At 71.8% G+C, this 57,671-nt stretch carries 47 protein-coding genes and 1 tRNA gene (2 of these 48 only partly in view); 34 read left to right on the top strand and 14 right to left on the bottom strand.

From position 1 onward, the window contains the following. The 5 genes from CLV56_RS01065 to CLV56_RS01045 all read left to right on the top strand — a co-directional run. Positions 1-1,201 carry the 3' portion of a hypothetical protein gene (locus CLV56_RS01065; RefSeq protein ID WP_211287952.1) on the top strand. 713 nt of this gene lie to the left of the window's left edge, so 1,201 of the gene's 1,914 nt are visible here — the last part of the coding sequence; its start codon lies off the left edge, out of view; the stop codon is at positions 1,199-1,201. 109 nt (positions 1,202-1,310) lie between these two features. Beyond that, a complete protein-coding gene (locus tag CLV56_RS01060; RefSeq protein WP_100414248.1) occupies positions 1,311-2,132 on the top strand; it encodes an IclR family transcriptional regulator in 822 nt (273 codons plus the stop codon). A gap of 103 nt (positions 2,133-2,235) precedes the next feature. After that, positions 2,236-5,772 carry a DNA polymerase III subunit alpha gene (gene dnaE, locus CLV56_RS01055; protein ID WP_039340196.1) on the top strand — a complete coding sequence of 1,179 codons (3,537 nt, stop codon included), beginning with the start codon at positions 2,236-2,238 and terminating at the stop codon, positions 5,770-5,772. Positions 5,773-5,825: 53 nt separating this feature from the next. Beyond that, the gene (locus CLV56_RS01050) at positions 5,826-6,440 is read left to right on the top strand and encodes a hypothetical protein (RefSeq protein WP_157805032.1); all 615 of its coding nucleotides are present in this window, start codon (positions 5,826-5,828) and stop codon (positions 6,438-6,440) included. Positions 6,441-6,582: 142 nt separating this feature from the next. Then, complete coding sequence (locus CLV56_RS01045) at positions 6,583-7,752, top strand: baeRF2 domain-containing protein (RefSeq protein WP_157805031.1); 1,170 nt, start codon at positions 6,583-6,585, stop codon at positions 7,750-7,752. A 70-nt stretch (positions 7,753-7,822) separates the two neighbouring features. Here the strand turns inward: CLV56_RS01045 and ybaK are convergent, their stop codons facing one another. Both ybaK and CLV56_RS01035 read right to left on the bottom strand, forming a co-directional pair. Continuing rightward, positions 7,823-8,320 carry a Cys-tRNA(Pro) deacylase gene (gene ybaK, locus CLV56_RS01040; RefSeq protein WP_039340198.1) on the bottom strand — a complete coding sequence of 166 codons (498 nt, stop codon included), beginning with the start codon at positions 8,318-8,320 and terminating at the stop codon, positions 7,823-7,825. Positions 8,321-8,346: 26 nt separating this feature from the next. Further along, positions 8,347-9,009 (bottom strand): LON peptidase substrate-binding domain-containing protein, encoded by a 663-nt coding sequence (locus tag CLV56_RS01035; RefSeq protein ID WP_157805030.1) that lies wholly within the window; start codon positions 9,007-9,009, stop codon positions 8,347-8,349. Between the two features lie 82 nt (positions 9,010-9,091). On the opposite strand from CLV56_RS01035, the gene hisD reads away from it, so the two are divergent. Genes hisD through hisH form a run of 4 tightly spaced genes read left to right on the top strand, consistent with a single transcriptional unit; the run spans position 9,092 to position 12,751 of the window. After that, a complete protein-coding gene (gene hisD / locus CLV56_RS01030; protein WP_039340203.1) occupies positions 9,092-10,426 on the top strand; it encodes a histidinol dehydrogenase in 1,335 nt (444 codons plus the stop codon). Continuing rightward, positions 10,423-11,496 carry a histidinol-phosphate transaminase gene (locus CLV56_RS01025; RefSeq protein ID WP_039340205.1) on the top strand — a complete coding sequence of 358 codons (1,074 nt, stop codon included), beginning with the start codon at positions 10,423-10,425 and terminating at the stop codon, positions 11,494-11,496. The genes hisD and CLV56_RS01025 overlap by 4 nt, the downstream gene beginning before the upstream one ends. After that, entirely contained in the window at positions 11,493-12,113 is a 621-nt protein-coding gene (gene hisB / locus CLV56_RS01020) for an imidazoleglycerol-phosphate dehydratase HisB (protein WP_039340207.1), read from the top strand. Before CLV56_RS01025 ends, hisB begins: the two co-directional genes overlap by 4 nt. Further along, entirely contained in the window at positions 12,110-12,751 is a 642-nt protein-coding gene (gene hisH / locus CLV56_RS01015) for an imidazole glycerol phosphate synthase subunit HisH (protein ID WP_039340209.1), read from the top strand. Before hisB ends, hisH begins: the two co-directional genes overlap by 4 nt. A gap of 33 nt (positions 12,752-12,784) precedes the next feature. Here the strand turns inward: hisH and CLV56_RS01010 are convergent, their stop codons facing one another. After that, positions 12,785-14,062 carry a purple acid phosphatase family protein gene (locus CLV56_RS01010; RefSeq protein WP_039340211.1) on the bottom strand — a complete coding sequence of 426 codons (1,278 nt, stop codon included), beginning with the start codon at positions 14,060-14,062 and terminating at the stop codon, positions 12,785-12,787. Positions 14,063-14,193: 131 nt separating this feature from the next. On the opposite strand from CLV56_RS01010, the gene priA reads away from it, so the two are divergent. From priA to CLV56_RS00960, 10 genes are all read left to right on the top strand, one after another. Further along, complete coding sequence (gene priA / locus CLV56_RS01005; RefSeq protein ID WP_039340213.1) at positions 14,194-14,940, top strand: bifunctional 1-(5-phosphoribosyl)-5-((5-phosphoribosylamino)methylideneamino)imidazole-4-carboxamide isomerase/phosphoribosylanthranilate isomerase PriA; 747 nt, start codon at positions 14,194-14,196, stop codon at positions 14,938-14,940. Next, positions 14,937-15,698, top strand: a complete 762-nt coding sequence (gene hisF / locus CLV56_RS01000; RefSeq protein ID WP_039340215.1) for an imidazole glycerol phosphate synthase subunit HisF — start codon at positions 14,937-14,939, stop codon at positions 15,696-15,698. The genes priA and hisF overlap by 4 nt, the downstream gene beginning before the upstream one ends. Beyond that, positions 15,695-17,533, top strand: coding sequence for an ABC transporter ATP-binding protein (locus CLV56_RS00995; RefSeq protein WP_039340217.1), 1,839 nt, complete (start codon positions 15,695-15,697; stop codon positions 17,531-17,533). The genes hisF and CLV56_RS00995 overlap by 4 nt, the downstream gene beginning before the upstream one ends. Beyond that, positions 17,530-19,455: an ABC transporter ATP-binding protein gene (locus tag CLV56_RS00990; protein WP_100414246.1), complete on the top strand. Its 1,926-nt coding sequence runs from the start codon at positions 17,530-17,532 to the stop codon at positions 19,453-19,455. Before CLV56_RS00995 ends, CLV56_RS00990 begins: the two co-directional genes overlap by 4 nt. Continuing rightward, positions 19,439-19,810, top strand: coding sequence for a phosphoribosyl-AMP cyclohydrolase (gene hisI, locus CLV56_RS00985; protein ID WP_039340299.1), 372 nt, complete (start codon positions 19,439-19,441; stop codon positions 19,808-19,810). The genes CLV56_RS00990 and hisI overlap by 17 nt, the downstream gene beginning before the upstream one ends. After that, positions 19,807-20,385 carry a Trp biosynthesis-associated membrane protein gene (locus tag CLV56_RS00980; protein ID WP_039340219.1) on the top strand — a complete coding sequence of 193 codons (579 nt, stop codon included), beginning with the start codon at positions 19,807-19,809 and terminating at the stop codon, positions 20,383-20,385. Before hisI ends, CLV56_RS00980 begins: the two co-directional genes overlap by 4 nt. A 44-nt stretch (positions 20,386-20,429) precedes the next feature. Then, positions 20,430-20,618, top strand: a complete 189-nt coding sequence (locus CLV56_RS00975) for an HGxxPAAW family protein (protein ID WP_039340221.1) — start codon at positions 20,430-20,432, stop codon at positions 20,616-20,618. Positions 20,619-20,638: 20 nt separating this feature from the next. Next, on the top strand, positions 20,639-21,316 hold the full coding sequence (locus tag CLV56_RS00970; RefSeq protein ID WP_039340223.1) for an RDD family protein: 678 nt from the start codon (positions 20,639-20,641) through the stop codon (positions 21,314-21,316). Continuing rightward, complete coding sequence (locus CLV56_RS00965) at positions 21,313-21,762, top strand: DUF2752 domain-containing protein (protein ID WP_211287951.1); 450 nt, start codon at positions 21,313-21,315, stop codon at positions 21,760-21,762. Before CLV56_RS00970 ends, CLV56_RS00965 begins: the two co-directional genes overlap by 4 nt. A gap of 136 nt (positions 21,763-21,898) precedes the next feature. Next, on the top strand, positions 21,899-22,450 hold the full coding sequence (locus CLV56_RS00960; protein ID WP_157805029.1) for an RDD family protein: 552 nt from the start codon (positions 21,899-21,901) through the stop codon (positions 22,448-22,450). 49 nt (positions 22,451-22,499) lie between these two features. Here CLV56_RS00960 and CLV56_RS00955 read toward each other — a convergent pair whose 3' ends face one another. Beyond that, a complete protein-coding gene (locus CLV56_RS00955) occupies positions 22,500-22,784 on the bottom strand; it encodes a DUF4190 domain-containing protein (protein ID WP_039340228.1) in 285 nt (94 codons plus the stop codon). A 240-nt stretch (positions 22,785-23,024) separates the two neighbouring features. Between CLV56_RS00955 and trpC the strand changes: the two genes are divergently transcribed. The 7 genes from trpC (at position 23,025) to pyk (ending at position 35,492) form a co-directional block, all read left to right on the top strand. Next, the gene (gene trpC / locus CLV56_RS00950; protein ID WP_039340230.1) at positions 23,025-23,831 is read left to right on the top strand and encodes an indole-3-glycerol phosphate synthase TrpC; all 807 of its coding nucleotides are present in this window, start codon (positions 23,025-23,027) and stop codon (positions 23,829-23,831) included. Positions 23,832-23,882: 51 nt separating this feature from the next. Continuing rightward, the gene (gene trpB / locus CLV56_RS00945; protein WP_100414244.1) at positions 23,883-25,118 is read left to right on the top strand and encodes a tryptophan synthase subunit beta; all 1,236 of its coding nucleotides are present in this window, start codon (positions 23,883-23,885) and stop codon (positions 25,116-25,118) included. Next, entirely contained in the window at positions 25,115-25,933 is an 819-nt protein-coding gene (gene trpA, locus CLV56_RS00940) for a tryptophan synthase subunit alpha (RefSeq protein ID WP_039340231.1), read from the top strand. The genes trpB and trpA overlap by 4 nt, the downstream gene beginning before the upstream one ends. Then, positions 25,930-27,021, top strand: coding sequence for a prolipoprotein diacylglyceryl transferase (gene lgt / locus CLV56_RS00935; protein ID WP_039340233.1), 1,092 nt, complete (start codon positions 25,930-25,932; stop codon positions 27,019-27,021). The genes trpA and lgt overlap by 4 nt, the downstream gene beginning before the upstream one ends. 668 nt (positions 27,022-27,689) lie before the next feature. Continuing rightward, positions 27,690-32,213, top strand: a complete 4,524-nt coding sequence (gltB, locus tag CLV56_RS00930; RefSeq protein ID WP_039340235.1) for a glutamate synthase large subunit — start codon at positions 27,690-27,692, stop codon at positions 32,211-32,213. Next, positions 32,206-33,672, top strand: coding sequence for a glutamate synthase subunit beta (locus CLV56_RS00925; RefSeq protein WP_039340237.1), 1,467 nt, complete (start codon positions 32,206-32,208; stop codon positions 33,670-33,672). Before gltB ends, CLV56_RS00925 begins: the two co-directional genes overlap by 8 nt. A 362-nt stretch (positions 33,673-34,034) precedes the next feature. Continuing rightward, a complete protein-coding gene (gene pyk / locus CLV56_RS00920; protein ID WP_039340239.1) occupies positions 34,035-35,492 on the top strand; it encodes a pyruvate kinase in 1,458 nt (485 codons plus the stop codon). A 13-nt stretch (positions 35,493-35,505) separates the two neighbouring features. Here pyk and CLV56_RS00915 read toward each other — a convergent pair whose 3' ends face one another. Beyond that, on the bottom strand, positions 35,506-36,714 hold the full coding sequence (locus CLV56_RS00915; protein WP_039340241.1) for a branched-chain amino acid ABC transporter substrate-binding protein: 1,209 nt from the start codon (positions 36,712-36,714) through the stop codon (positions 35,506-35,508). A gap of 160 nt (positions 36,715-36,874) precedes the next feature. Beyond that, a tRNA-Leu gene (locus CLV56_RS00910) sits at positions 36,875-36,957 on the bottom strand. 38 nt (positions 36,958-36,995) lie between these two features. Between CLV56_RS00910 and CLV56_RS00905 the strand changes: the two genes are divergently transcribed. Beyond that, positions 36,996-37,631, top strand: a complete 636-nt coding sequence (locus CLV56_RS00905) for an ANTAR domain-containing response regulator (RefSeq protein ID WP_039340243.1) — start codon at positions 36,996-36,998, stop codon at positions 37,629-37,631. Positions 37,632-37,865: 234 nt separating this feature from the next. Next, positions 37,866-39,182, top strand: a complete 1,317-nt coding sequence (locus CLV56_RS00900; protein WP_100414243.1) for an ABC transporter substrate-binding protein — start codon at positions 37,866-37,868, stop codon at positions 39,180-39,182. A gap of 412 nt (positions 39,183-39,594) precedes the next feature. Here CLV56_RS00900 and CLV56_RS00895 read toward each other — a convergent pair whose 3' ends face one another. From CLV56_RS00895 to CLV56_RS00875, 5 genes are all read right to left on the bottom strand, one after another. Further along, positions 39,595-40,380, bottom strand: coding sequence for an ABC transporter ATP-binding protein (locus tag CLV56_RS00895; RefSeq protein WP_039340246.1), 786 nt, complete (start codon positions 40,378-40,380; stop codon positions 39,595-39,597). Further along, entirely contained in the window at positions 40,377-41,288 is a 912-nt protein-coding gene (locus CLV56_RS00890; protein WP_039340248.1) for an ABC transporter ATP-binding protein, read from the bottom strand. The genes CLV56_RS00895 and CLV56_RS00890 overlap by 4 nt, the downstream gene beginning before the upstream one ends. Further along, the gene (locus CLV56_RS00885) at positions 41,278-42,255 is read right to left on the bottom strand and encodes a branched-chain amino acid ABC transporter permease (protein WP_039340250.1); all 978 of its coding nucleotides are present in this window, start codon (positions 42,253-42,255) and stop codon (positions 41,278-41,280) included. The genes CLV56_RS00890 and CLV56_RS00885 overlap by 11 nt, the downstream gene beginning before the upstream one ends. Before the next feature lie 21 nt (positions 42,256-42,276). Beyond that, positions 42,277-43,485: a branched-chain amino acid ABC transporter permease gene (locus tag CLV56_RS00880; protein ID WP_211287950.1), complete on the bottom strand. Its 1,209-nt coding sequence runs from the start codon at positions 43,483-43,485 to the stop codon at positions 42,277-42,279. Positions 43,486-43,779: 294 nt separating this feature from the next. After that, positions 43,780-44,520: a DUF554 domain-containing protein gene (locus CLV56_RS00875; RefSeq protein WP_039340251.1), complete on the bottom strand. Its 741-nt coding sequence runs from the start codon at positions 44,518-44,520 to the stop codon at positions 43,780-43,782. Between the two features lie 115 nt (positions 44,521-44,635). On the opposite strand from CLV56_RS00875, the gene CLV56_RS00870 reads away from it, so the two are divergent. Beyond that, positions 44,636-45,244 (top strand): GNAT family N-acetyltransferase, encoded by a 609-nt coding sequence (locus tag CLV56_RS00870; protein WP_157805028.1) that lies wholly within the window; start codon positions 44,636-44,638, stop codon positions 45,242-45,244. 50 nt (positions 45,245-45,294) lie between these two features. Beyond that, complete coding sequence (gene polA / locus CLV56_RS00865; RefSeq protein WP_100414241.1) at positions 45,295-47,991, top strand: DNA polymerase I; 2,697 nt, start codon at positions 45,295-45,297, stop codon at positions 47,989-47,991. A 60-nt stretch (positions 47,992-48,051) separates the two neighbouring features. On the opposite strand, the gene CLV56_RS00860 is transcribed toward polA, so the two are convergent. Next, entirely contained in the window at positions 48,052-49,281 is a 1,230-nt protein-coding gene (locus tag CLV56_RS00860) for an MATE family efflux transporter (RefSeq protein ID WP_157805027.1), read from the bottom strand. A 21-nt stretch (positions 49,282-49,302) separates the two neighbouring features. Between CLV56_RS00860 and CLV56_RS00855 the strand changes: the two genes are divergently transcribed. Both CLV56_RS00855 and CLV56_RS20440 read left to right on the top strand, forming a co-directional pair. Continuing rightward, positions 49,303-50,988 (top strand): MmpA family trehalose lipid delivery protein, encoded by a 1,686-nt coding sequence (locus CLV56_RS00855; protein ID WP_039340253.1) that lies wholly within the window; start codon positions 49,303-49,305, stop codon positions 50,986-50,988. A gap of 23 nt (positions 50,989-51,011) precedes the next feature. After that, a complete protein-coding gene (locus tag CLV56_RS20440; RefSeq protein WP_157805026.1) occupies positions 51,012-51,158 on the top strand; it encodes a hypothetical protein in 147 nt (48 codons plus the stop codon). A 32-nt stretch (positions 51,159-51,190) separates the two neighbouring features. On the opposite strand, the gene CLV56_RS00850 is transcribed toward CLV56_RS20440, so the two are convergent. Further along, the gene (locus tag CLV56_RS00850; protein WP_245857483.1) at positions 51,191-52,321 is read right to left on the bottom strand and encodes a glycosyltransferase family 4 protein; all 1,131 of its coding nucleotides are present in this window, start codon (positions 52,319-52,321) and stop codon (positions 51,191-51,193) included. A 62-nt stretch (positions 52,322-52,383) separates the two neighbouring features. Here CLV56_RS00850 and CLV56_RS00845 point away from each other — a divergent pair, with 62 nt between their 5' ends. Both CLV56_RS00845 and CLV56_RS00840 read left to right on the top strand, forming a co-directional pair. Then, positions 52,384-53,151, top strand: coding sequence for a class I SAM-dependent methyltransferase (locus CLV56_RS00845; RefSeq protein WP_170224744.1), 768 nt, complete (start codon positions 52,384-52,386; stop codon positions 53,149-53,151). After that, the gene (locus tag CLV56_RS00840) at positions 53,148-57,266 is read left to right on the top strand and encodes an alpha-(1->3)-arabinofuranosyltransferase (RefSeq protein ID WP_039340256.1); all 4,119 of its coding nucleotides are present in this window, start codon (positions 53,148-53,150) and stop codon (positions 57,264-57,266) included. Before CLV56_RS00845 ends, CLV56_RS00840 begins: the two co-directional genes overlap by 4 nt. On the opposite strand, the gene CLV56_RS00835 is transcribed toward CLV56_RS00840, so the two are convergent. Next, positions 57,155-57,671: the final stretch of an acyltransferase family protein gene (locus CLV56_RS00835; protein WP_100414237.1), read on the bottom strand. Its footprint extends 740 nt past the window's final position; only the last 517 of its 1,257 coding nucleotides appear in the window; the start codon falls outside the window, past its right edge; its stop codon occupies positions 57,155-57,157. The genes CLV56_RS00840 and CLV56_RS00835 overlap by 112 nt on opposite strands.

The following is a 57,671-nucleotide window of genomic DNA, read 5'->3' as shown; positions in this document are numbered from 1 at the left end:
GATCATGGACGACGCCGGCGACTGGTGGAAGAACGACTACGGGCCGACCTGGGAGGACGACGTCCTCAAGACCTTCACGACCTACCGCAAGGAGGTGAGGTTCGGCAAGGACGACTGGCTGACCGCGACGCTGTCCGCGCGCGACTGGGACGGCTCGGGCGCGCCGCAGAACCCGCCGCGGATCTCGACCACGAGGCTCCCCACGAGCGAGAAGGCGCTCCGGATCGACTCGCCGGACTCCTACGGCGGTGCGTTCGTCACCACCAGCGAGAAGCTGCCGCCGGAGTACCGGCTCGAGTACCACCTGAAGACGCTCGACTTCGGCGGCCAGCGCAACGGCAGCATCCTGTACGACGGCAAGGAGAACGGGTACACGCCGGAGGACGAGCAGTGCAAGACCCAGTTCCCGTACGCCGAGGGAATCGGCACGCCGGGCTGGGACAACGACCCCACCGACCCGGACCCCTGCAGCTGGCAGAGCGTGGTCGACGGCCCGTTCGGCTACAACGCCTTCCACCTGCTCGGGATCGTCGACTTCGCCGACCCGAAGCCGGCCAACCTGCACTTCTGGCACTACCGCCGCAAGATCCTCATGGACTCCTTCGCCCAGCACCCGGACCGGATCGGGAGCGGGAGCGGCGGCCGGGTGTGCGACCCGAGCGACAACTCGTCGTACGCCTACCGGGACAGCACGTACAACGTGATCGACATGTGGTTCAACGGCCTGCCCAACTTCACGCCCGGCACCGGCGGCATCACCGGCAACTCGCAATGGTTCTCCACGACGTGCACGCGCGGGCTGCCGGTCCCGATCTCCCCGTACGCCGCGGCGGAGATGCAGCCCGAGCTGATGCCGAACTCCGACTACGTCTTCGCGGTCGAGCGCAGCGACACCGGCTACACGCTCGAGGTCACCGGTGACTTCCTGCGCGGCGGGTACCGCACCCTGCGGTTCTACTCGCCGTTCATCGGCGGTGCCACACCGATCTGGCACTACAACAACACCCCCGACCAGTACGACGGCCGCTACGACCGCTCGCTGGTCCAGAACGGAGTGTTCGCGCAGCAGGAGTGGGAGCACCAGTGGCCGTCCGACTCGGCGTACCCGGACTTCCCCGTCATCGGCGACCCGTACACCGACGCAGGTGAAGGGAGTGCCACGATCGATTCGATCAAGCTGATGGTGCCGAAGAAGAACTGAGCTGCGACCCCGTCGCCCGGAGTTCCCCCCGCGGGCGCCCGTCCGGATCCGACCGGGCGGGCGCTCGGGGCTTCCCGGGGCACTCGATCCCCCTACACTGAAGCGCAATATGGGGAACGAACCGAGCGGCCGCGGCGTCTCCACCAGCGTCGTGCACGCGTTCGAGATCCTCGACCAGGTCGCCGCGGCCGGGTCCGAGGGCATCACGCTCGCCGCGCTCTCCGGTGGAGCCAGCAAGGCGAGAAGCACGACCCACCGCTACGTGACGACGCTGCTGCAGCTGGGTGTCCTCTGCCGCGACGACGGTGGCCGTCTGCACCTCGGGGCCCGTCTGCTCGCCCTCGCGACCGAGCTGCTCGACGGCGACATCCTCCGGTCGGTCGCCAAGCCCATCCTGGCGACCCTGGGAGCGGAGACCGGTGAGACCGTGCACCTCGGCGTGCCGACCGGCGGACAGATCACCTACATCGACAAGGTCGAGAGCTCGCACTCCGTCCGCCTCGTCTCAGGCATCGGGCACCAGATCGCCCTGTACTGCACGTCGATGGGCAAGGCCGTGCTGTCCCGGCTACCGCCGGAGGATCTCGACGCCGTCCTGGCCTCGCCCCGCCCTGCCGTCACCGCGCACACCCTGACGGGACGAGACGAGCTGCTCGCCGAGCTGGCGCGCATCCGGGCGTCGGGCGTGTCGATGGATGCGGAGGAGAACGAGCTCGGGGTCTGCTGTGTGGGAGCGGCCGTCGTCGACAGGCGCTCGCGCCCGGTCGCCGCGATCAGCGTCTCGGGTCCGGCGGCGCGCATGACGGCGTCGCGGCGGGCCGAGATCGCACCGCTGGTCCGTGACGCTGCCCGGGCCATCGAGGAGGCCCTGGGCTACCGCGGTCGGGTTCCCGCACCGGTTCCGGGGGCGCCGACCGAGGCGTCTCGATGACCTTTCCCGAGCGGCTCCGCGTGCCGCCCGAATCCCGTCGGTGGGCGCGACTAGAGTATGAGTCCTTCCCCGGTCCGCATCGTCTTGAGGAGGCCCCTGCCTGATGTCGAGCCGAGACTCGTTCGTGCACCTGCACGTCCACACGGAGTACTCGATGCTCGACGGTGCAGCGCGGCTGTCGGACATGTTCGCCCGGACGGCCGACCTCGGCATGGACGCGATCGCCATGACCGACCACGGCAACGTCTTCGGCGCGTACGACTTCTACAGCAAGGCACGGGCCGCCGGGGTGAAGCCGATCATCGGGATGGAGGCGTACCTCACGCCCGACACCCACCGCGGCGAGCGCAAGCGCGTCCAGTGGAACAAGGGGGGCGACGACGACGTCTCCGGCGGCGGCGCGTTCACCCACATGACGCTGCTGGCCGAGTCGACCACGGGGATGCACAACCTCTTCCGGCTGTCGTCGCGCTCGTCGCTGGAGGGGTTCTTCTACAAGCCTCGTGCGGACCGCGAGCTGCTGGCCGAGTACGCCGAGGGCCTGATCGCGACCACGGGCTGCCCGTCCGGCGAGGTGCAGACCTGGCTACGGATCGGCGACTACGACAAGGCGCGTGCGTCGGCCGCGGAGTTCCGCGACATCTTCGGCAAGGACAACTTCTTCGTCGAGCTGATGGACCACGGCCTGTCGATCGAGAATCGCGTCCGCGACGGCCTGCTCCGCCTCGCCAAGGACCTCGATCTGAGGCTCGTCGCGACCAACGACTCGCACTACACCCACCCTGAGGACGCGACCGCGCACGGCGCGCTGCTGTGCGTCCAGTCGGGCAAGACGCTGCAGGACCCGACGCGCTTCAAGTTCGACGGGGACGGCTACTACATCAAGTCGCCGCAGGAGATGCGGGCGATCTGGGAGGACCAGGCGGGCCTGCGGGAGGCGTGCGACAGCACGCTGCTGATCGCCGAGCGGTGCAACGTCGAGTTCACCGAGGGCGAGGGCCGCTTCATGCCCCGGTACCCGGTGCCCGAGGGCGAGAGCGAGACCTCCTGGTTCATCAAGGAGGTCGAGCGCGGACTCCAGGCCCGCTACCCCGAGGGGGTCCCGGACTACGCCCGCAAGCAGGCCGAGTACGAGACCGAGGTCATCATCGGCAAGGGCTACCCGGGCTACTTCCTGGTCGTCGCCGACTTCATCAACTGGGCCAAGGAGCAGGGCATCCGGGTCGGCCCGGGGCGCGGGTCCGGTGCAGGCTCGATGTGCGCGTACGCGATGCGGATCACCGACCTGGACCCGATCCCGCACGGCCTGATCTTCGAGCGGTTCCTCAACCCCGAGCGCAAGTCGATGCCGGACTTCGACGTCGACTTCGACGAGCGCCGGCGCGGTGAGGTGATCCGCTACGTCACCGAGAAGTACGGCGACGACCGGGTGGCGATGATCGTCACCTACGGCACGATCAAGGCCAAGCAGGCCGTCAAGGACGCCTCCCGCGTGCTGGGATACCCGTTCTCCATGGGGGAGCGGATCACCAAGGCGATGCCGCCGGCGGTGATGGGCAAGGACGTCCCGCTCAAGCAGATCTTCGACGAGACCCACAACCGCTACAGCGAGGGCGGCGAGTTCCGTGCGCTGTACGACTCCGACCCGGACGCGAAGAAGGTCGTCGACACCGCCGAGGGCCTGGAGGGCCTGAAGCGGCAGTGGGGGGTGCACGCGGCCGGGATCATCATGTCGAGCGAGCCGCTGCTCGACATCGTCCCGGTGATGAAGCGCGAGCAGGACGGCGCGATCATCACCCAGTTCGACTACCCGACGTGCGAGACGCTCGGGCTGGTCAAGATGGACTTCCTGGGGCTTCGCAACCTCACCGTGCTCGACGACGCGCTCGAGAACATCGCGAACAACCGCGGCGAGCAGGTCGTCCTGGAGGACCTGGGTCTGGACGACCCGGACGCGTACGCCTTGCTGTCGCGCGGCGACTCACTCGGGGTGTTCCAGCTCGACGGCGGGCCGATGCGGGCGCTGCTGCGCCTGATGAAGCCCGACAACTTCGAGGACATCTCGGCGCTGATCGCCCTGTACCGCCCGGGCCCGATGGGCGCGGACTCCCACACGAACTACGCCCTGCGCAAGATCGGCCGCCAGGAGATCACGCCGATCCACCCCGAGCTGGCCGAGCCGCTCGAGGAGATCCTGTCGACCAGCTACGGCCTGATCATCTATCAGGAGCAGGTCATGGCGATCGCGCAGAAGCTCGCCGGCTACTCCCTCGGCCAAGCCGACCTGCTCCGGCGCGCGATGGGCAAGAAGAAGAAGGAGGTTCTCGACGCCGAGTACGAGAACTTCGAAGCCGGGATGAAGGCGAACGGCTACTCGCCCGCGGCCGTGAAGACGCTGTGGGACATCCTGCTGCCGTTCTCCGACTACGCGTTCAACAAGGCGCACTCGGCGGCGTACGGCGTGGTGTCCTACTGGACGGCCTACCTCAAGGCGCACTACCCGGCCGAGTACATGGCGGCCCTCCTGACCAGCGTCCGCGGCGACAAGGACAAGTCCGCGATCTACCTGAACGAGTGCCGCCGGATGGGCATCAAGGTGCTCCCGCCCGACGTCAACGACTCGGAGGCCAACTTCACCGCGGTCGACAACGACATCCGGTTCGGCCTGTCGGCGATCCGCAACGTCGGCCACAACGTCGTCGATGCCATCACGGCCGCCCGCGAGGCCGAGGGCGCCTACGCCGACTTCTCCGACTTCATGGAGAAGGTGCCGCCGGTCGTCTGCAACAAGCGGGTGATCGAGTCCCTGATCAAGGCCGGCGCCTTCGACTCGCTGAAGCACTTCCGGCGCGCGCTGGTGACGGTCCACGAGGACGCCGTCGACCAGTACGTCGACATCAAGCGCAACGCAGCGATCGGTCAGGACTCGCTGTTCGCGGGTCTCGACGACCAGGCTGCGGGCTTCGCCGGCGCGAGCGTCGCGGTGCCCGACGTCGAGGAGTGGGACAAGACGACGCTGCTGGCGCACGAGCGCGAGATGCTCGGTCTGTACGTCTCCGACCACCCGTTGTTCGGACTCGAGCACGTGCTGCGTGCGGTCAGCGACTGCACGATCGGCGAGGTGATCGCCGACGAGGAGCGCCCGGACAACAGCAACGTGACCGTGGCCGGGCTGGTCACGGGGATCCAGCGCAAGCTGACGAAGAAGGGTGATCCGTGGGCGATCGTGACCGTCGAGGACCTCGAGGGTGCGATCAACGTGATGCTCTTCCCGTCGGTCTACACGTTGTCGGGCCATCTGCTGGTCGAGGACGCCGTGGTCGTCGTGAAGGGCCGGTTGCGCCGCAAGGAGGACACCCCTGAGATCAGTGCGACCGAGGTGAGCGCCGCCGACCTGTCCGTCGGGACGGAGGGGCCGGTCGTGATCTCGGTGCCGACGTCGCGCTGCACCGCCGGTGTCGTCGAGCAGCTGCGTGACGTGCTGGCGAGCCATCCCGGTGCGACCGAGGTGCACCTGCGGCTGGTCGGCAACCGCAGCACCAAGGTGATGCGGTTGGACGCCCGCCTGCGGGTGAGCCCGTCGTCCTCGCTGATCGCCGATCTCAAGGCGCTCCTGGGGCCGGGCTGCCTCGCGTCGTGACGTCGGTCGGGGGCGCGGTGTTCGCGCCGGGTGACGCGCGCGATGATGGTGCGATGGCCGACCGACCGGACGACTCACGCGCAGGACGACGTGTCGCCGCCGTGTTGCTGGCCTACGTCCTCGCGGGGATTCTCGCGGGCGTGCTGTGGGCCTGGCTGGCCGACCCGGTCCAGTTCACCGTCGTCGGCGGCGACGACGGCCCCACCGGTCTCCAGGCGGGCGAGGAGGCGGCCTCGGCGCGCTTCGGCGTCGTCGTCACGTACGCGGCGGTCGCTGTCGTGGCGTCTGCGCTGACCGCGTCGGTGGTGTGCCTGCGGACCGGGCCCCGCGCGGGGGCCGCCACCGTGGTGTGGCTCGCGGTCGCGGGCACCGTGGGTGCGGCCGTCTCGGCCCTGACCGGGATCGCGCTGGGCCCGGGTGACCCGGAGGCAGCGGCGACGTCGGCGGCGGTCGGCGACACCGTCGCCGACCGGCTCGCCGTCGATGCCTGGGGCGTGCTGCTGGTCTGGCCGGTGGCGGCACTCGCGGTCGCGATGGTGGTCTGGACCTTCCTGCTGCCCCGCGACGAGCCGGTCGATCCGGCCGCGTCGGCCGAGGCCCAGGGGCCCGGTCGTGCGCCGCAGGGGAGCGGTGCTCCCACGGAGACCGACCCGCCGCTCCCGCGCTGACGCCGCCGGTGGCATCCGGGCCGAGGCTGAGGCACGCTGGACCATGGGCAGCGCCGGAGTGACGAGGACGCGGGGGCGCTCGTGCCCGTGAACCTCGACCGGCCGCGGCCGTGGTCTGCAACCGTGGAGAGAGGGGCGGAGCGTGCACTTTCAGTGGCTCACCGAGCAGCTTCCGACGGATCGAATGCTCGCAACCGTGGTGATGGACGCCAGTCGGGACACCGAGAGCGGTGACCGGGCCGTCGCGATGCGATGGTCGGAGCTGCGGCGGTCGCTCGACGACCAGGGGCCGGGGGCCGCGTTCTCCGGTGTCCTGGAGGAACAGGTGCTGCGCCCGACGCGGGCCGGCGGGCCGCACGGCCGCCTGGTGGTGGCATCCGAGGACGAGGTCCTCATGGACCGGCTGCTTCTGGCCCCGCCGCGCAAGGACGAGGCCGTGCTGACGATGGGCCCCGACGTGTTCGCCCTCGCTCGCGAGGCCGACGACACCGTCCGGTATCTCCTCGCCGAGATCGACCGGACCGGCGCGGACCTGGTGCTGTACGACTCGACCTCCGGCGCCGTGGGCGGGTCTCCCCACCGTGAGAGCGTGGACGGTGCGCACGACGTCCTGAACAAGATCCGCGGTGGCGGGCTGTCGCACAAGCGGATCGAGAGCCGGGTCGAGGACTCGTGGGAGCGCAACGCCGAGACGGTCGCGGCCGATCTCGACCGGATCGTCCTCGAGCGTCGCCCCGACCTGCTGGTGCTGACCGGCGACGTCCGTGCGGTCGCCCTGGTCCAGGGTGCGCTGGGCGCGGCTGCCCGCGAGGTGGCCGAGCAGGTTCCGGGCGGGGCGCGCAACAACGACGTCAACGGCACGTTCGAGGCGCGGGTCGACGAGGTCCTCGAGGCCTTCCGCGAGCGGCGGAGAGGCCTGGTGCTCGATCGTTTCTCCGCCGAGGTCGGCCGCAACGGGCTGGCGGTGACCGGCCTCGCACGGGTGGTCGATGCGCTGCGCAAGGCGCAGGTCGAGGAGCTCGTGGTGTCCGACGAGGCGATCGGTCCCGTGAGCACGCTCGCCGAGATCAAGCTGTGGATGGGGGAGAAGCCCCTGGAGCTGTCGATGCACCGTGACGAGATCCGACAGCTGTCGTCGGGCGACGCGCACGCGCGCCGCGCCGACCTCGCGCTCGGTACGGCCGCCGCGGCGCAGGACGCCGGCATCACGATCGCCTACGACGGCGCCGAGGCGCTGCTCGACGGGGTCGGCGCCGTGCTCCGCTGGGACCCGGCGAAGCCGTCGGGTCTGACCGAGGCTCAGCCCGGCTGAGCGTGCCGGCTGACCCGGCCCGAGCCCGCCGTACGACCGGTGCCGGCCGTGCAGCGGACTCGGCCGGCCGTCAGCGGGCGATCGGTGCGGACCCCGCCGCGGTGAGCTCGATCAGCACCTGCGGCGTCAGCTCGATGTCGAGACCGCGGCGGCCGCCGGAGACGAAGATCGTCGGCCACGCCCCCACGGAGTCGTCGACCACGGTCCGTAACGCGGTGCGCTGGCCGAGCGGGCTGATGCCGCCGACGACGTAGCCCGTGGAGCGCTCGGCCCGCGCCGGCTCGGCCATCGCGGCCCGTTTCGCGCCGACGGCGCGTGCGAGGGCCTTGAGGTCGAGCTGGCGGTCGACGGGCACGACCGCGACCGTCAGCTCGCCGTCGCAGTCGGCGAGCAGCGTCTTGTAGACCCGGGACACCGCGACGCCCAGCGCCTGCGCCGCCTCCAGCCCGTACGACGCCGCCCGCGGGTCGTGCTCGTAGGGGTGCGCGGTCCACGTCGCCCCGGACGACTCGAGCAGGGCCGTCGCGGGCGTACCCGTGCCGGCGCCCCGGTTCTTGCGCTTCGCCATCGGTGTCCGTCCGGTCGGGTTCGGGGTCAGTTCGGTGACCAGGACGTCCGGGCGACGTCGACGGCCGGCAGGCTCGGGACCGCCCGCATCGCGGCGATCTCGTCGCGCACCAGGGCGCGGTAGGAGCGCAGCCTCGAGGCGGCGTCGTCGGCCTCGAGCAGCTCCTGGCGGTCGGGGAGGGTGAGCACCGCGCTCGACGCGAGCACGTACGAGAGCTCGACGGGGTCGTTCGGGAGTGCCTCCACCGACGCGTCGAGGCGGAAGCGGTTCAGCTCGGTGCGGTAGGCGTCGAAGATCGCGTGCGCCCGGTCGGCCTCGAGGTCGGCGTCGTCGCCGACCGGCTCGTCGAGCTCGGTGACGTGACCCCACATGAACGACTCGCTGGTCACGCCGGCGTCGAGGCGGATCCGCGACCCGGCCTCGACCGTGACGTCGTAGCGCCCGTCCTCGTGCTCGGTGACGTCGGTCAGCCGGACCTCGACACCGACCCGGTGGATCGACTGGACGCCGGCGTCGCCGACCTCGTACCCCTCCCGGATCGAGACGATCCCGAAGCGCCGCTGGGTCTCGGGCAGCCTCAGCAGATGGGTCACGAGCTCGCGGTAGCGGTCCTCGAAGATGTGCAGCGCGATCGTCTGCCCGGGCAGCACGACGCTGCTCAAGGGAAACATCGGGATCTCTCGCTCCACGCGAGCCACACTAGCGATCCGCACCGTGCCCGGAGCGCGGACGTGGCCGGTCGCACAGGCGCGTCTCCGTAGACTTGGGACCATGATCCGTCTCATCGACCTCCGGGACACCCCGGCCGCGACCTCGGCGGCGCGCTACCGCGCGCTGGTGCCGCGGGCGCCGTTCGACGTCGAGGCAGCGCTGGAGACCGTACGACCGGTGTGCGAGGACGTGCGTCATCGTGGCGAGGCCGCGGTGCTGGAGGCGACTGCTCGATTCGACGGGGTCGAGCGCGACCGGATCGCGGTGCCGCGCGACGAGATCGCCGCGGCGCTGGAGAGCCTGGACCCGGCCGTGCACCACGCACTGGTCGAGTCGATCCGTCGACTGCGGCTGACGTGCGAGGCGGAGCTGGAGCGGGACGTGACGACCGAGCCGGCCCCCGGGGCGCAGGTCGAGCGTCGCGTCGTCCCGGTCGACCGGGTGGGGCTGTACGTCCCGGGCGGACTCGCGCCGCTGGTCTCCAGCGTGGTGATGAACGCCGTGCCGGCGCAGGTCGCCGGGGTCGGATCCCTGGCGCTGGCATCGCCGCCGCAGCGCGATCTCGGCGGTGCCGTGCACCCGACGGTGCTGGCGGCCTGTGCGCTGCTGGGGATCGACGAGGTCTACGCGGTCGGAGGGGCGCAGGCGGTCGCGATGTTCGCCTACGGCGCGGGCCCGTGCGACCCCGTCGACCTCGTGACCGGACCGGGCAACATCTACGTGGTGGCCGCGAAGCGCCTGGTGAAAGGGACCGTCGGGATCGACGCCGAGGCCGGTCCGACCGAGATCGCGATCCTGGCCGACGACACCGCCGACCCCGCGTTCGTCGCCGCGGACCTGATCAGCCAGGCCGAGCACGACCCGCTCGCCGCGGCGGTGCTCGTCACGGAGTCGCAGCGCCTCGTGACCGCGGTCGGTCACGAGCTGGAGCGCCAGGTGCCCGCAGCGAAGCACGCCGACCGGATCCGTACGTCCCTGACGTCGGAGCAGTCCGGGGCCGTGCTCGTGCGCGACGTGGACCAGGGCCTCGACGTCGTGAACGCCTACGCCGCTGAGCACCTGGAGATCCAGACCCGCGACGCCGCGTCGGTCGCGGCGCAGGTCCGCAACGCCGGAGCGGTGTTCGTCGGGGGGTTCGCGCCGGTCTCGCTGGGCGACTACGCCGCCGGGTCCAACCACGTCCTCCCCACCGCCGGCTGCGCCTGCCACTCCTCCGGGTTGTCGGTGCGTTCGTTCGCCAAGACGATGCAGGTCGTGCACTACGACGCGGGCGCGCTCGCCGAGATCGGCCCGCAGGTCGTGACGCTCGCCGAGGCCGAGGACCTGCCGTCCCACGGTGCGGCGGTCGCGGTCCGCCTCGATGCCATCGCCGGCGGCCGGGAGGCCGGGTCATGACCCTGCCCGACTGGGTGCCGGTCCGCGAGGACCTGCGTGCGTTCGAGCCGTACGGCGCGCCGCAGCTCGACGTCCCCGTCCTGCTGAACGTCAACGAGAACCCGTACGGCCCGTCGAAGGCGACCGCCGACGACCTGGCCGAGTCGGTCCGTGAGATCGCCTCGGACCTGAACCGCTACCCCGACCGCGAGGCGTGGGCGCTGCGGACGGACCTGGCCGCGTACCTCGGGGTCGCCGACCCTGCCGGCGTGTGGGCCGCGAACGGCTCGAACGAGCTGATGCAGCAGATCCTCCAGGCGTTCGGCGGACCGGGCCGTACGGCCGTGTCGTTCACCCCGACGTACTCGATGTACCCGGAGTACGCCCGCAACACCCACACCCGCTGGGTGACCGGGCGCCGCGCCGAGGACTTCACGTTCGACCTGGACGAGGCGCTGCGCCTGATCGCCGCCGAGCAGCCGGACGTGGTCCTGCTGGCCTCCCCGAACAACCCGACCGGCGAGTCCCTGACGCTCGAGTCGGTCCGCGCGGTCTGCGAGGCGGCGCCCGGCCTGGTGGTGCTCGACGAGGCGTACGCGGAGTTCCGTCGCGCGTCGACGCCCAGTGCGCTCGAGGTGCTGGCGGAGTACCCGCGGCTCGTGGTCACCCGCACGATGAGCAAGGCGTTCGCGTTCGCCGGCGGCCGGGTGGGCTACCTCGCGGCGGACCCCGCGATCGTGGACGCTCTGCGGATCGTGCGCCTGCCGTACCACCTGTCGGCCGTGACCCAGGCGGTCGCGCGGGCGGCTCTGCGCCATGTCGAGGAGTCGCTCGCCCGGGTCGACGAGCTCCGGGCGACCCGCGACGAGACCGCGGGGTGGCTGCGCGCGCAGGGGCTGGACGTGGTGGACTCGGACGCGAACTTCGTGCTGTTCGGCACCTTCGACGACCGGCACGCCGTCTGGCAGGGGCTGTTGGACCGTGGCGTCCTGATCCGGGAGACCGGGCCGCAGGGCTGGCTGCGGGTGAGCATCGGGACGCCGGAGGAGACCGCGGCGTTCCGCGACGCACTGGTGGAGGTGCTGGCATGACCACGATCGAGATCACCGGCGAGCGGCGGGCGCGCGTCGAGCGCAAGACGTCGGAGTCGCACGTCGTCGTCGAGGTGGACCTCGACGGCACGGGCCGTCACGAGATCAGCACCGGCGTCGGGTTCTACGACCACATGCTGACGGCACTGTCGCGGCACTCCCTGATCGACCTGACCGTGCAGTCGGAGGGCGACCTGCACATCGACGCCCACCACACCGTCGAGGACACCGCGATCTGCATCGGCGAGGCGATCGGCGCGGCGCTCGGCGACAAGGCAGGCATCCGGCGGTACGGCGACGCGCTGGTGCCGCTCGACGAGGCGCTGGCCCAGGCCGTGGTCGACGTGTCCGGCCGGCCGTACTTCGTGCACACCGGCGAGCCCGACGGCCAGGTCACGGTCGTGATCGGCGGGCAGTACTCCGGCTCGCTGACCCAGCACGTGCTCGAGTCGATCGCGCACCACGCCGGGATCACGATGCACGTGCGTCTGGTCGGCGGGCGCGACCCGCACCACATCGCCGAGGCGCAGTACAAGGCGGTCGCCCGGGCGCTGCGGCAGGCCGTCGAGCGCGACCCCCGCGAGACCGGGGTGCCGAGCACGAAGGGCGCCCTGTGAGCAGTGGGAAGCCGGGGGTCGTGATCCTCGACTACGGCTCGGGCAACCTGCGCTCGGCCGTCCGTGCGGTCGAGCGGGCCGGCGCGGAGGTGACGCTGACCGGCGACTTCGACGCCGCGCTGGACACCGACGGGCTGGTCGTCCCCGGGGTCGGTGCGTTCGCCGCGTGCATGGCCGGGCTGCGCTCGGTCCGCGGCGAGCAGGTGATCGGGCGACGGCTGGCGGGGGGCCGGCCTGTGCTGGGGATCTGCGTCGGGATGCAGATCCTGTTCGAGACCGGGATCGAGCACGGCGTGACCACCGAGGGCTGCGGCGAGTGGCCGGGCACGGTGGAGCGGCTCGAGGCGCCGATCGTCCCGCACATGGGCTGGAACACGGTGGCCGCGCCGGAGAAGTCGACGCTGTTCGAGGGCGTCGGAGACGAGCGCTTCTACTTCGTGCACTCCTACGGCGTCCGCCGGTGGGACCTCGACGTGCAGCCGCCGCTGCCGTCCCCGATGGTGACCTGGACGGAGTACGAGGGGGACCGGTTCGTGGCCGCCGCGGAGAACGGCCCGCTGTCCGCGACCCAGTTCCACCCGGAGAAGTCCGGCGACGCCGGCGCGGCCCTGCTGCGGAACTGGGTCCGCTCGCTCTGACCGCGCCGGCCGCCCTCCGACGCCGCGGGTGACTCAGTCCTCGCGCAGCAGCGGCTGCCCGTCGGCGGTCTTGGTGATGGTGAACGCGTCCACCTCGTCGCCCGGGCGGACGCCGCCGGTCGGGTCGTCGCCGGTGGCCGCGACCACGGACCGGTAGACCAGCGCGTCCTCGCTGACGCGGATGGCCTGGTACGTCGACGCCTGCTCGAGCGCGACGGCACGCCGGGCGCCGTTGCGGGTCCAGTTGTTGTCGTCCGCGGGTGCCATCTCGTAGTACTTGCTGCCGGCGACGGACACCACGTAGGTCGGTCCGACGACGCCGGCGGCGGTCTCGTTCTCGACCAGGTGACCGCGAGCGTACCCGTGGTCGTGGCCCTGCAGGACGAGGTCGACGCCGTGACGCTCGAGGACCGGCAGCCACATCGCGCGGGTGGCGATGTTGTCGCGGCCCGGGGTGAAGCTGAACATCGGGTAGTGGAAGGTCACGATCGTCCATCGCTGCGGGTTGTCGGACAGGATCCGGTCGAGCCACAGGGCCTGGTCGAGCCCGCCGAGGGGCGCGTTGCCGTTGAGGGAGACGATCCGGACGTTCTTGTAGTCGGTGTACCAGACGTCCTCGCCGCGGACCGCCGGCCCGTTGGAGGGGTACGCGAAGTGCGCGCGGTACTGCTGGATCAGCACGTCGCCGCTGTACTCGTGGTTGCCCGGCGTGGTGACGACCTGGTGGCTGCGGGCCTGCTCGCCGAGCCCGTCGAAGAAGTCGGTCCACTCCTGCGACTCGTCGGCGTTGTTGATCTGGTCGCCGCCGAAGACCGAGACCTCGGCGTCGGGGTGCGCGCCGTACGCGGCTCCCGCGACCTGCGGCCAGACGGTGTCGATGCCGTTCTGCACGTCGCCGAAGGCGAGCAGGTCCCAGGGCTCGTCGCTGGCGCCGGGGGTGGTGAAGCGGCTCCACGACGACCATCCCGCACCGTTGCCGACCCGGTACTCGTAGGTCGTTCCCGGGGTCAGTCCGGTCAGGCGTGCGCTGTGGTGCGCCGCGGGCTCGACCCCGATCATCCAGGGGCGCGTGCGCTCCTGCGCGGCGATCTGCGTGGCGGCGGTGGCACCGGCGACGCGGTACTGCACCTGCCCGCCGGCAGCCCCGGTGGAGGTGCGCCAGGTGATCGACTGGCTGGTCGCGGGGTGGGCGGTCGGGTTGAGGACGATCCGGTCGGGCTGGGTGGTGGCCTGCGGCTCGGACGCGGCGGCGGCGCTCGGCCCGACCAGGGCCAGCGCCACGGCGGTCGCGACGGCGATGCGGCGAATCATGGGACTCCTCGAGGCTCGGTTCTCGGTCACGGTCGGTGTCAACGTAGGGTTCGCAGGCGGCGCTCGGGTGAACGCCGTCCGAACGAAGGACGGCCGCTGGGCCTGTCCGTGGGCGCGGGTAGCCTTGCCGGGTGTCCACGCTCGAGCTTCTTCCCGCCGTCGACGTCATCGAAGGACAGGCCGTCCAGCTGGTTCAGGGGGTGGCCGGCAGCGAGAAGGTCTTCGGCGACCCGATCGAGGCGGCGATGCGCTGGCAGTCCGGGGGCGCCGAGTGGCTCCACCTGGTCGACCTCGACGCGGCGTTCGGGCGCGGTTCCAACGCCGAGCTGCTGGCCCGGATCGTCGACGCCGTCGACCTGAAGGTCGAGATGTCCGGCGGGATCCGCGACGACGCGTCGCTCGAGCGCGCGATGGCGACCGGCTGCCGTCGGGTCAACATCGGCACCGCCGCGCTGGAGCAGCCCGAGTGGTGCGCCCGGGCGATCGCGACGTACGGCGACCGTGTCGCGGTCGGGCTCGACGTCCGCGGACGCACCCTCGCCGCCCGCGGCTGGACCCGCGAGGGCGGCGACCTGTACGACGTGCTCGCGCGCCTCGACGCCGAGGGCTGCGCACGATACGTGGTGACCGACGTGACCAAGGACGGCATGCTCCAGGGTCCGAACGTCCAGCTCCTCCGCGACGTCTGCGCGGCCACCGACCGTCCCGTGGTCGCGTCGGGCGGGATCACCACGCTCGACGACCTGCGGACCCTGGCCGGTCTGACGCCGATCGGGGTCGAGGGCGCGATCGTCGGCACGGCGCTGTACGCCGGCAACTTCACGCTGCCCGAGGCGCTGGACGCGGTCGCGGCGGTCGAGCCGCAGGAGGCACCGTGAGCCTGGCCGTCCGGGTGATCCCGTGCCTCGACGTCGACGCGGGTCGCGTGGTCAAGGGGGTCAACTTCGTCGACCTGCGTGACGCGGGCGACCCGGTCGAGATGGCACGGGTGTACGACGCGGAGGGAGCCGACGAGCTGACCTTCCTCGACATCACGGCGTCCTCGGACGAGCGCTCCACGACCTACGACGTGGTCGGGACGACGGCGGAGCAGGTCTTCATCCCGCTCACCGTCGGGGGCGGGGTCCGGTCCGCGGACGACGTGGACCGGCTGCTGCGCGCCGGTGCCGACAAGGTGGGGGTCAACACCGCGGCGCTGGCCAGGCCCGAGCTGATCGCCGAGATCGCGCACCGCTTCGGCAACCAGGTCCTCGTGCTCAGCGTCGACGCGCGCCGGTCGTCCGATCAGCCCTCGGGCTTCGAGGTGACCACCCACGGGGGGCGCCGGTCCGCCGGCCAGGATGCGATCGCGTGGGTCCGCGTGGCGACCGACCTGGGGATCGGCGAGGTCCTCCTGAACTCCATGGACGCCGACGGCACCCGCGACGGGTTCGACCTGGAGATGATCGCGGCGGCCCGCCAGGCGACCCACGTACCGCTGATCGCCTCGGGCGGAGCGGGGACCACCGAGCACTTCTGCGACGCCGCCGACGCCGGCGCGGACGCGCTGCTCGCGGCGAGCGTGTTCCACTTCGGGGTTCTGACGATCGGCGACGTCAAGGACGCGCTGCGGACGTCCGGGCACACCGTCCGATGACCGCCTCGACGACCCGGCGGGGCTTCGGGATCGTCGCGACCGGGGTCCGCGAGGAGCGCCGCCGGTTCTCGCTGGCGGTGTTCGGCTCGGTCGTCTACGGCGCGATGACGGTCGCGGACGCCTGGGTGCTCGGCTGGGCCACCGATCACGTCGTGACGCCGTCGTTCCGGGACGGCGAGCTGGCGACCGGGGCGGCCGTGGTGGCGTCGCTGCTGTTCGTGACGGTCGCGATCCTGCGTGCCTGGGGCGTGATCGTCCGCAGGCTGGTCGGCGGTGCGGTGTTCTACCGGCTGCTCGCCTCGTACCGCCGCCGGGTGACGCGCCGCTACCTTGCGCTGCCGATGCGATGGCACGCCGCGCACCCGACCGGGCGGCTGCTCTCGAACGCCAACGCCGACGTCGAGGCCACCTGGGCGGTGATGATGCCGCTGCCGATGGCGGTCGGCGTCGCCGCGATGCTGGTGGCTGCGGTGGGCGCGATGCTCATGGCCGACGTCGTGCTGACGCTGGTCGGTCTCGTGGTCTTCCCGCTGCTCTTCGCCGTGAACGTCGGCTACCAGCGACTGCTGTCGCCGCGCGTCACACGGGCCCAGGAGCTGCGTGCGACGGTCAGTGCGATCGCGCACGAGTCGTTCGACGGTGCGCAGGTCGTCAAGACCCTGGGGCGCGAGTCCGAGGAGACCGCACGCTTCGCCACCTCGGCCGAGGACCTGCGCGACGCGAACATCGCCGCGGGCCGGATCCGCTCGGTCTTCGACCCCGTGATCGAGGCGCTCCCGAACATCGCGGTCCTGCTCGTCGTCGTGATCGGCGTCGAGCGTGTGCTCGCGGGCGACATCGAGGCCGGAGCGGTCGTCCAGGTCGCCTATCTCTTCACCGTGGTCGGGTTCCCGTTGCGCGCGTTCGGCTGGGTGCTCGGCGAGCTCCCCCGTACGGTCGTCGGCTGGGACCGCGTCGACTCCGTGCTGCAGGCCCGCGGCGACATGCCGTACGGCGACCGCGACCTCCCGGCCCCTTCCGACCACGATTCGTCGACTTCCGGCGTGAACGGCGACGCCGATTCGCGCCGCAACTCGACGAACCGGGGTCGGGGTGCGCGGCTGGAGGTCGACGGGCTGCGCTTCGGGTACGACCCGGCACGCCCGGTCCTGGACGACCTGACGTTCACGGTGGAGCCGGGGTCGGTCACCGCGGTGGTCGGTCTGACGGGCGCCGGGAAGTCGACGCTGGCGTCCCTCGTGGACCGGCTCGTCGACCCGGACGCCGGTGCGGTCCGGCTCGACGGGACCGACGTCCGCGACCTGAGTCACGAGGCGCTGGCGCGCGCTGTCGCCCTGGTCCCGCAGCACACGTTCGTCTTCGACGACACGGTGCGCGACAACGTGGCGCTCGGTGCTGGTGCGGACGACGAGCGGGTCTGGTCCGCGCTCGAGGTCGCGCAGGCCGCGGAGTTCGTGTCCACGCTCCCCGAGGGGCTCGACACCCGGCTCGGTGAGCGCGGGACGTCGCTGTCGGGCGGGCAGCGGCAGCGGGTCGCGCTGGCGCGTGCGCTCGTCCGTGAGCCGCGGCTGCTCGTGCTGGACGATGCGACGAGTGCGCTGGACGCCGACGTCGAGCAGCGGATCCTGCGCTCGCTCGCGGCGACCACCGCGGCCGGGGCGGGCCCGACGGTGTTCGTGGTCGCCTACCGCAAGGCGACGATCGCGCTGGCCGACGAGGTGCTGTTCCTGGCCGACGGCCGGATCGTCGACCGCGGTCCTCACACGGACCTCGTCGCGCGCTCACCTGAGTACGCCGAGATCGTGCAGGCCTACGACACGGAGGCGGCGACGTGAGCACGCAGACGAGCACCGTCGGGTCGTCCGAGCAGCGGATCAGCGGCCTCGCCGTCCTGCGGCGCGGATTCGCGCTGTCGCCGGCCCTGGCCGACGGCCTCGGCCTGACGCTGCTGCTCGCCGCGCTGTCCACCGTCGGTGCGGCGGTGGTGCCGATCGTCATCCAGGTGGCGATCGACGACGGGCTGGCCTCGGACGCCGGGCCCGACGAGGGTGCCGTCGTGCGCTGGGTCGTGGTCGCGACCGGGATCGTCCTGCTCACCGCGGTCTGCGCAGCCTGGATGAAGGTCCGGCTGTTCACCGCCAGCGAGCGCGGGCTCGCACAGCTGCGCGAGCGCGCGTTCCGTCACGTGCACGACCTGTCGGTGCTGACCCAGGACCGCGAGCGCCGCGGCGCCCTCGTCTCGAGGGTCACCTCCGACATCGACCAGGTCTCGCTGTTCCTCCAGTTCAACGGGATCATGATCGTGGTCAGCCTCGGCCAGGTCCTGGTCGCGACCATCATCATGGCGTTCTACAGCGTGCCCCTGACGGTGGTCGTGTGGCTGTGCTTCCTGCCACTGATCGGGAGTCTCTGGTTCTTCCAGGGCCGGCTCTCCCGGGCGTACGACCGGGCGCGCGCGACGGTCGGCACGATGCTCGCCGTGATCGCCGAGCCGGTCGTCGGGGCCGCCGTGGTCCGCTCGTACGGGATCGAGCGCCGCACCCAGGACCGCATCGACGACGCGATCGACACCAACCTGCGGGCCAACCTGCGCGCGCAGCGTCTCGTCGCCGTCACGTTCGCCTCGGCCGGGATGGCCGCCGGGCTCGCGAACGCCGCGGTGATCGTGGTCGGCGTGCTGCTGGGCCTCGCCGGCGGCCTCACGGTCGGTGGGGTGATCGCGTTCGCCTTCCTCGTCGGGCTGTTCGTGGGCCCGGTGCAGCAGGCCACCCAGGTGCTGACCGAGGCCCAGAACGCGATCTCGTCGTGGCGCCGGGTGATCGAGATCCTCGACACGCCCGCGGACGTCCCGGATCCCGGACCGGCCGGCAGCCCGCTGCCCGACGAGGCGCTCGAGGTGGCCCTGGAGAAGGTGCGCTACGCCTATCCGGGCGGCCCGGACGTGCTGCGCGACCTCGACGTGACCGTGCAGCCGCGGCAGCGCGTCGCCGTCGTCGGGGAGACCGGTTCGGGCAAGTCGACGTTCGCGAAGCTCGTCACGCGTCTCGTGGATCCCGGCGACGGCGTGGTCCGGATCGGGGGTGTCGACCTGCGCGACGTGCCGTTCGCGACGCTGCGCTCGCGCGTCGTGATGGTGCCGCAGGAGGGTTTCCTCTTCGACGCGACGCTGGCCGACAACCTGCGGTACGGCGACCTCGGTGCGACGCGTGAGCAGATGGTCGCGGCGTTCGAGTCGCTCGGGATCGGCGACTGGTTCGCCGGGCTGCCCGACGGCCTGGACACGCAGGTCGGTCAGCGCGGCGAGTCGCTGTCGGCGGGGGAGCGGCAGCTCGTCGCGCTCGCCCGCGCGTACCTCGCCGACCCGGACCTGCTCGTGCTCGACGAGGCCACGAGCGCGGTCGACCCGCAGACCGAGATGCGCGCGTCGCGGGCGTTGGAGCGGCTGCTCGCCGGCCGGACGTCGATCGTGATCGCCCACCGGCTGTCGACCGCGCAGGCCGCCGAGCGGGTGCTGGTGTTCGACCACGGCGTCCTGGTCGAGGACGGCGCGCACCAGGGGCTCGTCGAGGCCGACGGCGTGTACGCACGGCTGTACGCGTCGTGGGTCGCCCAGACGCACCTCGGCCTCGACCGCTCGGCGCACGACCGGTCGGGGGAGGAGCGCCGCGGCCTCGACGAGGCCGGCGAGGAGCCGTCGGAGGACCCGTGGGAGAACGAGGCTCCTGGACTGGTTTGGGAGGATGGTGAGCGTGACTGACGCACCTCGACTGGACCCGGCCGTGGCCGACCGGCTCAAGCGTGACCAGGCCGGGCTCGTCCCTGCGGTCGTGCAGGAGGCCGACACGTTGGCCGTGCTCATGGTCGGCTGGATGGACGACGAGGCGCTGCGCCGCACGCTGACCACCGGCCGCTCGACGTTCTGGAGCCGCAGCCGCGGCGAGTACTGGGTGAAGGGCGAGACCTCCGGCCACGTCCAGCACGTCCGCGAGGTCCGGCTGGACTGCGACGGGGACACGCTGCTCGTGAAGGTGTCCCAGACCGGCCCGTCGTGCCACACCGGAGCCACCACGTGCTTCGACGACGGGCTGCTCCCGCTCGGGTCGTCCGCGTGAGCGCGCGGGGCTACGGGCTGACGGTCCTCGCCGGGACGGCGGGGGGCGCCGCAGCGGTGTTCTGCGCGTCGCAGCCCTGGGCCCGGGTGACCGTCGAGACCCAGGGGCTGGCTCGCGACGTGGTCTCGGTCAGCGGCAACGACGCCGTCGGGATCGTCGGCGGCACCGGCCTGGTCGTCGCGGCCGGGTCGGTGGCGGTCCTCGCGTCCTCGGGCTGGGTCCGTCGAGCGGTCGGCGCGGTCGTCGCGCTCGCGGCGGTCGTCGGTCTGGTCGCGGTCCTGAGCGCGCCCGGCGGCGTCCACGACGCGCTTGCGCGTGCGCTCGCCGACTCTCCCGCCATGGCCGGCGACGCCGCGATGCAGGAGCGCCTCGCCGATGCGGCCACGGCGACCTGGTGGCGGTGGGGCGCCGCGGCCGGCCTCACGGTCGGGGCGGTGGCCGGTCTGGCGACCGTCTGGCTCGGGGCGGCCTGGCCGTCGATGGGCCGCCGCTACGACTCGATCGGTCAGCAGCGCGCCGACGCGGACGACGATCCCTGGAAGGCGCTGGACCGCGGGGAGGACCCGACCGTCTAGGCTGTCGTGCGACGACACGATGCTCAACGAGAGGCTCTTCGACGATGCACGGTTCCTCCCCGGCCGCGTGGACCGCGGTCATCATCTGCCTGGTCGGCTTCACCGTCGGGGGGATCGCACTCCTGCTCGGCCCGGCCTGGGTGATGTTCTGGGTCGGTGTCGCGCTGACGCTCGGCTCCGCGGTCGTCGGCAAGATCATGTCCGCCGCAGGCATGGGCGCCAAGGCACACTGAGCACGGCGGGAGGGGGAAGCATGTCGGACCAGCAGCAGCCACCACCGCACGGGGACGAGCCGGGCACGGGCCAGCAGCCGCCGCCGGGCTACGGCCAGCAGCCTCCTTCGGGCTACGGCCAGCAGCCGCAGTACGGTCAGCCGCCGCAGCCTCCGCAGTACGGCCAGTACGGCGGGGACGGGTCTGCCTACGTGCAGCCGGAGTACGTCCCGCCGACCCCGTACGCGAGCTGGATCGCCCGGGTCGGCGCGTACCTCCTCGACTACCTGATCGTCCTGGTGCTCGCCCTGATCCCGGCGGTGATCGGGGTCGTCCTCGTCGCGGTCTCGGTGACGACGACGACCGAGAGCACGAGCACGAGCACGACCGCGCAGAGCGAGGTCACCAACGCCGGCCTCTTCGCCTTCGGGATGATGCTGCTCGTGCTGTCCGGGATCGTGGCGATCGGCTTCGATCTGTGGAACCAGGGGATCCGTCAGGGGACGAAGGGGCAGAGCCTCGGCAAGCAGGTCGTCGGCATCCGCGTCATCGAGATCGCGACCGCGCAGCCGCAGGGTGCCGGCAAGGGTTTCCTGCGCTGGCTGCTCCTGGTGATCCTGTTCAACGCGTGCTTCCTCGACGTGCTGTGGCCGTTGTGGGACAAGAAGAAGCAGACCTGGCACGACATGATCGTCAGCTCGGTGGTGGTCCAGGCGTGACCGTGCCGCCGACGCAGTCGCCCGACCCGGCAGCGCCGGAGCTGGGGTCGCGTCGGCAGGCTCTCCGCGCCCCGGCGCTGGTCGGCGTCGCCGGCCTGACCGCCGCGCTCCTCCTGCACGTCCGTGATCCCAACAGTCCCGGCAGCTGGGGGTTCTGCCCGTTCGAGACGGTGACCGGGTGGGACTGCCCCGGGTGCGGCGGTCTGCGGGCCGTGCACGCCCTGACCGACCTCGATCTCGGTGCCGCGCTGTCGAGCAACGTGTTCGCCGTCCTGCTCGTGGGGGTGCTGGCGGTGGCGTTCGTCGCCTGGATCCCGCGACGCCTCGCCGACCCGTCCGCGCGGATGATCGTGATCTCGTCCCGGACGGGGTTGGTGATCCTCGCGGTGCTCGCGGTGTTCACGGTCGTCCGCAACACCCCCTGGGGGGCGTGGCTCGCAGCCTGACACGCCGTCCGCCGTCGGTGACACCATCGTGCCCCGTCGGTGAAACCCCCGTGCCGGGGCGACGCGGCCGCAGTACGCTCACGCGAGCGGCGAGGGCGGATCGGGGGACCGCCCGGACCGCGCGATCGGGGGAGCCGTGTCGCACCAGCAGGAGCCGCCGTACGGTGAGCAGCCGTACGGCCAGCCGGCGCCACCGGGCACCGGCTACACCACGCCCGACTACGTCCCGCCCAGCCCGTACGCCGGCTGGTGGTCGCGTGTCGGGGCCTACCTGATCGACGGGTTGATCGGGGCGGTCATCGCGCTGATCCCGGCGGTCGTCGGGGGCGTGCTGCTGGCGGCCGGGGGAGGCACCGATGCCGAGGGGGACGTCGAGAACGGTGGTCTCGTCGCACTCGGGATCGTGCTCCTCGTCCTCGCGTGGCTGCTCGCCCTGCTCTTCCAGCTCTGGAACCAGGGCATCCGGCAGGGTTCGCGGGGCCAGAGCATCGGCAAGGGTGTGCTCGGCATCAGGGTGATCGAGATGGCGACCGGACAGCCGCTCGGCGCGGGCAGGGGCGTGCTGCGCTGGATCCTGCTCGTCGTCCTCTACGGCCTGTGCTTCCTGGACGTGCTGTGGCCGTTGTGGGACAAGAAGAAGCAGACCTGGCACGACATGATCGTCGGCTCCGTCGTCGTCCGGGCCTGACGGCCGGTCTCGCAGGCGCGGCGGGACCGGCACGTCAGGCCGGCGGGTCTCAGCTCCAGACGGTGAGCCGCAGCACGGTTCCGACGACCCAGATGACCAGGACCACGGTGCTCACGATCACCGCTGCCTGAGCGATGCCCCGTCCACCGACGATGCCGCCGCTCTGGTCGATCTCGGTCCTCGCCTGGCGACCCAGGATGAGCCCGACGATGCTGAGGGGGCCGCACAGCAGTCCGAGGACGCCGAGGACGAGACCCCAGACCGCCTTCTGCGACGTGCGCGGCTGCGCGGGGCCTCCACCCGGGTCGGGCGGCGGCTGAGGCGGGTAGCTCATGGGATCCCTTTCTGCAGGTGTCGTGGCGCGACCATTGTGGCGGTCGCGGCCTGTCGCCGCGAGCCCCTGCCCACAGGGTGGAGCCGTGCGTGCGTACATCGACGCACCGCCGTACGACCGGTGTCGATCGGGCACGGACACCCACCCGCCGCCGACCGTGATCCGCGCCTCGTTACCCTGGATGCATCACCGGGGCCCGGGGACGGGGCGTCGGTCACACGGGTGGAAGGGAGGTCCGCGATGTCGGTGCTCGACGAGATCATCGCCGGGGTCCAGGAGGATCTCGAGGCACGCATGACGGCTCTTCCACTCGACGACCTCAAGCAGGTCGCGGCCCGGCAGGATCCCGCGCTCGACCCGATGCCGACGTTCCGGGCGGACGGGGTTTCGGTCATCGCGGAGGTCAAGCGGGCGAGCCCCTCGAAGGGAGCGCTGGCCGAGATCAAGGACCCCGCGGCCCTCGCGGTCGACTACGCCGCGGGCGGCGCGGCCGCGATCTCGGTGCTGACCGAGCAGCGCCGATTCTCCGGGAGCCTGGACGACCTCAGGGCCGTCCGCGCCCGCGTGGCGTGCCCGGTGCTGCGCAAGGACTTCATCACGACGTCGTACCAGCTGTGGGAGGCCCGCGCCGCCGGTGCCGACATGGCGCTGCTGATCGTCGCCGCGCTCGAGCAGACCGTGCTCGTGTCGCTGATCGAGCGGGCTCGCTCGATCGGTCTGACCCCGCTGGTCGAGGTGCACGACGAGGAGGAGGTCGAGCGCGCGATCGACGCCGGTGCCGCGCTCGTCGGGGTCAACGCCCGCAACCTCAAGACCCTCGAGGTCGACCGCACGACGTTCTCCCGGCTCGCGCCCCGGATCCCCGACGGCGTCGTGAAGGTCGCCGAGTCCGGCGTCCGGGACACCAAGGACGTGATCGAGTACGCCCGCGCCGGTGCCGAGGTGGTCCTCGTCGGCGAGACGCTGGTCACCGGCGGCAACCCGCGCTCGACGGTCGCCGACCTGGTGGCGGCGGGGTCCCACCCCGCGCTCCAGCACCGCGGCTGAGCAGCGCCGCCCCGGCCTCGTGGCGTTGAGGCGGTCTGGGAGGATCGGGGCATGAGCACCTCATCGGCCTCGGTCGAGGCCTCGCCGTCCTCGGTGCCCGACGCACGTGGGCACTTCGGCCGCTTCGGCGGCCGGTTCATGCCGGAGGCGCTGATCGCGCCTCTCGACGAGCTCGAGCGATCCTGGCGCGAGGCGCAGGCCGACCCGACGTTCACCGGTGAGCTCGAGCGGATGATGCACGAGTACGCCGGGGTCCCGAGCCTGCTGTACGACGCGACGCGGCTGTCGCAGCGTGCCGGGGCACGGATCCTGCTCAAGCGCGAGGACCTGAACCACACCGGCGCCCACAAGGTCCGCAACGTGCTCGGCCAGGCGCTGCTCACCAAGCGGATGGGCAAGCACCGGGTGATCGCGGAGACCGGCGCCGGCCAGCACGGCGTCGCCACCGCGACCGCGTGCGCCTACCTCGACCTCGAGTGCATCGTCTACATGGGCGAGGTCGACACCGAGCGCCAGGCGCTGAACGTCGCCCGGATGCAGATGCTGGGCGCGACGGTCGTGCCGGTCACCACGGGCAGCCGTACGCTCAAGGACGCGATCAACGAGGCGCTGCGCGACTGGGTCGCGAACGTCGAGTCCACCCACTACCTGCTCGGTACGGCGGCGGGCGCGCACCCGTTCCCGACGCTGGTCCGCGACCTGACCCGCGGGATCGGCGACGAGGCCCGTGCGCAGTGCCTCGAGCTGACCGGCGCGCTCCCGGACGCCGCGGTCGCCTGCGTGGGCGGCGGCTCGAACGCGATCGGCCTGTTCGCCGGGTTCGTCGACGACCCATCGGTGCGGCTGTACGGGTTCGAGGCGGGCGGAGACGGGTTCGAGACCGGACGGCACGCGGCGACGATCACCGCGGGCGACGTCGGTGTCCTGCACGGCACCCGCTCGTACCTCCTCCAGGACGCCGACGGCCAGACGATCGAGTCGCACTCGATCTCCGCCGGACTGGACTACCCGGGCGTCGGGCCGGAGCACGCGTGGCTCGCCGAGACCGGGCGCGCGACGTACGCCCCGATCACCGACGACGAGGCGATGGCGGCGTTCGACCTGTTGTGCAAGACCGAGGGGATCATCCCGGCGATCGAGTCGGCGCACGCGATCGCCGGCGCCCTCAAGGTCGCCGCGGACCTCGGGCCGGACGCCACGATCGTGGTCAACCTGTCCGGGCGCGGCGACAAGGACGTCCACACGGCTGCCGAGTACTTCGGCCTGCTCGGAGGGGGAGAGGCGTGAGCCGGCTCGACGACGTCCTGGCGGCGACCCGGGCCGAGGGGCGCCCGGCGCTGGTCGGCTACCTGCCCGCAGGCTTCCCGGACAAGCAGACCGCGATCGACGCGATCGTCGCGATGGTCGACGGCGGCGTCGACGTGGTCGAGATCGGCCTGCCGTACTCCGACCCCGTGATGGACGGGCCGACGATCCAGAAGGCCGCCGACGCGGCCCTGCGCCACGGCTTCCGCGTCGACGACCTCTTCGAGACCGTGGAAGCGGTCGCCGCGACCGGCGCCCCGACGCTGGTGATGACCTACTGGAACCCGGTCGAGCGGCTCGGCGTCGACCGGTTCTCGGCTCGGATGGCCGAGGCGGGCGGTGCCGGACTGATCACGCCGGACCTGATCCCGGACGAGGCCGAGGAGTGGGTCGCCGCGTCGGACGCGCACGGCCTGGACCGCGTGTTCCTGGTCGCGCCGTCCTCGACCGACGAGCGGATCGCGATGACCGCGAAGGCCTCGTCGGGCTTCCTCTACGCGACCTCGGTGATGGGCGTGACCGGCGCCCGCGGCGCGACCAGCGATGCGGCGCCGCGCCTCGTCGAGCGGGTCCGCGGGCTGTCCGACCTGCCGGTCGGGATCGGGCTCGGTGTCAGCAACGGCGACCAGGCGGCGGAGATCGGCGCGTTCGCCGACCTCGTGATCGTCGGTTCGGCGCTGGTCGGCTGTCTGCTGGACCACCCGGACGACCCGGTCGCCGGCGTGGCAGCCGTCCGGCTGCTCGCCGAGGACCTGCGCAGCGGCGTCGAGCGTGCACGGACGGAGCAGCTGCGATGATCGTCGCGTCCATCCCCAGCCCGGCCGAGTCGGTCTGGCACATCGGTCCGTTCCCGCTGCGTGCGTACGCCCTGTGCATCATCGCCGGCGTCGTCGCGGCGATCTGGGTCGGCGACCGGCGATTCCAGGCGCGGGGCGGCAAGCCCGGGGCGGTCGCCGACATCGCCATCTGGGCGATCCCGTTCGGTCTGGTCGGCGCTCGGCTGTACCACGTGCTGACGAGTCCGGAGCTGTACTTCGCCGACGGGCGCGACCCGATCCGGGCGCTCTACATCTGGGAGGGCGGCCTCGGGATCTGGGGCGCGATCTCGCTCGGCGCTCTCGGCGCGTACATCGGTGCGCGCCGCCACGGCGTGAGGTTCCTGCCGCTCGCCGATGCGCTCGCGCCCGGGATCCTGCTCGGACAGGCGATCGGGCGCTGGGGCAACTGGTTCAACCAGGAGCTGTACGGAGGGCCGACGGACCGCCCGTGGGGACTCGAGATCGACCCCGCGCACCGGCCGGCCGAATACATCGACCAGGCGACGTTCCACCCGACCTTCCTCTACGAGTCGATCTGGAGCCTGGTCGGCTTCTTCGTCCTGATCTGGGCCGACCGGCGCTGGCGCCTGGGCGGTGGCCGGGTCGCCGCGCTGTACGTCGCGGTCTACACGCTCGGACGATTCTTCGTCGAAGGTGTGCGGATCGACACCGCGCACGAGTTCCTCGGGCTGCGCCTCAACCAGTGGACCTCGCTGGTGCTGTTCGCGCTCGCGATCGGTTACTTCGTGTGGCGCACGCGCACCGGGACCGGCGAGCGGGAGAAGGTCGTCCAGGTGACCGAGGGCTGGCCGCCGCAGGGCGAGGGCCCCGCCGGCGGTGCAGGCGATGCAGCCGGCGGTGCGGCCGGCGGTGACGCTGCGGACACGCCCGACGGCGACGGGGACGCGGTCGACGGCGTCGCCGACCCGGACGACGCATCCCGAGGCGATGCCGCGACCGACGACGTGGAGTCGGGCGAGTCGGGCACGGGCGAGTCGGGCACGGGTGAGTCGGGCACGGAGTCCGCGGTCGCCCCGTCGGACCGCGATCGCCGCGACGACGCCTGACCTCGCTCCCGCGTCGACCGACGGCGTCGCAGCGCGGCGTCGCGCCCTCCCGTACGTGCCTGCACCCGAGCCGCCTTGGTCCCGTCAGCCGGATCGTGCCTGCGAACGGTCGTCGCCGTGGTCGCGTTCGCCGGCACGTCCGTCTGGCTCGGACCCACCGTGGTTCGTCGGTGAGGTGGTTCCCACGTCATCCGGGCGGCGGTGAGCAGGTTCCCACGCGTTCCGTCGGGTGGTGGATGAGTTCCCACGCGAGCGCCGTTGGTGGGAACCAGCTCACCGGCGGCTCGGGGGAGGGGCGGTGGCGTACGGGTGGCGGTGAGGTGGTTCCCACGCGAGCGACGGTGGTGGGAACCAGCTCACCGACCGCCCGGGCGCCGGACCCCCGCCGCCGGGCACGCGTACGACTCGCCCCGCACCGGCCGTACGGCGCGACGTGGCCGCCGCGGACCTCCGCGACGGTTGACCCGGCCGCATCCCCGGTGTGATCGTCTGAACAGGGCCGCCGGTGGCGGGGAGCCCGCAACAATCATGTAACCTGGGCACAGCATGTTGAGGGCCAAGGTCGTCCCTTTGGTTGCTTTGTCTTGCTGCCGGACTCCGGAGCCCCGCATGTGCGCGTGCCCGGAGTCCGTACAGCGCCAACGCGAAGACGACGGGAGAAGGGCTGCATGCGCGCAATCCCCCCTGCTCAGGGTCTGTACACCGGGCGCGACGAGCACGACGCCTGCGGTGTCGCATTCGTCGCCACCCTGACCGGCGAGCCGACCCACGACATCGTGGCCAAGGGCCTGGAGGCCCTGCGCAACCTCGACCACCGCGGTGCGGTCGGCGCCGAGGTCGACTCCGGCGACGGCGCCGGCATCCTGATCCAGGTGCCCGACGCGTTCCTGCGTGACGAGGTGCCGTTCGCACTGCCGGATGCCGGCGCGTACGCCGTGGGGATCGCTTTTCTGCCGGCCGACGCGGACGAGGCCCAGAAGGCACGCGACGCCGTCGAGGCGGTCGCGGAGCAGGAGCAGCTCAGCGTGCTCGGATGGCGCGACGTCCCGGTCGAGCCGGGGATCCTCGGGACGACCTCGCGGTCGACGATGCCGACGTTCGCCCAGGTCTTCGTGGCCGACGACGCCGGGGACGCGAGCGGGATCGACCTCGACCGGCGCACGTTCGCGCTGCGCAAGCGCGCCGAGCACGAGCTCGACGTGTACTTCCCGTCGCTGTCGGCACGCACCGTCACGTACAAGGGGATGCTCACGACCGACCAGCTCGACCGCTTCTTCCCCGACCTCGTCGACCCGCGGATCGCCTCGGCGCTCGCGGTCGTGCACAGCCGGTTCTCGGCGAACACCTTCCCCAGCTGGCCGCTGGCCCACCCGTTCCGCTTCATCGCGCACAACGGCGAGATCAACACCGCACGCGGCAACCGCAACTGGATGCGGGCCCGCGAGGCGCTGCTCGCCTCCGACGTGATCCCCGGCGACCTCGAGCGGCTGTACCCGATCGTGGACCCCGACGACTCCGACTCGGCGTCGTTCGACGAGGTGCTCGAGCTCCTCCACCTCGGGGGACGGAGCCTGCCGCACGCGATGATGATGATGATCCCGGAGGCGTGGGAGAACAACCCGGTGATGGACCCGGCGCTGCGGGCCTTCTACGAGTTCCACGCCACGCTGATGGAGCCGTGGGACGGGCCGGCGTGCGTCGTCTTCACCGACGGTACGCAGGTCGGCGCCGTGCTCGACCGCAACGGCCTGCGCCCGGGTCGCTACGCCGTCACCGCCGACGGTCTCGTCGTGCTCGCGTCCGAGGCCGGCGTGCTCGACCTCGACCAGACGACGGTCGTGAGCAAGGGCCGCCTCGAGCCCGGCCAGATGTTCCTGCTCGACCTGGACGAGCACCGCGTCGTCCCGAACTCCGAGATCAAGGACGACCTCGCGGGCGCGCACCCGTACGAGGAGTGGCTGTACTCCGGGCTGGTGCGTTTCTCCGACCTGCCCGAGATCGAGCACGTCGTGCACACCCACGCGTCGGTGACGCGGCGCCAGCAGGTCTTCGGCTACACCGAGGAGGAGCTGCGGATCCTCGTCACGCCGATGGCGCGCACGGGCGCGGAGCCGATCGGGTCGATGGGCACCGACACCCCGATCGCGGTGCTCTCGGAGCGGCCGCGGCTGCTCTTCGACTACTTCACCCAGCAGTTCGCGCAGGTCACGAACCCGCCGCTGGACGCGATCCGCGAGGAGCTCGTCACGTCGCTGCTCGGCACGATCGGCTCCGAGGGCAACCTGCTCGAGGCCACGCCGGCGTCGTGCCGTCAGCTCCAGATGGCGTTCCCCGTGATCACCAACGACGAGCTCGCGAAGATCCGCCACGTCAACCGGCACGGCAACATGCCGGGCTTCGAGACGTACGTGGTCCGCGGGCTGTACGACGTCGACGGCGGCGCCGAGGCGCTGCGGGCCCGGATCGACGGGATGTGCGCGGAGGTGTCGTCGGCGATCGCCGAGGGCGCCCGGATCATCGTCCTGTCGGACCGGCACTCCAACCACGAGCTGGGGCCGATCCCGTCGCTGCTGATGACCGGCGCGATCCACCACCACCTGGTCCGGGAGAAGACCCGCACCCAGGTCGGCCTGGTCGTCGAGACCGGTGACGTGCGCGAGGTGCACCACGTCGCGCTGCTGCTCGGCTACGGCGCCTCGGCCGTCAACCCCTACCTCGCGCTGGAGACGGCCGAGGACCTCGCACGCGAGGGTGTCTACGTCGACAGCGTGGCTCCTGACGCGGCCGTCCAGAACCTGCGCAAGGCGCTCGGCAAGGGCGTGCTCAAGGTGATGTCGAAGATGGGCGTCTCGACCGTCGCCTCCTACACGGGCGCGCAGATCTTCGAGGCCGTCGGTCTGTCGCCGGACCTGGTCGCGCGCTACTTCACCGGCACCACCTCGCGGCTCGGCGGCGTCGATCTCGCCGTGATCGCGGAGGAGGTCCGGCAGCGCCACGCCAAGGCGTACCCGACCGCCGGGATCTCGGCGTCGCGCCGTCACCTCGAGGTCGGCGGCGAGTACCAGTGGCGCCGCGACGGCGCGGAGCACCTGTTCGACCCCGAGACCGTCTTCCGGCTGCAGCACTCGACCCGGGCGGGGCGCTACGACGTCTTCAAGCAGTACACCCAGCGTGTCGACGACCAGTCGCAGCGGCTGATGACGCTGCGCGGGCTGCTCAAGCTGAAGGACGGCGTCCGCCCGGCGATCAGCGTCGACGAGGTCGAGCCGGTCAGCGCGATCGTCAAGCGCTTCTCCACCGGCGCGATGTCGTACGGCTCGATCAGCCAGGAGGCGCACGAGACCCTCGCGGTCGCGATGAACCGCCTCGGGGCGAAGTCGAACACCGGTGAGGGCGGCGAGGACCCGGAGCGGCTCCACGACCCCGAGCGGCGCAGCGCGATCAAGCAGGTCGCGTCGGGCCGGTTCGGCGTGACCGCGGAGTACCTCACGAACTCCGACGACATCCAGATCAAGATGGCCCAGGGCGCGAAGCCCGGTGAGGGCGGCCAGCTGCCCGGCCCGAAGGTGTACCCGTGGGTGGCGAAGACGCGGCACTCCACACCGGGCGTCGGGCTGATCTCCCCGCCGCCGCACCACGACATCTACTCGATCGAGGATCTCAAGCAGCTGATCCACGACCTGAAGAACGCCAACCCGTCCGCGCGCGTCCACGTGAAGCTGGTCGCCGAGGCCGGCGTCGGTACGGTCGCCGCGGGCGTCTCCAAGGCGCACGCCGACGTCGTGCTGATCTCCGGCCACGACGGCGGTACGGGCGCCTCGCCGCTCACGTCGCTGAAGCACGCGGGCGGTCCGTGGGAGCTCGGGCTCGCCGAGACGCAGCAGACGTTGCTGCTGAACGGCCTGCGTGACCGGATCGTGGTCCAGGCCGACGGCCAGATGAAGACCGGGCGCGACGTCGTGATCGCGGCGCTGCTCGGGGCCGAGGAGTTCGGCTTCGCGACCGCCCCGCTGGTGGTCTCGGGCTGCATCATGATGCGGGTCTGCCACCTCGACACGTGCCCCGTGGGCGTGGCGACCCAGAACCGCGAGCTGCGCAAGAAGTTCTCGGGCAAGCCCGAGTTCGTCGTGAACTTCTTCGAGTACATCGCCGAGGAGGTCCGCGAGTACCTCGCGGCGCTGGGCTTCCGCTCGATCGACGAGGCGGTCGGTCACGCCGAGATGCTCGACACCACCGAGGCGGTCGCGCACTGGAAGGCCAGCGGCCTCGACCTGAGTCCGATCCTGCACGTGCCGGAGCTGCCCGAGGGGGCGGCGCTGCACCAGGTCGTCGGCCAGGACCACGGGCTGGACCGCGCGCTCGACAACGAGCTGATCGCGCTCTCGACCGACGCGCTGGAGCGCGGCGAGCCGGTGCGGGCCCAGCTCGAGATCCGCAACGTCAACCGCACGGTCGGCACGATGCTCGGCCACGAGGTGACCAAGCGCTACCGCGGTGCGGGCCTGCCCGAGGGCACGATCGACATCACGTTCACCGGCTCGGCCGGCCAGTCGTTCGGTGCGTTCCTGCCGCGCGGCATCACGATGCGGCTCGAGGGCGACGGCAACGACTACGTCGGCAAGGGTCTGTCCGGCGGGCGGCTGGTGATCCGGCCACCGCGGGACGCGCGGTTCGTCGCCGAGGACCAGATCATCGCCGGCAACGTGATCGGGTACGGCGCGACCGGGGGCGAGGTCTTCGTACGCGGCCGGGCGGGCGAGCGCTTCTGCGTGCGCAACTCCGGTGCGACCGCCGTGGTCGAGGGCGTGGGCGACCACGCCTGCGAGTACATGACCGGCGGGACGGTCGTGATCCTCGGCCGTACGGGCCGCAACGTCGCGGCCGGGATGAGCGGCGGCGTCGCGTACGTCCTCGACCTGGACACCGACCTGGTGAACCCGGAGATGGTCGAGGTGCACGAGGTCGGCGACCCCGACGAGCTCCGGGCGATCGTGGCCCGGCACGCCGAGGAGACCGGGTCCGCGGTCGCCGAACGGCTGCTCGCCGACTGGGACGCGTCGGTGGCGCGATTCAGCGAGGTCATGCCGATGGACTACCGCCGGGTGCTGCAGGCGCGGACCGCGGCGCAGGAGGCCGGTCTCGGCGAGGACGAGACCACCGCAGCGATGATGGAGGCAGCGATCCGTGGCTGATCCGAAGGGTTTCATGAAGACGCCGCGCGAGGTGGCGAAGCGTCGTCCGGTCACCGAGCGCATCCACGACTGGAACGAGGTCTACCCCGGCGGCCCGGGGCGCGCGCTGCTGCCGATCATCACCGAGCAGGCCGGGCGGTGCATGGACTGCGGGATCCCGTTCTGCCACTCCGGCTGCCCGCTGGGCAACCTGATCCCGGAGTGGAACGACCTGGTCTGGCGCGACGACTGGTCGGAGGCGATGGCGCGGCTGCACGCGACCAACAACTTCCCCGAGTTCACCGGGAGGCTGTGCCCGGCGCCGTGCGAGACGGCGTGCGTGGTCGGCATCAACCGTGACCCGGTCACGATCAAGAACGTCGAGGTCGCGATCATCGACCGTGCCTGGGACGACGGCGGCGTCGTGCCGGAGCCGCCCGAGTGGCTGACCGGCAAGACGGTCGCCGTGATCGGGTCCGGGCCCGCGGGCCTCGCGGTCGCGCAGCAGCTCACCCGTGCCGGTCACACCGTCGCGGTGTACGAGCGTGACGACAAGCCCGGCGGGCTGCTCCGCTACGGCATCCCGGAGTTCAAGATGGAGAAGTCCGTCCTGGACCGCCGGGTCGCGCAGATGGAGGCCGAGGGGACGGTGTTCCGCTGCGGGTCGGCCGCCGGCGAGACGCTGACGGGCTCGGACCTGCGTGACCGCTACGACGCGGTGGTGATCGCGACGGGCTCGACCGTGCGGCGCGACCTGCCTGCCGAGGGCCGCGAGCTCGGTGGGATCCACCAGGCGATGGAGTACCTTCCGCAGGCCAACCGCGTCGCGCTCGGCGAGTCCGTGCTCGACCAGATCACGGCCGAGGGCAAGGACGTCATCATCATCGGCGGCGGCGACACCGGCGCGGACTGCCTCGGCACCGCGATCCGCCAGCAGGCACGCTCGATCGTGCAGCTGGAGATCATGCCGCGGCCGGGCGAGGACCGTCCGGGTCACCAGCCCTGGCCGACGTACCCGATGATCTACCGCGTCGCCTCCGCCCACGAGGAGGGCGGCGACCGGGTCTACTCGGTCTCGACGAAGCAGTTCGTCGGCGATGCCGACGGCAACGTCGCGTCGCTGCGCCTGGTCGAGGTCGAGATGGCCGACGGGAAGCTGACCGAGGTCGAGGGGACCGAGCGCGAGATCCCGGCGCAGCTGGTCCTGCTGGCGATGGGCTTCACCGGGCCGGAGCGCGAGGGTGTCGTCGAACAGCTCGGCGTGTCGTTGGACGAGCGCGGCAACGTGGCGCGCGACGACGCGTACATGACCGATGTGCCCGGCGTCTTCGCCGCGGGTGACGCCGGTCGCGGTCAGTCGCTGATCGTGTGGGCGATCGCCGAGGGGCGCGCGTGCGCCGCGGGCGTGGACGCGTACCTCAACGGCTCGACCACGCTGCCGGCGCCGATCCCGCCGACGGCGCGCCCCCTCGTCGTCTGAGGCAGCGCCGGACGGTCTCCGTAGCCGGCTGGGGAGACCGTCACCTGGCGCGGGAGGTTTCCGTAGCCAGGTGCAGGTCTGCGTTGCCAGCCGGCCCAGCACCACCCGTACGGGCCCGGAACCGAGCGATCGGCTCCGGGCCCGTACGGCGCCGTGGTGGTCTCCCCAGCCGGCTGGGGAGTCCGTCACCTGGCGCGGGAGGTTTCCGTAGCCAGGTGCGGGTCTGTGTTGCCGAGTGGGCGTCTCGCGTTCGCGCCCGTGCCCGACCGCTCACGCGGCCCTGCTCCCGATATTTCGGGATTCTCACAACAAAATCGGTGGGTCACGTTCCGGACCGGGCGGAACGCCCCTAGGGTGGAGGGGTGCGTAGAGCGAAGATTGTCTGCACCATCGGTCCCGCCGTCTGGTCGAGGGAGAAGATCCTCGAGCTCGCCCAGGCCGGCATGAACGTCGCCCGGCTGAACTGCAGCCACGGAGACCACGCCACCCACGAGAAGTCGTACGCCTGGGTCCGCGCCGCCTCGGAGGACCTCGGGACGCCGATCGCGGTGCTCGCCGACCTCCAGGGTCCGAAGATCCGCCTCGGCTCGTTCGCGGACGGGCCGATCGCGCTGGCGCCCGGTGACCGGTTCACGATCACGGTGCGGGACGTCCCGGGCGACGCCTCGGAGTGCTCGACGACGTACGGCGGGCTTCCCGGCGACGTGCAGGCGGGCGACGCGATCCTGCTCGACGACGGCCGGGTCCGGCTGCGTGCGGTCGACGTGACCGAGACGGACGTCGTGACCGAGTGCGAGATCGGCGGAGCGTTGAGCAACCACAAGGGCATCAACCTGCCCGGGGTCAACGTCAGCGTCCCGGCGATGTCGGAGAAGGACAAGGACGACCTGCGCTGGGCCCTGCGGACCGGCGTCGACTTCATCGCGCTGTCGTTCGTCCGCAGCGGCTCGGACATCACCGACGTCCACGCGATCATGGACGAGGAGGGGGTCCGTCGCCCGGTGATCGCGAAGATCGAGAAGCCGCAGGCGGTCGACAACCTCGACGAGATCATGGACGCCTTCGACGGCGTGATGGTCGCCCGCGGCGACCTCGGTGTCGAGCTGCCGCTCGAGGACGTGCCGATCGTCCAGAAGCTCGTCGTCGAGAAGGCCCGCCGCAACGCGCGGCCGGTGATCGTCGCGACGCAGATGCTCGAGTCGATGATCTCCGCTCCGCGCCCGACGCGCGCCGAGGCCTCCGACGTCGCCAACGCCGTGCTCGACGGTGCCGACGCCGTGATGCTGTCCGGTGAGACCAGCGTGGGGGAGTACGCGATCGAGACCGTCGAGACGATGGCGCGGATCGTCGAGAGCACCGAGGAGCACGGGCTGCCCCGGATGGCGGCCTACCGCTGGGAGCCGCGCACCCGCAGCGGCCTGATCGGCCGCGCCGCGTCCGAGCTCGCGGCGAGCCTGGGTGCGAAGTACCTCGCGGCGTTCACGACCTCCGGCGACACCGCGCGGCGGATGGGCCGCTACCGCTCGCCCGTGCCCGTGCTGGCGTTCACCCCCGACCCGGTCGTACGCAACCAGCTGTCGCTGTCGTGGGGCGTCCAGACCTTCCTCGTCCCCGAGGTCGAGCACACCGACATGATGGTGCTCCAGGTCGATCGTGCGCTCCTGGAGACCCAGCAGTGCGCCGAGGGGGACGAGGTCGTGATCGTGGCCGGCAGCCCGCCCGGGATCGCCGGCTCGACCAACGCGCTGCGGATCCACCGGATGGGCGACGCGATCAAGGGCGTCTCCCCGGCGTACACCACGCCGCTCGTCCGCGACTGACCCGCACCCGGGATCAGCCCAGCGGCCCGAGTGGGACGATCTCGCCGTCGCGGACCGCGTACGCCTGGACCCGTCCGGACTCCAGCTCCCCGATCTCGTCCCAGCGGTAGTGGCGCGCGAGCCCCGGAGCGTCGTAGTCGCGGACCCAGTCCTTGAGGTCGGCACGGGTGGTCGCGCCCGCGTCGATGCCGGCCAGGAGCACCGTGGCGGCGTCGTAGGCCTCCACGGAGTACGTCCCCGGGTCCGCGCCGTCGGCCACCTCGGCGTACGCGTCGGCGAAGTCTTCGTAGAGCTCGCCCGGAACGCACGCGCAGGTGAAGTACGTGGTGTCGGCCGCGTCGCCGGCGGCGCGCAGGTAGGTGCTGTCCATCGCGGCGTCGGGTGCCAGGAAGACCCCGTCGTACCCGGCGTCGGCCAGCGCCCGGTCGAGGGCACCCGCCTGGGTCGCGTAGCCGGCGAAGAAGACCGCGTCCGGCCGTTCGTCGGCGATCGTCACCGCCAGCTGCCTGATCGCGTCCGGTGCCCTCGGGAGGCGTCGTACGGTCTCCTCGGAGGTCGCCTGCGCCGCGTACCCGAGAGCGCGGGCGACCGCGTCGGACAGCCCGATGCCGTAGTCCGTGCCGTCGGAGACCACGGCGACCGACGCGGCTTCGAGGCGTGCCGCCAGCGATGCGACGGCCTGGGCCTGGAGGTTGTCGTTGCTGGTGCCGCGGAAGAAGGTCGTCCAGCCGTTCGTGGTGAGCAGCGGGTTCGTCGCGGACGGCGAGACGTGGACCAGCCCGGCCCGCTCGAAGCGGGTCCCGGTCACCTGGGACTCGTCGCTGAACGGCAGCCCGACGACGCCGAGGACGCCGGCATCGGCGATCGCGCGCGCGGTCGCGGCGGGGGCCGTGGCCGGGCTGCCGGCGGTGTCGAAGCGGCGCAGCGTGACCTGGCACCCGTCGTTCGCGTCGTTGTGCTCGGCGACGGCGACCCGAACGCCGTTGACGATGTCGATCCCGAGCTGGGCGTTCGGTCCGGTCTCCGCCCCGACGTAGGCGATCGCGGTCCCGGCGGGGCAGCGGGCGGAGCCGTCGCCGGCGGCTGTGACCGCGCCGTCGGGCGGTGTGATCCGGGTCAGCTCCGGCATCGCGGTGGGATCGTCGTCCGTGGGGGAGCCGGAGCAGGCGAGGAGCGTCCCCGCGAGCGCGGCCACGAGCGCTGCGCGGATCGTTCGGCGCATCGTGAACCCCTCCCGGCGACCTCGTCCCCGTACGCAGGACCGGACGCCTTCGGTTCTAGCACGTCACCCTGAGGGCCGGCGGCTCCTGCGGCGCGAGGGCGGTCGGGCCGCGCCGGACGGCGGGCGGCCGCCGTGCGGTCCCGCGGGTGCGCGGCGGAGGTGCCGGGTGCGGGATTCGAACCCGCACGTCCTCTCGGACAGTGGTGTTTGAGACCACCGCGTCTACCGTTCCGCCAACCCGGCGCAGACGCACCGGGGGCGCCGCGGGATAACCTTCTCACGTGACTTCCGCAGACAGCACCCCCGGTACGACCGCTCCCGTCCGCCGTGTCGTGATCGCCGAGGACGAAGCCCTGATCCGCCTGGACCTCGCCGAGATGCTCGCGGAGGAGGGCATCGACGTGGTCGGCCAGGCCGGTGACGGCGAGCAGGCGGTCGCACTGGCCCAGGAGCTGCGGCCGGACCTGGTGGTGATGGACGTCAAGATGCCGAAGCTCGACGGGATCTCGGCAGCGCAGCAGATCGCGTCGGAGCGGATCGCGCCGGTCGTCATGCTGACCGCGTTCAGCCAGCGGGAGCTCGTCGAGCGGGCACGCGACGCCGGCGCGATGGCGTACCTCGTGAAGCCGTTCACGAAGGGGGATCTCGTGCCGGCGATCGAGATGGCGGTCAGCCGGTTCGCCGAGATCGCCGCGCTCGAGTCGGAGGTCGCGGACCTCGCGGAGCGGCTGGAGACCCGCCGCGCCGTCGAGCGGGCGAAGGGGCTGCTCCAGGAGGCGCTGGGGATCACCGAGCCGCAGGCGTTCCGGTGGATCCAGAAGACGGCGATGGACCTGCGGATGCCGATGCGGGCGGTCGCCGAGGGCGTGGTCCAGCACGGTCCCGGACTCGGTCAGGACGCCACGCCCGACGTCTGAGCGGCGTTCGGAACCCCGTACGGCGGGGTCCGCCGGTGCCCGTCGGCGCGGTGGAGCAGGTCACAACTGTGCAACAACGTCGCCCATCGGTGCGAACGACACGTCTCCGTGACATTCGAGCGTTACGTTCAGTGGCACCGGTCTCTCAGTCGGCGTACCCGCCGCGGGCAGCGACCGGTCACAGAGCCTCGAACGTGTTCGGGCAACCCCTACATGACTACTAACGGAGGATCCATGACACGTCCTTCACGGGCGCTCCGGCTGGCTGCCGCCGCGGCCGCCGCTGCCCTCGCGCTCAGCGCGTGCGGCAGCGACGACGACGGCGGTGACGACACCAGCTCGGACTCTGGCAGCGAAAGCAGCGCCGCGAACGTCTACTTCGTCGACGGCAACACCGCCGACTACAGCGAGGACTTCGACGAGGGCACGCTCGAGGGCGTCAAGGCGACCTACCCGGGCGCCGACATCGGTGACGACTTCCGCGACCGCCTGCTCGAGGTCGATCCCGACCTCGACAGCTTCACCTACGGTCCCGAGTCGTACGACGCGACCATCCTCGTCGGCCTCGCCGCCCTCCAGGCCGGCAAGGACAGCGGCAAGGCGATCGGCTCGGAGCTCTCCGGCGTCTCGAACGCCCCGGGCACCCAGTGCTCCGGCTTCTCGGAGTGCGCCGACCTGATCGAGTCGGGCGAGGAGATCGACTACGAGGGCGTCAGCGGCCCGATCAACTTCGGCCCGACCGGCAGCCCGACGGCCGCCACGATCGGCATCTTCGAGTACGGCGCGGACAACACCTTCTCCCCGGTCGACTTCCTGACCGGTGAGATCGCTCCGACCGACGCGCAGGCCGGCCAGGAGATCACGGGCAACGTCCCCAACGGCGACGGCACGCTGACCATCGGTTCGCTGCTGCCGGAGTCGGGTGACCTCGCCTTCCTCGGCCCCCCGGAGGTCGCGGGCGTCCAGCTCGCGGTCAACGAGATGAACGAGGCCGGCGGAGTCCAGGGCAAGGATGTGGCCTTCACCCAGGCCGACTCGGGTGACGGCACGCCGAACATCGCCCCGGGTGAGACCGACCGTCTGCTCAACGCGAACGTCGACGCGGTCATCGGCGCGGCGTCCTCGAGCGTCTCGCTGTCCGTGATCGACAAGATCACGAACGCGGGTGTCGTCCACTTCTCGCCGGCGAACACCTCGACGGCGTTCGACACCTACAAGGACAAGGGCCTGTACTTCCGTACGGCTCCGTCCGACGTGCTCCAGGGCCGCGTGATGGCTGACCTGCTCCTGCAGGACGGTCACCAGAACGTCGCGATCCTGGCTCGCCAGGACTCCTACGGCGAGGCGCTGGCCGACCAGGTCGAGCAGTTCTTCACCGAGTCCGGCGGCACGATCGTCGCGAAGACGCTCTACCAGCCGGACGCGCCGAACTTCACGGCGGAGGTCGACGGCATCGCGGGTGAGGACCCCGACGCCACCGTCGTGATCGCGTTCGACGAGACGAAGAAGATCATGCCCGAGATGATCAGCGCCGGGATCGGTCCCAACTGATCGGCTGATCGACTCAGCATCATCCGCTGACGGCGGGTGGCTCGACCTCCGGGTCGGGTCACCCGCCGTTCGCATGTGCGGGGCGGCGGTGCGGAGATGCCTGCGTTCGGTACGCGCGCACGGTCACGGCGCAGGCAGGACGTCGTACGCGGGTGGTGGGTGAGTTCCCACGTCGTACCCGGGTGGTGGGTGAGTGCCCACCTCGTACGCGGGGTGGTGGGTGAGTTCCCAGGCGGTCGGCGGTGATGGGAACCAGCTCACCGCCGGTCGGGAGCAGGTGGGAGCCCGTACGCGGGGTGGTGGGGTGTCGGGACGACGACGGCCCCGCTGCCCGGGAGCGGGCGGCGGGGCCGTCGTACGGGTTCGTGCGTGGCGCTGCGGAGGCGCCGAGGCGTCCGACGCGTCAGGCGCGTCAGGCGCGGCGCTCGAGCGTCCCGAGGTACAGCTCGATCACCTTCGGGTCCTTGATCAGATCCCGGCCGGCACCGGTGTAGGCGTTGCGGCCCTGGTCGAGGACGTAGCCGCGATCGCAGATCTGCAGACAGCGATGGGCGTTCTGCTCGACCATCACGACCGAGACACCGGCCTTGTTGATGGCCCGCGTCTGGACGAACACCTCGTCCTGGAGAGCGGGGGACAGGCCCGCGGACGGCTCGTCGAGCAGCAGGACCGACGGGTCCATCATCAGGGCCCGTCCCATCGCCACCATCTGGCGCTCGCCACCGGACAGCGACCCGGCGCGCTGGTGACGCCGCTCGATGAGCGCCGGGAAGATGTCTCCGACGACCTTGAGGCGGGAGCTGAACTTCTTCGGGGCTTGATAGCACCCCATCTGGAGGTTCTCCTCGATGGTGAGGCTCGGGAAGACGTTCTCCGTCTGCGGCACGAATCCGATCCCCTTGCGGACGAGCACGTCGGCCCGTTCGTTGGTGATGTCGTCGCCGCGCAGCGTCACCGCACCCTCGTGGATCTTCACCAGGCCGAACATGGCCTTGAGAAGCGTCGACTTGCCGGCGCCGTTCGGGCCGATGATGCCGACGAGCTCGCCCTCGTTGCAGTAGAGGTCGGTGCCGTCGAGGATGTTGACGCCGGGGATGTATCCGGCGACCAGGTTGTCCGCGCGCAGGATCGCGTTCGAGGAGGCGGCGAGGTGAGCCTCGCGGCCGTCGTCCTTCGCGGGTGTCTCCTGGGTGCTCATGCGTCGTCCTCCTCGGCCTTGCGCGTCGAGCCGGCGGCCAGCTCCTCGGCCATCCGCTCGACCTCGTGATCCTCGGTGAGGTCGGTCTCGTGGTGTGCGCCGAGGTAGGCGTCGATCACACGCTGGTCCGACATCACCTCGTCGGGAGTGCCCTCGGTGACGACCTTGCCGGCCGCCATCACGATGACGTGGTCGGAGATGTTCCGGACCATGTCCATGTCGTGCTCGACGAAGAGCACGGTCATGCCTTCCTCGCGGAGCTGCTTGACGTGGTCGAGCAGCGACTGCTTCAACGCCGGGTTGACGCCGGCCATCGGCTCGTCGAGCATCACGAGCTCGGGCCCGACCATGAGCGCGCGGGACATCTCGAGCAGCTTGCGCTGCCCGCCCGACAGAGCGCCGGCGAACTCGTCCTCCATGTGATCGAGCTTGAACCGCGCGAGCAGCTCGCGAGCACGGACCGTGACGGCGTCCTCCTGCCCGCGCCAGATCGCGCGGATCGCCGCCGCCCAGAACCGCTCGCCCACCTGGTCGGTGGCGCCGAGACGCATGTTCTCGAGGACCGTGAGCTTCGAGAGGACCTTCGTGAGCTGGAAGGTACGGACCATCCCCATCCGCGCGACCTTGTGCGCGCCGACGCCCTTGAGCGACCGGCCGTTGAACCACCAGTCGCCGCTGTCGGGCTGGTCGAACCCGGTGAGCAGGTTGAAGAAGGTCGTCTTGCCGGCGCCGTTCGGGCCGATCAGCGCCGTGATCTTGTGCCGCGGCACCTCGACCCGGTCGACGTCGACGGCGGTCAGGCCGCCGAACGTGCGGGTGATGTTCTCGGCGACCAGGATCGCGTCGGTCTCGCCGGACGTGCTGTCCGACGCGGCGGGCCCTGGGGCCTGGGTGGTGTTATCGGGCATCGAGCGCGATCTCCTTCCGGTCTCCGAAGACGCCTTGCGGGCGGTACACGATCAGCAGCATCAGTGCGAGACCGGTCAGCATGAACTGGACGTTGCCGACGTCGTTGGACTCCATGATGCTGCGCGGGATCACCGGGTCGACGCCGCGGGTCAGCTCGCGCAGGATCGATCCGCCCAGGCTGTAGACGCCCCAGAAGGCGACGGCTCCGAAGATCGGGCCGATCACCCGCGCGGCGCCGCCGAGGATCAGGATCGTGTAGACGATGAAGGTGAGGTCGGAGTTGAAGTTGTCCGGCTGCACGCTGTTCTGGCCGAGGGCAAGGATGAAGCCGCCGAGGCAGCCGATCACACCGCCGAGCACCAGCGCCTGCATCTTGTAGGCGTAGACGTTCTTGCCGAGGCTGCGCACCGCTTCCTCGTCCTCGCGGATCGCCTTGAGCACGCGGCCCCACGGGGAACGCATCAGCAGCCACACGAACAGCGACGTGATCGCGATCAGGATCCACCCGATCGTCATCACCCAGAGGTCGTTCGGACGGAAGCCGAGGAACGAGTCGGTGTAGGGGTTGCGGTCGACGAACGCCTGGGTGAAGCCCGACAGGCCGTCACGGCCCCGGAAGACGTCCTTGTACGCGGCGCCGACGAAGAGTCGGATCGCTTCGGCGGTGGCGATCGTGGCGATCGCGAGGTAGTCGGCTCGCAGCCGCAGGGTCGGGATGCCCAGCAGCAGCGCGAGGATCACCGAGAGCAGGAGGCCGAAGGCGATCCCGCCGAAGAACGGGAAGTCCCAGTAGATGATCGACGCCGCCAGGCCGTACCCGCCGACGGCGAGGAACGCGGCCTGGCCGAAGTTGAGCAGCCCGGCGTACCCGAACTGCACGTTGAGCCCGACCGCTGCCAGGCAGTAGTAGACCGCGGTGACGCCGACAGCGGCGCGGAGTGCGGATTCGAAGATCGAGAGATCCATGATGTGTGCTCCTTCCCGCCGTCAGCCGATTCGTTCCTTCCGACCCAGCAGTCCCTGGGGTCGGAAGAGGAGGATGACGACCAGAAGGATCAGCGCCGTCGCGAACTTGAGCTCCGACGGCACGACCAGTGTCGAGAGCTCGATCATCAGACCGACCAGGATGCTTCCCAGGATCGCGCCGCCGATCGTGCCGAGGCCGCCGACGACGACGGCCGCGAACATGACGAGCAGGATCTGGGCTCCGAGGTCGAACTTCACAGCCTGGGTGAATCCCAGCATGATGCCGCAGATCGCGGCGAGCGCCGTGCCGCCGACCCACACGATCGTGATCACGCGGTCGGTGTTGATCCCGCTGGACGCGGCGAGCGCCGGGTTGTCGGCGACCGCGCGCGTCGCGCGTCCCAGCCGCGTACGGGACAGCGCCTGGGTCACGACCAGCAGGAGCACGGCGGCGACCACCAGGAAGAAGAGGTCACGCAGCGTGTACGAGATCGGGCCGAGCGAGTAGCCGGTCGGCGTCGTGAAGTCGCGGTACGTCTCGGTCTCGCCGCCGGTGAGGAAGCCGTAGCCGTACCGGAGGAAGAACTGGAGTCCGATCGACACGATCATCATCGCGATCAACGTCGTGCCGCGATGTCGCAAGGGTCTCCACAGCACGCGGTCCTGGACCCAGCCGAACGCCAGACCGAGCGCGATCGCGCACAGGCCGGCGAGCCAGATCGACATGCCGTTGCTGTTGAACAGGTAGGTGACGATCGCACCGAAGGTCACGAGCTCGCCGTGCGCGAAGTTCGACAGGCCGGTCGTGCCGAAGATCATCGACAGGCCCAGCGAGCCGAGCGCCAGGATCGTGCCGAAGTAGATGCCCTGGTAGATCAGCTGCGGGATGTCGTCGTACCACTGGCTGACCTGGCGCGTGTCCGGGCCGATCGCGAACGCGACGGTGATGCTCGGGCGTCCGGAGTTCAGGGTCACGGTCAGCGGGTTGCGTGCGCCCTCGCGGAGCTCGACCCCGTCGGGCAGCGAATCGGTGTCCAGCTCGATCTCGGTCGCACCGAGGGCCGGGACCTCAGCCTCGAACGATCCGTCGTCACCGGTCTCGATGCTGATCGGCTCGCCCTCCGGCGGCGTGATCACGATCGTCGCGCCGGCGACGCCGGCGCCGTCGTCGGCCGGGTTGGTGATCCTGCCCCGAACGACCGACGTCGGATCCTCTTCGGAGGCGGTCACGCCGGTGGATTGTGGTGTTGCGCTGGCAGTCGGGGCTCCGGCGATCAGTACGCCGGCCCCGATCAGCAGCGCGAGGAGGGCTGCGATTCGCAGTCGCACGTCGGGCTCCTGTCCTGCGGGTCGTGGGTGGTGTCCCGTCTCAGCTCCGGCTCGTCGTGGCCGTCGTACGGCCCGGCCTGCCGAAGCTCGACGTGACAATACCCATTGATTCGTTGCAGCCGCGTGTCATCGAAGGATCGATTCGACATCGTTGCACAACCGTGGCCTGGTCGGTGCGAGCCGACCGGCCGAAGATCATGCCAGGGCGGCGGCGACCTGGACGAGCACGGGTGCGACGAGGAGAGCGGGCAGCATGTCGCCGACGGCGACCGGCCTCAGATTCAACAGGCGCAGAGCGACGCCGACCAGCAGGACGCCGCCGGTCGCGGTCAGGGCGACGACGTGCGCCTCGGGCACGAAGGAGCCGAGCAGGGCGCCCAGGAGCGTCAGGGCCCCCTGGAAGACGCCGACCGCCAGCGCGGAGGCCATCACGCCGACGCCGAGGGCCGCAGCGAAGGCGATGGCGGCGAACAGGTCCAGCGCGGACTTGAGGAGCAGCTGCTCGGCGCCGCCCCCGAGGCCGTCGGTGATCGAGCCGAGGATGGTCAGCGGGCCGACGCAGAAGACCAAGGACGCCGTGACGAAGCCCTCGACGAACTGGGCGCGGCCGCCCTCCTGGCCCCCGAGCCTGGCCTGCAGCACGGCACCGAGGCTCTCCAGCCGGTGCTCGATCCGCAGCAGGGAGCCGATGATCCCGCCGATCAGGACCGATCCCAGCACGACGAGCACGGGGGCGCTGCTGCCGATCTCGTCCGACAGCACGGGGTCGACGACCGCCGAGGCGGACAGGGCCGCGATCAGGAGCGTGACCAGCCCGAGGCCGTCGGTGACGACCGAGCGGGTGCGGGCGGGCATCCGGTGGCCGGCGAGCAGGCCGATCCCGGACCCGACGAGCACGGCGACGACGTTCACGACCGTCCCGAAGCCGATGAACACGTCGCACGCCTCCGATCCGTCTCGACCACAAGACACCGCGGGCCGCCAAGGCGTAGTGTTGCACTTCGCGTCCGTCCGGCCCCCGACCGGTCCGAGACGCACGGAAGGAGGCACGGTGGGTCGTCTCCCGATCGACGTGCGTGAGGCACGGCCGGACGACGCGTCGGAGCTGATCGACCTGTGGCGCAGGTGCGTGAGCGAGGCCCGGGCGGGCGAGCCGCACCACGGTGTCCTGGACCGGCCGCCGCCGACCCCGGAGGAGGCCGCCGAGGCCCTGCGGTACGGCGCGGCCTGCCACGACCGGAGTCTGTACGTGGCGACGTGCGGGGGGCGCGTGGCCGGTGCTCTTCACCTCAGCGTCGCCCAGGTCTCGCCGATCCACGTCGAGCGCACGCCGGTCGTCAGCGACCTGCTGGTCCATCCGGACTTCCGGAGGCGGGGGGTCGCCTCGGCCCTCCTCGCGACGGTCGCCGAGGTCGCCGACGACGTCGACAGCGAGATGGTCTTCGCCTGGGCGCCGTCGGCGTCGCGGGACGCGCACCGGTTCCTGACCCGGCTGGGGTTCGGCCAGTACGCGACGGTGCGGGCCGCGCGGGTCCGTGTCCTGGCGGCCCGCTCGGCGATCCGGACGACGAGCAGCAAGGGGGCGGGGCGGCTGATCGCCGTCCGCCGGTCGCTGCGCCGCACGCTCACGGAGCCGGTCGGGCGCGCCCGGTCCGACTGACGGTCCTCGCCCCGCCCCGAATCGTCGGTGGGGGCCGTTAGAGTCGGGCCGTGGACTCGACGACCGCCGATGCGACGACGCCCGACACCCCCCGGCTGCTGCTGATCGACGGCCACTCGGTGGCCTACCGGGCGTTCTTCGCCCTGCCGGTGGAGAACTTCTCGACCACCACCGGCCAGCACACCAACGCGGTGTACGGCTTCACGTCGATGCTGATCAACGTGCTCCGCGACGAGCAGCCGACCCACCTCGCCGTGGCCTTCGACGTGTCGCGGCAGACGTTCCGCTCCGAGGAGTACGCGGAGTACAAGGCGAATCGTTCGAAGTCGCCCGACGAGTTCAGCGGCCAGGTGGCGCTCGTCAAGGAGGTTCTCGACGCCCTCCAGGTCCGTTACCTCGAGCTGGAGGGGTACGAGGCCGACGACATCATCGGCACGCTCGCGACCCGCGCGGAGGCGGACGGCTTCGAGGTGCTGATCTGTACGGGCGACCGCGACGCACTGCAGCTCGTCACGGACCGCACGACCGTGCTCTACCCCCGCAAGGGGGTCTCCGACCTGGCGCGGATGACTCCGGAGGCGGTGGAGGAGAAGTACGGCGTGGCGCCGGAGTCCTACCCGGACCTCGCGGCGCTGGTGGGCGAGACGAGCGACAACCTTCCCGGTGTCCCGGGGGTCGGTCCGAAGACGGCAGCCAAGTGGCTCGCGAAGTTCGGGGGTCTCGACGCGCTGGTCCGCGATGCCGATCAGGTGCCGGGCAAGGCGGGGCAGTCCTTCCGGGACCATCTCGGCGACGTGGTCCGCAACCGCCGGATCAACGCCCTGATCCGTGATCTCGACCTGCCGGTGACCAGCGCGGACCTCGCGCTGCAGGCCTGGGACCGCGACGGGGTGCACCGGGTCTTCGACCAGCTGGAGTTCCGCGTGCTGCGCGACCGGTTGTTCCAGACGTTGTCCACGGAGGAGCCGGAGGCGGAGTCCGGTTTCGAGGTCGAGGGCCTGCGCCTGGCCGAGGGCGCGCTCGGCGCCTGGCTGGCGGAGCATGCGGGCGAGGGGACGCGTACGGGCGTGGTCGTCGACGGCGCGTGGGGACGCGGCACCGGCCGCGTCGACGCGGTCGCGCTGGCGGCGCAGAGCGGCCACGCGGCCTGGTTCGACGTCACGCAGCTGACCCCTGAGGACGACACGGCCTTCGCCGGATGGCTCGCCGACCCGGGCCGTCAGAAGGTCATGCACGACGCGAAGGGACCGCTCCTGGCGCTGCGCGCCCAGGGCTGGCAGCTCGCCGGTCTCGAGTCCGACACCGCCCTGGCGGCCTACCTCTCGCGCCCCGACCAGCGTTCGTACGATCTCGAGGACCTCGCGCTGCGGACGCTGCACCGCGAGCTGCGGGTCGACGACCACGGCGACCAGCTGACCTTGGACGTCGACGAGGACGCCGCCGCGCAGACGGTGATGGTCCAGGCGGCCGCGGTCCGCGAGCTGGGAGGCGCGCTCGACGACGAGCTGGAGGCGCGGGGCGGCCGCGCACTGCTCGCTGACGTGGAGCTCCCGCTCGTCGACGTCCTCGCCGACATGGAGCAGATCGGGATCGCCGTCGACACCGACGCGCTGGACACCCTCGAGTCGGAGTTCGCCGACCGGGTCCGCAACGCCGCTGACGAGGCGTTCGCGGTGATCGGCAAGGAGATCAACCTCGGGTCGCCCAAGCAGCTGCAGGTGGTGCTGTTCGACGAGCTCGGCATGCCGAAGACGAAGCGCACCAAGACCGGCTACACGACCGACGCCGATGCCCTGCAGTCGCTGTTCGTGAAGACCGAGCACCCGTTCCTGTCGCACCTGCTCGACCACCGGGACGCGACCCGGCTCCGGCAGACGGTCGAGGGCCTGCGCAAGACGGTCGCGCCGGACGACCGGATCCATACGACCTACAACCAGACGATCGCGGCGACCGGGCGGCTCAGCTCGGCCGACCCCAACCTCCAGAACATCCCGATCCGCACCGAGTCCGGGCGCCGGATCCGCGAGGCGTTCGTCGTGGGGGACGGGTTCGAGACGCTGCTGACCGCCGACTACAGGCAGATCGAGATGCGGATCATGGCCCACCTGTCGGAGGACCAGGGGCTGATCGACGCGTTCCACTCCGGTGAGGACTTCCACACCCAGATGGCGGCTCGCGTGTTCGAGGTCGAGCCGGACGCGATCGAGGTCGGGATGCGCTCCCGGATCAAGGCGATGAACTACGGCCTCGCGTACGGCCTGTCGGCGTACGGCCTGAGTCAGCAGCTCGGGATCGAGGCCCGGGAGGCGCAAGGGCTGATGGACGAGTACTTCGCCCGGTTCGGCGGTGTGCGCGACTACCTGCGGGGGATCGTCGACGAGGCACGGCGCAGCGGGTTCACCGAGACGATCATGGGGCGGCGCCGCTACCTGCCGGACCTGACCAGCGACAACCGGCAGCGTCGCGAGATGGCGGAGCGGATGGCCTTGAACGCCCCGATCCAGGGCTCGGCCGCCGACATCATCAAGGTCGCGATGCTCGGCGTGCACGCGGCGCTGCGCGACTCCGGGCTGCGCTCGCGGATGCTGCTCCAGGTCCACGACGAGCTGGTGCTCGAGGTGCCCGCAGGGGAGCGTGACGACGTGGAGGCGCTCGTGCGGGCCCAGATGGCGTCGGCGGCGGAGCTCGCCGTACCACTGGACGTGTCGGTGGGCGTGGGCCGGTCCTGGCACGAAGCCGGGCACTGAGCCGGCCGGCGGGACTGATCCGGGTCGTCGGGGTACGGTCGCCCGCGGGCCGTGCTCGCGTCAGCCGCCGACCGGACGTCCCATCGGCCGCCCCACGGGACGCTGCGCGAGCACCCAGGCGATCGCGGCCACCACGGACGCGGTGAGGGTCATCGTCAGGGTGAGACCTGTGATTCCGATCGGCGTGAGCAACGTGACCCCGCCGACCACCACGCTCGCGCCCCACAGCAGGGCCACGATCGTGTGCGATCTGCGGGCGAGCGCATCGAAGACCAGCAGCTGGACGAGCGCGAGCACGGAGCCCTCGAGCGCGAAGAGCCACAGCCGTCCCTCGACCTCGACGTACTTGTCCCCGCCGACGAGGATCAGCGCGAGCCAGGGCAGCAACGCAGTCATGGCCGTCGCGATCAGCCCGAGGACGGCGACGGCGGCGACCGCGCGTGAGCGGGCCCGGTCCGCGCCGGCCTTGGCGAGCCGGGGGAACACGACGATCGCGACGAACTGGGGGAGGAAGAGCGCCGCCTTGGTGAGGATCAGCCCCGCCCCGTACAGCCCGCTCTCGTGCTCGGTGAGCACCGCCCGGCCCAGCAGGGCATCGAGGTTGCTGAGGACGAGGAACGCGAGCATCGCGTGCGATCCTGCCGCGACCTCCCACATGTACCCGACGCTGCGCACGTGGCGCAGATGGAGCAAGCGGATCCCGGCGAGCACCGGCACCCACGCGCCGACCAGCACGCCGGCGATCGCTGCCGTCGGGGTGGCGACGACGAGGATGGCGGCGGTGCCGAGCACGACGCGGCCGACGCCGTTGGCGACGTAGATGACCGACAGCGCTCCCCACCGCTGCTGGCCCTGGGCGACACCGGCTGCCGCTCCCATGAGGGTGAGCGGAAGGACGGTCGCGCCGCAGAGCACCAGCGGCCACACCGAGTCCAGCTGGAGCACGGGCGCGAGGACGGGGCTGGCCAGGGCGACGACGACGGTCGCCGCGAGGCCGATCACGAGCGCGGTCACGGTGGCGCGGCCGGCGATGGCCTCCGCGTCGTCGGGCTTCACCGCGATGCGGCGCGCGGTCGTGGTCTGGACCGCAAGCATGCCGACGTTCGCGACGAGGATGACGCCGAGCAGGGCTGTCAGGGCGCCCAGATCGGGGACGTCGAGAATCCGTGCGGCGACGAGATTGAAGCCGTAGGCGCCGATGTTCTGCACCATCATGGCGGCGGCGACGCGGCCCCCGGCGCTCACGGTCTCCGCCGCGGGTCGACGCGATCGGCTGGGTTCGGTCGGCACCAGGCGATATAACCATGCCTGATGGGGCGACGACGCATCGGGAGCGTGTGGCCGTGGGTGCTCGCACTCGCGGTCTGTGCTCCGCTGCTCGCCTCCGGGTACGTGCTGTCCTACGACATGGTGTTCGTTCCGCGGCTGGACGTGACCCGTGCGGACGTGTGGGGGCTGGGGACGGCCGCCCCGCGTGCGGTGCCGTCGGACGCGGTGGTCGCGGTCGCGAGCCTGGTCGTGCCGGGGTGGCTGCTCCAGAAGGTCATCCTGGTCGCCGCTCTCGGACTGGCCGGCGCCGGGGCGCTCCGCCTGCTCGAGCGGCCGTTCGGTCTGGGTGCGGCTCTGGCCGGGGCGACCTGGTTCGTCTGGAACCCGTACGTCGCCGAGCGGCTGGTGCTGGGTCAGTGGCCGCTGCTGGTGGGGTACGCGGGCCTGCCGTGGCTGGTGTCGGCATGCCTGGAGGTGCGCGCCGGGCGACCGACGCCGTGGCTGCGCCTCGTGCTCGCGCTGGCGGCGACGGCGATGACCCCGGCATCGGGGATCATCGGGGTGATCCTCGCCGTCTCGGTGGCCGCTCGACGGTGCTGGCGCCCGCTGGTCGTCGCGGTCGTGGTCAACCTGCCGTGGATCGTCGCCGGGCTCTCGCGGCCGAGCACCGGACGCAGCGACCCCGGCGGCGTCGAGGCGTTCGCGCTGCGCGCCGAGGGGATGCTCGGCACCCTCGGGACGGCCCTGTCGCTCGGCGGCGTCTGGAACGCCCAGGTCGTGCCGACCTCGCGCACGCTGGCGACGGCCGCCATCGCCACGGCTCTGCTCGTCGCTGTGGTGACCCTCGGTGTGGTGGTGGCGTGGCGGGCCGGGGGAGCGTCGCGGCACCTCGTGGCCGCGCTCCTGCCGGCGGCGGCGGTCGGGCTCGCGCTGTCCCTCGTCGGCACGCTCGCCCCCGACCTGTTGCGGTGGCTGGTCGTGGAGGTTCCGGGCGCGGGGCTGCTGCGTGACGGCGCGCGCTATCTCGCGCTGCTGGCACCGCTGGAGGCCGCGGGGGTCGCGGCGGGCGTGGGCTTCGTCGTTCGGCGGGTCGCTGACGGCTTCGCCGGTCGAGGTGTGCTCGTGGTCGCGGTGCTGCTGCCGATCGCGGTGATGCCCGATCTCGCCTGGGGAGCCGCCGGCACCCTACGTCCGGTCGCGTACCCGGCCGCGTACGACGAGGTCGCGGCAGCGGTCGCGGACAGCGACGTCGAGGGGGACGTGCTCGTGCTGCCGTTCGACGCCTACCGCGCTCCGTCGTGGAACCACCGCCACCCGGTGCTCGACCCGTCCGGTCGCTACTTCCCGCGCGACACCGTCGTGTCCGACGACCTGGTGGTCTCGGGGCGGGTGATCGCCGGCGAGGACCCGCGTGCCCGGGCCGTCGCGGGGGCGCTCGCGTCCCCCGATCCGTCCGCCGCGCTGCGCGAGGAGGACATCGGCCTCGTGGTCGTCGACCGGGACGCGCCGGGCGCGGACGCGGCGGATCTGACGGCGTTCCTGGAGGACCTGCGGCCGGTCGTGATGACGGGTGTCGTCGACCTGTACGCCCTCCCGTCCGCCGCTGCGGCGCTCGATGCGTCCGCCGGCTCGTACGACCCGGGCCCGGGCGCGTCCGGCCCTGGCTCCGACGCGTTCGGGGAAGTGCTCGAAGGCGCTGGGGAACGCGCGCTGCGGCTGCTACGATGACGCCGATCCCGAGGAGGTAACTGGTGGGTAGCGTGATCACGGGCGTCGTCGCCCTCATCGCCGGCGCGGCTCTCGCAGGAGCGACCGTCGTCGGTGTGGTCTCGGTCAACAGCGAGTCGAGCCCGGCCGAGCCGCAGACGCAGGTCGTCCCCTACGGCGCCGGCGAGTAGGAAGCAGACCCGCGCGGGGGGCGCGGGGACGCTCAGGACTTCACGAGGGACTTCGTCACCACGGTGGCGAAGTCCCTCGTCGTCTGCTCCCACGTGTACGCGTGGCACTTCTCCCGTGCGCCCTTGCCGAGACGGCCGCGCTCGGCGGTGTCGGTGAGCAGCCGCCGCGCCGCCTCGGTCAGCTCGGCCTCGGTGTCGACGAGGACCCCGGAGACGTCGTGGTCGATCGACTCCCGCGTGCCGCCGGCCGAGGCGTACGCGATCGTCGGGGTGGCGTGCGTGCCGGCCTCGCCGATCACGATGCCCCAGCCCTCCTTCAGGGACGGCAGCAGCATGACCCAGGCCTGCCCGTAGATCTCGTTCTTCGTCCGGTCGTCGACGAATCCGTGGAACGTGACGCGGTCCGCCACGCCCCGCTCGGCGGCGTACGCGACCAGGTTGTCGTGCCACCAGCCGTCGCCGACGACGTCGAGGTGCAGTCCGTCGATCTGCGGTGCGAGCGCGGCGACCACGTCGATCGCGTGCTCGACCCGCTTGTGCGGGACGAGCCGGCCCACCACGCACAGGCGCGGGCTGTCCGAGCGTGCCGGCAGGTCGGAGTCCGCGACGTCGTTGCCGTTGTGGACGATGTCGATCCGGTCGGCGTCGACGCCGAGGTCGACCAGCTCGTCGCGCGTGGCGGTGGAGACCGCGACGTAGCGGCTGCGACGGTACAGCCGCGGCGCGAGCCACGACTCGATCCACCAGCCGACGCGGCCGATCGGACCGGGGTAGACGACGGGCCACTGCTCCCGGTGGACGTGGTGCACGAGCACGACGACCGGCCGTCGGGTCACGAGGCGGGTGAAGAACGGAAGGCCGTTCTGGACGTCGACCACGACGTCCACCCGCCCGAAGCGGCGCAGCAGGAGACGCGCGAGCGCGTGCGGGTAGACCCCGGTCTTGGTGCCGCGGCGGACGTAGCGGACGCCGTCGACGACCTCGTCGTCCGGCGCGTGCTCGTGGGCAGCGCAGAAGATCGTGACGTCGTTGCCGCGGCGGACCAGGCCGCGCGCGACCTGCTCGACGTAGCGCTCGGACCCGCCGCCTTCGGGGTTGCGGAGGTCGCGCCAGTTGCAGAGCAGCACGTGCGGTCGATCGGCGTGCGCTGGGAGGGAGCTCACCCGATCGACGCTACCAGCGAGTAGGTGACGAGTCCCACCCTCGCGTCGGGTACCTTCTCCGGGTGTCACCCCACGTCTCGGCCTCGTCGTCCCGGACCGGTCGCGCACGCCCCGACCTGGCGCGCTCGGTCCGTCTGCTGCGGGCGTTCGGCGAGGAGCAGAGCGACCCCGAGCACTTCTACACCGTCCTGGGTGACGACTCGGTCGAGCAGCTCGGTCGGTGGACGTCGCTGGAGGGCGCACGCGTGCTCGACGTCGGCGGTGGCAAGGGATACTTCGCGCCGTCGTTCGCCCGTGCGGGGGCGCACTACGTGCTCCTCGACCCGGACGCGAGCGAGCTGGACGCGGCGTACGCGCCGGACGCGCTGGCGGGACGCGTCGGCGGCGACGGCCAGCGGCTGCCGTTCGCGGACGACTCCGTCGACGTCGCGTACTCCTCCAACGCGCTCGAGCACGTGCCCGACCCGTGGCGGATGGCCGACGAGATGGTCCGGGTGACGCGGCCGGGCGGGATCGTCTACCTCTCGTACACGCTGTGGTGGGGTCCGTGGGGTGGCCACGAGACGTCGCCGTGGCACTACCTGGGCGGGCGCTACGCCGCCGACCGGTACGCGCGCAAGCACGGCAGACGGCCGAAGAACGACTTCGGGTCGCAGATGTTCGCGCTGACCGCGGCGGCCGGGCTGCGCTGGGCGCGACGCTGCGACGCGCTCGACGTCGTCGCGACGATCCCGCGCTACCACCCCTGGTGGGCGCAGTGGACGCTCCACGTTCCGGTGCTGCGGGAGGTGACCTCGTGGAACCTGCTGATCGTCGGCCGCAAGCGGTGACCACGCGATCCGCAGACTCCGACCGCTTCACCCGGAGGTTCCGGCTCGGTGCCGTCGCGCTCGGTCTGGTCGCCCTGACGTTCGTCCAGAGCCCGGGTCGCGTCGTCACCGACACGAAGCTCGACCTGGTCGTCGACCCGGGAGGGTTCCTCGCCCGGGCGCTGTCCATGTGGGACTCCGTCGGGGCGTTCGGGCAGGTCCAGAATCAGGCGTACGGGTACCTGTTCCCGATGGGTCCGTTCTTCCTCGCAGGGAAGCTCGCGTCGATCGACCCGTGGGTGGTCCAGCGGCTGTGGTGGTCCGCGCTGCTGGTCCTGGCCTTCCTCGGGATGGTCAAGCTGGCCTCCGCGATGGGGCTCGGCACCGACCTGAGCCGGATCGTCGGCGGTCTCGCGTACGCCCTGTCGCCGCGGATCCTCACGGTGATCGGGCCGTCGTCGATCGAGGTCTGGCCGATGGCGCTCGCCCCGTGGGTCCTGGTGCCGCTGGTGATCGGGCTCCGTCGCGGCGACCCGCGCTGGATGGCGGCGGCGAGCGCGTTCGCGGTCGCCTGCGTCGGCGGGGTGAACGCGGTCGCGACCTTCGCCGTGATCCCGCTGGGTGCCCTCTGGCTGCTGATGGCGGCGCCCAGCCCGCGCCGTCGCGCACTGATGCTGTGGTGGCCCGCGTTCGTCCTGCTGGGAACGGCGTGGTGGTTGATCCCGCTGTTCCTGCTCGGGAGCTACAGCCCTCCGTTCCTCGACTACATCGAGAGCGCGTCGGTGACGACGTTCCCCGCGACGGTGTACGACGCGCTGCGTGGGACCAGCGACTGGGTGCCGTACGTCGACACGAACTCGGTCGCCGGCAACGACCTGCTGCGTTCGGTCGCCCTGATCGTCAACGGCGCGGCGGTCACCGCGTTGGGGCTCGTCGGGATCGCGCGCCGCGGCACCCCGCACCGGGCCTTCCTGCTGTCCGGCGTCGTCCTCGGGCTCGTGCTGGTCACGCTCGGTCACACCGGCACCGTCGACGGGTGGGGCGCCGCGAGCGTTCAGCAGGCGCTCGACGGGGCGCTCGCGCCGTTGCGCAACACGCACAAGTTCGATCTCGTCCTGCGGATCCCGCTCGTGCTCGGGCTCGTCCACCTGCTCGCCGCCCTGTCCGGCACGGCCCGCGCCCGCGCCGGCCGGCGGCCCTCGGTGGAGCCGACGCGGTCGCCGCTCGCCCTCGGCGTCACGGTCCTGGCGTGCGCGGCGCTGCTCGGCGCGACGGTCCCCGCGTGGACGGGTCAGCTCGCGAACCGCGGGACCTTCACCGACGTCCCGGCGTACTGGCAGGAGGCGGCGGACTGGCTCGCCGCACGCGACGACGGCACGCGGGCGCTGCTCGAGCCGGCCTCGCCGTTCGGCTCGTACCTGTGGGGTCGGACCGGCGACGAGGTGCTCCAGCCGCTGGCCGAGAGCCCGTGGGCCGTCCGCAACGTCATCCCGCTCGCCCCCGGCGGCAACATCCGCACCATGGACGTGATCGAGCAGCGGCTCGCGACCGGGCGCGGCTCCGCAGGGCTGGCTGCGTACCTGCAGCGCAGCGGCGTGCGGTTCCTCGTGGTCCGCAACGACCTGGAGCCCGGCGACCAGCACACCGACCCCGAACGGGTCTACGCGACGCTGGCGCAGACGCCCGGCGTGGTTCCGGTGGCGAGGTTCGGGCCCACGCTCGGCAGCGCTCGCACGGTCGAGACCGACGAGGGCCGCACGGTGTTCGTCAACCAAGGGGTGCAGGCGCAGCGGCCGGCGATCGAGATCTTCGCGGTCGTCGGCGCGGCGGGCGGCCCGGCGTCGACGCAGCCGCTCGACGGGACACCCGTGGTCGTCGGCGGCCCCCAGGCGCTGCTGCGGGCCGACGAGCAGGGCAGCATCGCCGGTGTGAACGCCCTGCTCGTCGACGACCTCGACGACGGGGAGGGCCCGACCGGCCCGGTCGTGCTCTCGGACGCGGACCGACGGCAGGAGGCGACCTTCGGCCGGGTGGTGCGCAACCGCTCCGCGTCGATGACCGCCGACCAGCCGTACACGCTGGAGCGCCCCGTCCACGACTACGTCGTGAGTCCGACCGATCGCGGTACGTCGGTCCGGCGACTCGACGGGGCCGAGCGGATCACGGCCTCCTCGTCGCAGGCGTGGGCCGACGCGAGCGGCCCCGTGGTGCCGGCCGACCAGCCGTGGTCGGCCTTCGACGGCGACCCGCGCACGAGCTGGCGTGCCGCCGCGGGGGAGACCGACTCGTGGATCGTGATCGACCTCGGCCAGCCGACCAGCGCGCCGACGGCGACGATCACGACCGGCGATCCGCCGGGCGTCTCGCGCAGGATCGTCGTCACCACCGACGCCGGGTCCGTCGAGACCACGGCGCAGGGGGGAGAGCCGACGCCCGTCGCTCTGCCGGACGGGGCCACCGATGCGATCCGGGTGTCCGGTCGCGGCACCCTGCTGGAGCCGCTCACGATCGCCGAGGTCGCGGTCGACGGGATCGACGTGACCCGTCCGCTCGTGATGCCGCGGCTGCCCGAGGGGTGGGACCCGCCGCGGCAGATCCAGATCGGCGTGGACGGGTCCGAACGCGTCGGGTGCCTGCCGACCGGCAGCGTCACCACGTGCGTCGCGGGTGCGTCCCAGTGGGGCGAGGACGGTCGTGTGCTCGACCGCGAGCTGGCGCTTCCCCGCGCGGCGCAGTACACGCCGGAGCTCACGGTCACCGGTGTCGGTGGCGCGGGCTTCGACGACGCGATCCAGTCCGGGCGGCTGGCGGCGGTCCGGGCGAGCTCGTACCTCACCGAGGAGCCTGCCAACAGCGTCGTACGAGCGATCGACGCCGACCCGCGGACCGGGTGGGTCGCGGACCCGACCGACGAGGACCCGACCCTCGCCCTGTCCTGGGTGGGGCAGCGGAGGATCGACCGGATCCAGCTGCAGACGTCCCCGTCGCTCGCGGCCTCCGCTCCGACGGAGGCGATCCTGCGGTTCCCGGACGGGACCGAGCACGAGGTGGCGGTGGACGCGGACGGCGTCGCGCGGTTCCCTGCGGTCCGCACGGACCGGGTCGAGGTCCATCTGCGTTCCACGGACCCGGTAGGTGCGTTCGGTGCGTTCGGCGGGATCGACGACCTGCCCGTCGGGGTCAGCGAGGTCAGGCTCCCGGGAACGGGCCTGTTCCCGCAGGTGCCGTCCACCCAGGCATGGGGCCGGTGCGGGCTCGGGCCCACGCTGGAGGTCAACGGGCGGCTGCTGCAGACCCGGCCGGCGGGCTCCGCGGCCGATCTGCTGTCCGGTGCCGACATGCGTGCGGAGGTCTGCGGGGCCGACCGGCTGCGACTGAGCGAGGGTGCGAACCGGATCCGCGTCGTCGGAGACGGCGTCACCCGGCCGCTCGGACTGACGCTCGGCTCCCCGGAGCCGGCGACCGCGGCGGCACGGGCGGACCGCGAGGAGTGGAGCACCGACGCCAGGACGCTCACGTTCGGCGAGGTGGACGAGCCGACCCTCGTCACGGTCGCGGAGAACGTGAACGCCGGATGGCGCGACGCGGAGGGGCGCGCGTCGCGTCAGGTGAACGGGTGGCAGCAGGGCTGGGTCGTACCGGCCGGCAGCGACCGGCTGAGCATCGACTACGAGCCCAACTCGACGTACCGCGCGGGGCTGGTCGTGGGCGCGCTGACCTTCCTCGCGCTGTTCCTCGTGCTCTTCGTCCGCCGGGATCCCGCGCCGGCCCCGACGCCGCTGCGTCGTCGTCGGCACGGCGGCGTCCTGCTGGCGGCTCTCCTCCTCGGGGTCGGGCTGGTCGCAGGGACGGCCGGCGCGGTGGTCGCCCTCGGGTCGTGGGCGCTCGGGCGTGCGCTGCGCCGACGCGCGGCCGCGGACGACCTCGCATGGATCGCCGGGTGCGTGCTCCTGGTCGCGGCGATCGGCTACGCCGCACGTCCGTGGGGCGGCTCGGCCGGCTGGGCCGGTGAGCTCGCGTGGCCTCAGCTGCTGGTGGTCGCGTCGCTCGGCGTGGTCGCCTCGCTGGTGGTGCCCGGACCTCGCCTGCGGCCGAGGTTCCTCAGCCGCATCGCCGGACGCTCGACGACCCGGTAGAGCACCTCGGCGACCACCAGGCTGAGGGCCAGGGTCCACGCGAAGATCATCGGGCCCTGCCCTCCACCGATCTCGAAGTCCCTCCACTCGTACAGCAGGTGGAGCACGATGAGGTGGCAGCAGAAGAGGCTGTACGAGGTGCGGCCGAGGTGGCGCAGGGCAGGCGCCGACATGAGCCGGGCGAACCTCGTGGCCGGTGGGGCCAGCACGCCGGGCAGAACGAGCATCCCGGCGATCGCGCCGTAGAGCAGCGTGCGCACCGTGGTCTCCGCCGCGGTGGGGGCCACCAGCCCGCTGGGGCCGGCGAGCGGTGTCGAGGCGACGGCGAGGAGAGCGAGCGCGATGCCCCAGCACGTCCAGGGGCTCGCGCCGGCGTGGCGCACCCACTGCGACCAGCGGGAGTCC

It is taken from the genome of Mumia flava, from assembly GCF_002797495.1.
GTDB lineage: Bacteria > Actinomycetota > Actinomycetes > Propionibacteriales > Nocardioidaceae > Mumia > Mumia flava.
This window is presented reverse-complemented; position numbering and strand designations above follow the sequence as displayed.

Coding starts and splice junctions, on each gene's coding strand:
- CLV56_RS01060 (WP_100414248.1), top strand. CDS start 1,311: ATGGGGAACGAACCGAGCGGCCGCGGCGTCTCCACCAGCGTCGTGCAC.
- dnaE (WP_039340196.1), top strand. CDS start 2,236: ATGTCGAGCCGAGACTCGTTCGTGCACCTGCACGTCCACACGGAGTAC.
- CLV56_RS01050 (WP_157805032.1), top strand. CDS start 5,826: ATGGCCGACCGACCGGACGACTCACGCGCAGGACGACGTGTCGCCGCC.
- ybaK (WP_039340198.1), bottom strand. CDS start 8,320: ATGGCGAAGCGCAAGAACCGGGGCGCCGGCACGGGTACGCCCGCGACG.
- hisD (WP_039340203.1), top strand. CDS start 9,092: ATGATCCGTCTCATCGACCTCCGGGACACCCCGGCCGCGACCTCGGCG.
- CLV56_RS01025 (WP_039340205.1), top strand. CDS start 10,423: ATGACCCTGCCCGACTGGGTGCCGGTCCGCGAGGACCTGCGTGCGTTC.
- hisB (WP_039340207.1), top strand. CDS start 11,493: ATGACCACGATCGAGATCACCGGCGAGCGGCGGGCGCGCGTCGAGCGC.
- CLV56_RS01010 (WP_039340211.1), bottom strand. CDS start 14,062: ATGATTCGCCGCATCGCCGTCGCGACCGCCGTGGCGCTGGCCCTGGTC.
- CLV56_RS00995 (WP_039340217.1), top strand. CDS start 15,695: ATGACCGCCTCGACGACCCGGCGGGGCTTCGGGATCGTCGCGACCGGG.
- hisI (WP_039340299.1), top strand. CDS start 19,439: ATGGTGAGCGTGACTGACGCACCTCGACTGGACCCGGCCGTGGCCGAC.
- CLV56_RS00975 (WP_039340221.1), top strand. CDS start 20,430: ATGCACGGTTCCTCCCCGGCCGCGTGGACCGCGGTCATCATCTGCCTG.
- CLV56_RS00970 (WP_039340223.1), top strand. CDS start 20,639: ATGTCGGACCAGCAGCAGCCACCACCGCACGGGGACGAGCCGGGCACG.
- CLV56_RS00955 (WP_039340228.1), bottom strand. CDS start 22,784: ATGAGCTACCCGCCTCAGCCGCCGCCCGACCCGGGTGGAGGCCCCGCG.
- trpC (WP_039340230.1), top strand. CDS start 23,025: ATGTCGGTGCTCGACGAGATCATCGCCGGGGTCCAGGAGGATCTCGAG.
- trpB (WP_100414244.1), top strand. CDS start 23,883: ATGAGCACCTCATCGGCCTCGGTCGAGGCCTCGCCGTCCTCGGTGCCC.
- lgt (WP_039340233.1), top strand. CDS start 25,930: ATGATCGTCGCGTCCATCCCCAGCCCGGCCGAGTCGGTCTGGCACATC.
- gltB (WP_039340235.1), top strand. CDS start 27,690: ATGCGCGCAATCCCCCCTGCTCAGGGTCTGTACACCGGGCGCGACGAG.
- CLV56_RS00915 (WP_039340241.1), bottom strand. CDS start 36,714: ATGCGCCGAACGATCCGCGCAGCGCTCGTGGCCGCGCTCGCGGGGACG.
- CLV56_RS00900 (WP_100414243.1), top strand. CDS start 37,866: ATGACACGTCCTTCACGGGCGCTCCGGCTGGCTGCCGCCGCGGCCGCC.
- CLV56_RS00895 (WP_039340246.1), bottom strand. CDS start 40,380: ATGAGCACCCAGGAGACACCCGCGAAGGACGACGGCCGCGAGGCTCAC.
- CLV56_RS00890 (WP_039340248.1), bottom strand. CDS start 41,288: ATGCCCGATAACACCACCCAGGCCCCAGGGCCCGCCGCGTCGGACAGC.
- CLV56_RS00885 (WP_039340250.1), bottom strand. CDS start 42,255: ATGGATCTCTCGATCTTCGAATCCGCACTCCGCGCCGCTGTCGGCGTC.
- CLV56_RS00855 (WP_039340253.1), top strand. CDS start 49,303: ATGGGGCGACGACGCATCGGGAGCGTGTGGCCGTGGGTGCTCGCACTC.